The organism is Clostridium sardiniense, assembly GCF_050584765.1.
Lineage (GTDB): Bacteria > Bacillota > Clostridia > Clostridiales > Clostridiaceae > Clostridium > Clostridium sardiniense_A.
Map to the genome: position 1 here is coordinate 865,073 of NZ_JBNOOR010000001.1, position 48,916 is coordinate 913,988.

At 27.4% G+C, this 48,916-nt stretch carries 45 protein-coding genes (1 of these 45 only partly in view); 34 read left to right on the forward strand and 11 right to left on the reverse strand.

Annotation, left to right across the window (positions count from 1 at the left end):
- Positions 1 to 412 carry the end of a sialidase domain-containing protein gene (locus tag ACQPUW_RS04145; RefSeq protein ID WP_430836236.1) on the forward strand. 3,062 nt of this gene lie to the left of the window's left edge, so 412 of the gene's 3,474 nt are visible here — the last part of the coding sequence; its start codon lies off the left edge, out of view; the stop codon is at positions 410 to 412.
- Between the two features lie 63 nt (positions 413 to 475).
- Here ACQPUW_RS04145 and ACQPUW_RS04150 read toward each other — a convergent pair whose 3' ends face one another.
- The gene (locus ACQPUW_RS04150) at positions 476 to 808 is read right to left on the reverse strand and encodes a hypothetical protein (RefSeq protein WP_430836237.1); all 333 of its coding nucleotides are present in this window, start codon (positions 806 to 808) and stop codon (positions 476 to 478) included.
- A gap of 12 nt (positions 809 to 820) precedes the next feature.
- A complete protein-coding gene (locus tag ACQPUW_RS04155) occupies positions 821 to 1,093 on the reverse strand; it encodes a hypothetical protein (RefSeq protein ID WP_430836238.1) in 273 nt (90 codons plus the stop codon).
- A 124-nt stretch (positions 1,094 to 1,217) separates the two neighbouring features.
- Between ACQPUW_RS04155 and ACQPUW_RS04160 the strand changes: the two genes are divergently transcribed.
- From ACQPUW_RS04160 to ACQPUW_RS04170, 3 genes are all read left to right on the forward strand, one after another.
- Positions 1,218 to 1,658, forward strand: a complete 441-nt coding sequence (locus ACQPUW_RS04160) for a GNAT family N-acetyltransferase (RefSeq protein ID WP_430836239.1) — start codon at positions 1,218 to 1,220, stop codon at positions 1,656 to 1,658.
- A 275-nt stretch (positions 1,659 to 1,933) separates the two neighbouring features.
- Positions 1,934 to 2,638 carry a response regulator transcription factor gene (locus tag ACQPUW_RS04165; RefSeq protein ID WP_430836240.1) on the forward strand — a complete coding sequence of 235 codons (705 nt, stop codon included), beginning with the start codon at positions 1,934 to 1,936 and terminating at the stop codon, positions 2,636 to 2,638.
- Positions 2,625 to 4,751, forward strand: a complete 2,127-nt coding sequence (locus ACQPUW_RS04170) for a sensor histidine kinase (protein WP_430836241.1) — start codon at positions 2,625 to 2,627, stop codon at positions 4,749 to 4,751. The genes ACQPUW_RS04165 and ACQPUW_RS04170 overlap by 14 nt, the downstream gene beginning before the upstream one ends.
- A 191-nt stretch (positions 4,752 to 4,942) precedes the next feature.
- Here ACQPUW_RS04170 and ACQPUW_RS04175 read toward each other — a convergent pair whose 3' ends face one another.
- Entirely contained in the window at positions 4,943 to 5,740 is a 798-nt protein-coding gene (locus tag ACQPUW_RS04175; RefSeq protein WP_430836242.1) for a 5'-methylthioadenosine/adenosylhomocysteine nucleosidase, read from the reverse strand.
- A 456-nt stretch (positions 5,741 to 6,196) separates the two neighbouring features.
- On the opposite strand from ACQPUW_RS04175, the gene ACQPUW_RS04180 reads away from it, so the two are divergent.
- The 11 genes from ACQPUW_RS04180 (at position 6,197) to ACQPUW_RS04230 (ending at position 21,798) form a co-directional block, all read left to right on the forward strand.
- Complete coding sequence (locus tag ACQPUW_RS04180; protein WP_430836243.1) at positions 6,197 to 7,258, forward strand: DUF2776 family protein; 1,062 nt, start codon at positions 6,197 to 6,199, stop codon at positions 7,256 to 7,258.
- A 264-nt stretch (positions 7,259 to 7,522) separates the two neighbouring features.
- Positions 7,523 to 8,173 (forward strand): DUF975 family protein, encoded by a 651-nt coding sequence (locus ACQPUW_RS04185; protein ID WP_430836244.1) that lies wholly within the window; start codon positions 7,523 to 7,525, stop codon positions 8,171 to 8,173.
- A 191-nt stretch (positions 8,174 to 8,364) separates the two neighbouring features.
- A complete protein-coding gene (locus ACQPUW_RS04190) occupies positions 8,365 to 8,916 on the forward strand; it encodes a GNAT family N-acetyltransferase (protein ID WP_430836245.1) in 552 nt (183 codons plus the stop codon).
- A 39-nt stretch (positions 8,917 to 8,955) separates the two neighbouring features.
- Positions 8,956 to 9,732: a MurR/RpiR family transcriptional regulator gene (locus tag ACQPUW_RS04195; protein WP_430836246.1), complete on the forward strand. Its 777-nt coding sequence runs from the start codon at positions 8,956 to 8,958 to the stop codon at positions 9,730 to 9,732.
- A 293-nt stretch (positions 9,733 to 10,025) separates the two neighbouring features.
- Positions 10,026 to 11,612, forward strand: coding sequence for an alpha-glucoside-specific PTS transporter subunit IIBC (locus ACQPUW_RS04200; RefSeq protein WP_430836247.1), 1,587 nt, complete (start codon positions 10,026 to 10,028; stop codon positions 11,610 to 11,612).
- A 59-nt stretch (positions 11,613 to 11,671) separates the two neighbouring features.
- Positions 11,672 to 12,184 carry a hypothetical protein gene (locus ACQPUW_RS04205; RefSeq protein WP_430836248.1) on the forward strand — a complete coding sequence of 171 codons (513 nt, stop codon included), beginning with the start codon at positions 11,672 to 11,674 and terminating at the stop codon, positions 12,182 to 12,184.
- Positions 12,185 to 12,404: 220 nt separating this feature from the next.
- Complete coding sequence (locus tag ACQPUW_RS04210; protein ID WP_430836249.1) at positions 12,405 to 13,730, forward strand: 6-phospho-alpha-glucosidase; 1,326 nt, start codon at positions 12,405 to 12,407, stop codon at positions 13,728 to 13,730.
- Between the two features lie 174 nt (positions 13,731 to 13,904).
- Entirely contained in the window at positions 13,905 to 14,891 is a 987-nt protein-coding gene (locus ACQPUW_RS04215; protein WP_430836250.1) for a GH25 family lysozyme, read from the forward strand.
- A 245-nt stretch (positions 14,892 to 15,136) separates the two neighbouring features.
- Entirely contained in the window at positions 15,137 to 20,476 is a 5,340-nt protein-coding gene (locus tag ACQPUW_RS04220; protein WP_430836251.1) for a discoidin domain-containing protein, read from the forward strand.
- Positions 20,477 to 20,643: 167 nt separating this feature from the next.
- Positions 20,644 to 21,069 (forward strand): hypothetical protein, encoded by a 426-nt coding sequence (locus ACQPUW_RS04225; RefSeq protein WP_430836252.1) that lies wholly within the window; start codon positions 20,644 to 20,646, stop codon positions 21,067 to 21,069.
- 114 nt (positions 21,070 to 21,183) lie between these two features.
- Positions 21,184 to 21,798, forward strand: a complete 615-nt coding sequence (locus ACQPUW_RS04230; protein ID WP_430836253.1) for a PH domain-containing protein — start codon at positions 21,184 to 21,186, stop codon at positions 21,796 to 21,798.
- Positions 21,799 to 21,886: 88 nt separating this feature from the next.
- Here the strand turns inward: ACQPUW_RS04230 and ACQPUW_RS04235 are convergent, their stop codons facing one another.
- Positions 21,887 to 22,525 (reverse strand): lactate utilization protein, encoded by a 639-nt coding sequence (locus tag ACQPUW_RS04235; protein ID WP_430836254.1) that lies wholly within the window; start codon positions 22,523 to 22,525, stop codon positions 21,887 to 21,889.
- A 125-nt stretch (positions 22,526 to 22,650) separates the two neighbouring features.
- Between ACQPUW_RS04235 and ACQPUW_RS04240 the strand changes: the two genes are divergently transcribed.
- Together ACQPUW_RS04240 and ACQPUW_RS04245 are read left to right on the forward strand one after the other, a co-directional pair.
- Entirely contained in the window at positions 22,651 to 23,676 is a 1,026-nt protein-coding gene (locus ACQPUW_RS04240) for a DNA polymerase beta superfamily protein (protein WP_430836255.1), read from the forward strand.
- A gap of 141 nt (positions 23,677 to 23,817) precedes the next feature.
- Positions 23,818 to 24,264 carry a DUF4829 domain-containing protein gene (locus tag ACQPUW_RS04245; protein ID WP_430836256.1) on the forward strand — a complete coding sequence of 149 codons (447 nt, stop codon included), beginning with the start codon at positions 23,818 to 23,820 and terminating at the stop codon, positions 24,262 to 24,264.
- Between the two features lie 60 nt (positions 24,265 to 24,324).
- Here ACQPUW_RS04245 and ACQPUW_RS04250 read toward each other — a convergent pair whose 3' ends face one another.
- The 6 genes from ACQPUW_RS04250 to ACQPUW_RS04275 form a co-directional block, all read right to left on the reverse strand.
- A complete protein-coding gene (locus tag ACQPUW_RS04250; RefSeq protein WP_430836257.1) occupies positions 24,325 to 24,717 on the reverse strand; it encodes a PqqD family peptide modification chaperone in 393 nt (130 codons plus the stop codon).
- Position 24,718: 1 nt separating this feature from the next.
- The gene (locus tag ACQPUW_RS04255; protein WP_430836258.1) at positions 24,719 to 26,689 is read right to left on the reverse strand and encodes an OPT family oligopeptide transporter; all 1,971 of its coding nucleotides are present in this window, start codon (positions 26,687 to 26,689) and stop codon (positions 24,719 to 24,721) included.
- 76 nt (positions 26,690 to 26,765) lie between these two features.
- Complete coding sequence (locus ACQPUW_RS04260) at positions 26,766 to 28,220, reverse strand: aminoacyl-histidine dipeptidase (RefSeq protein ID WP_430836259.1); 1,455 nt, start codon at positions 28,218 to 28,220, stop codon at positions 26,766 to 26,768.
- A 438-nt stretch (positions 28,221 to 28,658) separates the two neighbouring features.
- Complete coding sequence (locus ACQPUW_RS04265) at positions 28,659 to 28,949, reverse strand: hypothetical protein (RefSeq protein ID WP_430836260.1); 291 nt, start codon at positions 28,947 to 28,949, stop codon at positions 28,659 to 28,661.
- Positions 28,912 to 29,196: a DUF1648 domain-containing protein gene (locus ACQPUW_RS04270; protein ID WP_430836261.1), complete on the reverse strand. Its 285-nt coding sequence runs from the start codon at positions 29,194 to 29,196 to the stop codon at positions 28,912 to 28,914. The genes ACQPUW_RS04265 and ACQPUW_RS04270 overlap by 38 nt, the downstream gene beginning before the upstream one ends.
- Before the next feature lie 94 nt (positions 29,197 to 29,290).
- On the reverse strand, positions 29,291 to 30,298 hold the full coding sequence (locus ACQPUW_RS04275; RefSeq protein WP_430836262.1) for a PLP-dependent cysteine synthase family protein: 1,008 nt from the start codon (positions 30,296 to 30,298) through the stop codon (positions 29,291 to 29,293).
- Positions 30,299 to 30,532: 234 nt separating this feature from the next.
- Here ACQPUW_RS04275 and ACQPUW_RS04280 point away from each other — a divergent pair, with 234 nt between their 5' ends.
- From ACQPUW_RS04280 to ACQPUW_RS04320, 9 genes are all read left to right on the forward strand, one after another.
- Positions 30,533 to 31,696 (forward strand): galactokinase, encoded by a 1,164-nt coding sequence (locus ACQPUW_RS04280; RefSeq protein ID WP_430836263.1) that lies wholly within the window; start codon positions 30,533 to 30,535, stop codon positions 31,694 to 31,696.
- Between the two features lie 9 nt (positions 31,697 to 31,705).
- Complete coding sequence (galT, locus tag ACQPUW_RS04285; protein WP_430836264.1) at positions 31,706 to 33,223, forward strand: UDP-glucose--hexose-1-phosphate uridylyltransferase; 1,518 nt, start codon at positions 31,706 to 31,708, stop codon at positions 33,221 to 33,223.
- A 107-nt stretch (positions 33,224 to 33,330) separates the two neighbouring features.
- Complete coding sequence (locus ACQPUW_RS04290) at positions 33,331 to 34,350, forward strand: LacI family DNA-binding transcriptional regulator (RefSeq protein ID WP_430836265.1); 1,020 nt, start codon at positions 33,331 to 33,333, stop codon at positions 34,348 to 34,350.
- Positions 34,351 to 34,612: 262 nt separating this feature from the next.
- Positions 34,613 to 35,179, forward strand: coding sequence for a DUF5317 family protein (locus ACQPUW_RS04295; RefSeq protein WP_430836266.1), 567 nt, complete (start codon positions 34,613 to 34,615; stop codon positions 35,177 to 35,179).
- Positions 35,179 to 35,649, forward strand: coding sequence for a hypothetical protein (locus ACQPUW_RS04300; RefSeq protein ID WP_430836267.1), 471 nt, complete (start codon positions 35,179 to 35,181; stop codon positions 35,647 to 35,649). The genes ACQPUW_RS04295 and ACQPUW_RS04300 overlap by 1 nt, the downstream gene beginning before the upstream one ends.
- Complete coding sequence (locus tag ACQPUW_RS04305; protein ID WP_430836268.1) at positions 35,642 to 36,289, forward strand: accessory gene regulator ArgB-like protein; 648 nt, start codon at positions 35,642 to 35,644, stop codon at positions 36,287 to 36,289. Before ACQPUW_RS04300 ends, ACQPUW_RS04305 begins: the two co-directional genes overlap by 8 nt.
- 25 nt (positions 36,290 to 36,314) lie before the next feature.
- Positions 36,315 to 36,440 (forward strand): cyclic lactone autoinducer peptide, encoded by a 126-nt coding sequence (locus ACQPUW_RS04310; RefSeq protein ID WP_430837274.1) that lies wholly within the window; start codon positions 36,315 to 36,317, stop codon positions 36,438 to 36,440.
- Between the two features lie 50 nt (positions 36,441 to 36,490).
- Positions 36,491 to 38,185 (forward strand): bifunctional diguanylate cyclase/phosphohydrolase, encoded by a 1,695-nt coding sequence (locus ACQPUW_RS04315; protein ID WP_430836269.1) that lies wholly within the window; start codon positions 36,491 to 36,493, stop codon positions 38,183 to 38,185.
- A 168-nt stretch (positions 38,186 to 38,353) separates the two neighbouring features.
- Complete coding sequence (locus tag ACQPUW_RS04320; protein WP_430836270.1) at positions 38,354 to 40,234, forward strand: hypothetical protein; 1,881 nt, start codon at positions 38,354 to 38,356, stop codon at positions 40,232 to 40,234.
- Between the two features lie 72 nt (positions 40,235 to 40,306).
- Here the strand turns inward: ACQPUW_RS04320 and ACQPUW_RS04325 are convergent, their stop codons facing one another.
- A complete protein-coding gene (locus ACQPUW_RS04325) occupies positions 40,307 to 40,846 on the reverse strand; it encodes a 50S ribosomal protein L25 (RefSeq protein ID WP_430836271.1) in 540 nt (179 codons plus the stop codon).
- A gap of 377 nt (positions 40,847 to 41,223) precedes the next feature.
- Between ACQPUW_RS04325 and ACQPUW_RS04330 the strand changes: the two genes are divergently transcribed.
- From ACQPUW_RS04330 to ACQPUW_RS04365, 8 genes are all read left to right on the forward strand, one after another.
- Entirely contained in the window at positions 41,224 to 41,826 is a 603-nt protein-coding gene (locus tag ACQPUW_RS04330) for a DUF445 domain-containing protein (RefSeq protein WP_430836272.1), read from the forward strand.
- Positions 41,827 to 42,033: 207 nt separating this feature from the next.
- Positions 42,034 to 42,591: a hypothetical protein gene (locus ACQPUW_RS04335; RefSeq protein ID WP_430836273.1), complete on the forward strand. Its 558-nt coding sequence runs from the start codon at positions 42,034 to 42,036 to the stop codon at positions 42,589 to 42,591.
- Between the two features lie 108 nt (positions 42,592 to 42,699).
- Positions 42,700 to 43,791: an HpcH/HpaI aldolase/citrate lyase family protein gene (locus ACQPUW_RS04340; protein ID WP_430836274.1), complete on the forward strand. Its 1,092-nt coding sequence runs from the start codon at positions 42,700 to 42,702 to the stop codon at positions 43,789 to 43,791.
- A gap of 7 nt (positions 43,792 to 43,798) precedes the next feature.
- Positions 43,799 to 45,040, forward strand: a complete 1,242-nt coding sequence (locus tag ACQPUW_RS04345) for a phosphoribosyltransferase domain-containing protein (protein WP_430836275.1) — start codon at positions 43,799 to 43,801, stop codon at positions 45,038 to 45,040.
- Positions 45,041 to 45,054: 14 nt separating this feature from the next.
- Positions 45,055 to 46,107 (forward strand): cysteine protease StiP domain-containing protein, encoded by a 1,053-nt coding sequence (locus tag ACQPUW_RS04350; RefSeq protein WP_430836276.1) that lies wholly within the window; start codon positions 45,055 to 45,057, stop codon positions 46,105 to 46,107.
- Positions 46,108 to 46,132: 25 nt separating this feature from the next.
- A complete protein-coding gene (locus ACQPUW_RS04355; RefSeq protein WP_430836277.1) occupies positions 46,133 to 46,879 on the forward strand; it encodes an HAD family hydrolase in 747 nt (248 codons plus the stop codon).
- Positions 46,880 to 46,953: 74 nt separating this feature from the next.
- Complete coding sequence (locus ACQPUW_RS04360; protein ID WP_430836278.1) at positions 46,954 to 48,492, forward strand: YceG family protein; 1,539 nt, start codon at positions 46,954 to 46,956, stop codon at positions 48,490 to 48,492.
- Positions 48,493 to 48,515: 23 nt separating this feature from the next.
- A partial coding sequence (locus tag ACQPUW_RS04365) for a hypothetical protein (RefSeq protein WP_430836279.1) occupies positions 48,516 to 48,916 on the forward strand: 401 nt, incomplete at its 3' end.

Here is a 48,916-nt window from a genome sequence, read left to right on the forward strand (position 1 = left end):
TAGAACAGCTTTAGAAAATGCAATAAATGCTGCAGAAAAGTTAAATGAAAAAGATTATACTAAAGAGAGTTTTAAGGCATTTAAAGATGCATTAAAGGATGCTAAGAAAGTTTTAAAAGATAAAAAAGCTACTCAAGAGGAAATAGATGATGCCATTAAAGCTATAGAAGATGCACAAAGCAAACTGGAAATTGATAATACAAAACCTGAAAAACCAGAAAAACCTGATAAGCCAGAAAAACCTAATAAACCAGGAAATGGTGGAAATTCAGGAAAACCAAGTAATCCAACAACACCAGGAATATCAGGTGGTGGTTCAGGTAATTTACCAGATACAGGTATGAATACAGGTGCTATGAGCATTTTCGGAATAATAGCATCAGCACTTGGAGTTACTTTCTTAAGAAAGTAAAAATAAAATATAACTACTAAAAATAAAGAACATAGCATTTAAATGCTATGTTCTTTTATTAAATTAAGATTTTGAAACACCAGACATATTAGATAATAATTTTACAAACTCACGTTTAATAATAGTATTTGATATAAAAAATACTTTTATTTTATTGTTATAATTTGTGTAAGCAACTCTACAGTTGATAGCGTTATCTAGTGGGATTTTATATTCATAGATAGTTTTACCATTATATATGTAGTTTTGAACTGCTTTAATTTTGTAAGGACTGCTTTTTATTATATCTGGAAGTCTATAAAGTATATTATTTATAATTAATTCTTCATATTTTTTATTTGCTTTGAAGAATTTCTTTAAGATATTATTGTCTTCAATAATTATATTTTCCTTCATTTATTCATCTCCTTAATCAGAGGGTATAATATTAAACCATAATTTATTGCTTCTTGGAAATTCACGTTTCTTTAGAGTTTTTAAGAGTTTCTTTAGTTTATCAAGTTTTAGATCTCTATACTCACATTGAAAAAAACCATCTTCAATTACATCAAATGAATGTTCGTTTTTTATAATTACAACTTTTCTATCCTTTTTAAAAGGTCTAACATCTATAGAATCATTCACATTGATTTTCTTTAATGTATTTATAGTTGTTCTAATAAAGCTATCAATATTTATCATAGTAACACCTCCATGTAATTAAATTATACTGACTATATCTAAATAGGTTAAATATATTTTTTTTATGATAATTATTGTGTATACTTATATATAGAAAAATTAAATTAGAAATGGGAGTTTTAAAATGATAAGAAGAGGACATCTAGAAGATTTTGATATATTATTTAAATGGATTAATGATGAAGATGTAATAAAATTTTCACGTTATAAAAAAGAAATGGATTTAGAAGAATTTAATTCATGGTTTGATAGCAAATTAGATAATTTATTTGTTATAGAAGAAGATTTAGTTCCACTAGGTCAAGTATCCTTTGAAGTATCAGAAAATGGCGATGAAGCTATAATTAGTTATAGTGTTGATAGAGATGAAAGAGGAAGGGGATACGGAAAAGCTTTAATACACTACATAGTAAATTTCATTAAAGAAAATAGAGATGATATTAAAAAGGTCAGTGCATTTATTAGTAATGACAATGAAATATCAATAAAGATTTTTGAAAATGAAGGGTTCATAAGAGAATTTGAAGAAGATGATTATTTAAAAGTTACTTTAAGTATTAGATAATCTTTAAATATTGTATTTTAAAAGAGGTAAGAAATAATACATTTTGTATTTGGTTTTATCTCTTTTTTATTCTTTAAAAAAGTCTTTAGAAAGTCTTTAGATTTATTATGAAATTATCTTTAAGATTGTATTCTAAAATATAAATATATTAATTGAAGGGAGTTGAATACAATAATATATAAAATATTACAATATATACTAAAAATATAAATACTTATTTACTAATATGTTATATAATGGGGACGTAAAGGGATGAGAAAAGGGGTATTTAAGAGATGAAATCATATAATGTTTTAGTAGTTGAAGATGAAAGGGAGATAGCTGATGCTATAGAGATATATCTAGTTAATCAAGGATACAAAGTTTTCAAGGGTTATAATGGATCTGAAGGCTTGAAAGTAATTGAAAAAGAAAATATTCATTTAGCAATAGTTGATATAATGATGCCTATTATGGATGGTATAGCATTTACTATGAAGCTTAGAGAAAAGTATGACTTTCCAGTTATAATGTTATCTGCAAAATCAGAAGAAATGGACAAGATACTTGGACTTAATATAGGAGCAGATGATTATGTATCTAAACCTTTTAATTCTTTAGAGCTTTTAGCTAGGGTTAATTCACAGCTTAGAAGATATGCAAAGTATTTAAATGTTGTGGAAGAGACAAAAGAAAAAGAAAATAAAGTTATTATTGGTGGATTAGAGCTTGATGTAGATAGTAAAGAGCTTACTTTAGATGGGGAATTAATAAAGACAACGCCAATAGAATTTAAAATATTACATTTACTTATGAAGAGTTCAGGAAGGGTGTTCTCTTCAGAGGAGATATATGAAAGGGTTTGGAATGAACAAGCTGTAAATACTGATACAGTTATGGTTCATATAAGAAATATAAGAGAAAAGATAGAGATAGATCCTAAGAATCCAAAATATTTAAAGGTGGTATGGGGAGTTGGGTATAAATTTGAAAAAATTTAATAATAAGTTAGAAAAGTTTAATGATAAAAAGAAGATAAGTGCAATACTTTTAAGTCTTATAATGATAATTTCTATAGGATTATGCATGATGTATCCTAAAATAAATGAAGAATATAGATCCAATTTTGATAACTTCAATAGAAATGAAAAATTTTATGAAAAGATATATGGATCAATGTATTCTAGTTATTTTTGGACATTAGGAAATAAAGTAGATGAAAATACAGATGAAGTAGACGAAGTTAAATATGATGTTTTAGTTAAAGATAAATATAAGTACTATGCAAACTTTATAGAGGAATTTAATAATAATCTATTTCCAGAATGGGAGAGCTACTTGCATGACGATATGCTAGCAACGTATACAAAAAATAAAGAAAATGATTTTACTAGTAGTACTGGAAATGTTGCAATATTAGATTTATTATATTTTAATGAAGATGGCAGGTTTGGAAAGGTTAATTTTGATTTTTATGTAATTATGGATTTTGATAAGAATGGCGATTTAACAATAACAGATATATGGGGAGATACTGAGGAGAATTTTAAAAGAAATATTAAATTGGCATCAGAAAAGAGTAAGGTTCCAAGTAATTACTTAGATCCTATAAAAGATGCTACATTAGCTTTTGCAGTGCCTACAGGTGCTTATGCTTATTATAAGAATACTTCTATAGAGGAAGCAATAAATTCTGAATCGTTTATATATATAAATGTACCATTAGGTATAATTATATTACTTGCAATATTTATTCCATATAAAGTATTAAAGAAAATTATTGGGTTTAAGATATTTAAAAAGCTACCCTTTGAAATAAATATATTACTCACTGTATTTATTTTGTTTTTAATAATACAAGCACCAAGTGCCATTATGCTTAAAACTATAGAAAATACATTTGTTTTTTCTTCATATCTTTCAGTACCTAATGGAATTAAAAATGTTTTTGTGTATATTGCAAATATATTCTATTGGTTTATATGCTTTACTTATATATTTTATGAAGTAATATATATTAAATATATATTTAAAGAAGGGTTAAAAAGATATTTTAAGCAAAATGTTTTAGTTTTCAATATAATAAGAAGATTACAAAATGTAAAATTAGGTGGGAAAAATAATAAAAAGATACTTATTGTGGTATTGATAAATTTAATTATTATAGGTTCAATAGAGAGAATGTGGTACAGTGGTTTTTTGGGAGGGGATGATTTTTTAATAATATTAGTGATTTACTCAATAATATTATTTATAATATTGAAAATATCTGAAAAGAAGATATCCTCAAATTATAAAAAGTTACTTAAACAAACAAATGAAATGGCAAATGGAAATTTGGACTTTAAGGTTAATGAAGACTTAGGTATGTTTAATGAATTAAAAGATGAACTTCAAAAGATACAAGGTGGGTTTAAGAAAGCTGTAGATGAAGAAGTTAAAAGTCAGAATATGAAAACAGAACTTATATCTAATGTATCTCACGATCTAAAGACTCCATTAACATCAATAATATCGTATGTAGATTTATTAAAAAGTGAAAAAGATGAAGAGAAGAAAAAACAATATATAGAAACATTAGATAAAAAATCTCAAAGACTTAAAGCTTTAATTGAAGATTTATTTGAGATGAGCAAGGCATCTAGTGGTAATATAAATTTAAATATAATAGAAGTCGATATAATATCTTTAATAAAGCAAACTATGATAGAACTTAATGATAAAATAAGGGAATCAACTATAAAGTTTAAGTTTAATCATTCAGAAGAAAAGATAATTTTACCTTTAGATAGTCAAAGAACCTTTAGAGTTTTTGAAAATCTTATACTTAATATAACTAAGTATTCTATGAAAAATTCAAGAGCATATATTGATGTTATAAAAAGGAAAGATAAAGTACAAATAACCTTAAGAAATATATCAGAGAATGAATTGGATTTTAGAGAAGATGAGATAGTGGAGAGATTCGTTCGAGGTGATAAATCACGTAATACTGAAGGATCTGGTCTTGGACTTGCAATAGCAAAAAGCTTTGTTGAACTTCAGGGTGGAACTTTTAATATAAGTTTAGATGGAGATTTATTTAAGGTAGTAATAGCATTTAAAATAGATTAGATTTAAACGCTATTATAAATGAAAATATAGATAAATTTATTGAAAGATACTTGGTAAATTTATTTATAGAGCGAAATAAATAGGTTATTAAATAAATAATACATTAAAAGATAAATGATATTAAATAGAGGCTATATAAGTTTAACAATAAACTTATATAGCCTCATTATATTATGGTGTAGTTATTGATTTTACATTTTTTCAAACATAGATTTTAATATAGCTGTTGAGTTTTTAACTCCAATTGGAATAAATTCTTTATAATCCATTGTTGCACCGTTATTTGCATTATCTGAAATTGAACGGATAATTACAAATGGAATATTATTAAGGTATGCAACTTGTGCAATAGATGCACTTTCCATTTCTACAGCAGAAGCATTAAAATTCTTTTCAATCTCAGCTACCTTATCATGACTTGCAATAAATTGATCACCTGAGACTATTCTTCCTACATGAGACTTAATGTCTTTATGATCTTTTGTAGCTTCAATAGCTAAATTTAATAATTTTTCATCAGCCTTAAAATCATAAACATCCATTCTAGGAATTTGTCCAACCTTATCACCAAATACTGATGTATCTACATCATGTTGAACATAAGTATCCCCTATAACTATATCTCCTGGATAGATATCCTTTGATACTCCACCAGCAACACCAATATTTATTAATGAATTTACCTTAAATTCACTTATTAATATTTGTGCACATGATGCAGCGTTAACTTTACCAACACCTGATACCACAGCAACTACAGGTTTACCCCATAAGTTTCCTTCATAAAATGTTAAGTCATTTTTCTTAACTTCTTTGGTATCTTTCATATCTTTTAAAAGAACTTCAAGTTCCTCATTCATAGCGCCTATAATACCTATAGTTTCTTTTGGATTAGTAGCAGATTTTGATGAGTTGCTACAGCCAAAGAAAGTAGTTGATGCTATTAATAGCATAGATATTAAAATTAATAATCTCTTTTGTAATTTCAAAATTTTGTCCCCCTAAATAAAATTTAATATGTATGATTACGAATGAAAAATATAATTATGTGTATAATATTCGTAATACGAAAGTTATTATACTGGAAAAATACGAATAAAACAACAAATTTATTAAAAAAAGTTCAGAAAATCTCTTTTTTACTATAAAATCTGTAAAAATAAAATAAATATCTATTGTAATAAAAAGGTAAAAGTGAAAAAATAGTAGTTTTTATAGGTAAGTTTACAACTTCTCCAAATTCGATTAGTAATTAGTTAAAAACCTTCATATTTCGTTCTTTGACTTGAATTATCAGTAGCATTAAAATTAAGAAGAACTTAGAGATAAGTGTAAATATTATAAAATTAATACAATGAATAAATAAAAATTAAAATGAATTTTTGATAAAATAATATTTTAACTTTTATTTATCCACTGAATTTATAAAAATTGGAGGGATAATTATGAATATTTACATGAGCATATTCTTTCGTTTAATACCGCTACTAATGGGTGCTATATGTTTAGGATATGGTTTTTATGTTAATGCATTAAAACAAGCAACTGGAACAGGATTCATTGTTGCAGGACATGTTCTTATCTTTTTAACAGCAATATGTATTGCATTATTTACAACTGCTGCGACAATTATAAGACAAATAATAAATAGATATAATAACTTTTATAAATGGATATTACCTATAATAGGTTATGCAAGTGGAATTTTTACAGTTATTGCAGGTATTTATTTTTGGAGAACAGCAGGAGAGAATGCATCTTATTTTGTATCAGGAAATATAATCTTTGCAGTTGGGCTTATAACATGTTGTGTAGCAACAGTAGCAACAGCTTCAACTAAATTTTCTTTGATTACTAAAAATGAAGGTACTTTAAAGCCTGGGGAAAAACCAAAGGATGGTTTTACAAGTGGTCAAGCTAAGACATTAATAGCTGTTCCTATAATTTGTACAATAGTTGGACTTGTAAGAGGAATATATCTAATGGTTAGTGAAGAAATAACACCACATTTTGTAGCAGGTCATGTAGTAATAGGTATATCACTAATATGTGCAAGTTTAATTGCACTAGTAGTAACTATTGTTAGACAAATAGATAATGTATTTTCAAATAAAGAGAGATGGAAATGGAGTAAATTTGTACTTTTAATGGGTACTATAGATTTAGTATGGGGTATTATAATACTTATAGTATGTAAGAGTCCAGCTTGGATTGCTCCAGGATATGTAATGATTGGACTTGGATTTGTATGCTACAGTATTTCAAGTAAGGTAATATTACTTGCTGCCGTATGGCGTAGATCTTGTTCATTAGCTAATAGAATACCATTAATACCAGTAATGACAGCACTTATTTGCTTATTTTTAGGAGCATTTTTATTAGAAGCAGCACAATTTAATGCTGCATACTTTGTTCCAGCGCGTGTTGTAGTAGGACTTGGAGCTGTATGCTTCACATTATTCTCAATAGTTTCAATATTAGAAAGTGGAACATCAAAGAAATCTTAATAACATAAGCTTTAAATATATAAATATAGTTAATTCTAAGAAGCCTAAAGGATATAAATCCTTTAGGCTTCTTTTCTTAGTATCAAAATATACTTTATAAAATAATATGTAAGTATAACTATTAATAAAAGATAAAAAGTATAAAAAATAATGTTAAATAATTATTAATAATATAAAAAGAGTTATACAATACCTTTTAAAAAGGAAAAATATAGTATATAATAAAAGCATATATTATATAAGAAATAAATGGAGGAGATAATAATGATTAGTAGAAGTGAAATTAAAACCATGGCAAAAGAACAATTAAGGGGAAATTGGGGAATTGCAATATTAACATTTTTAATTTATGGAATAATAATAAGTTCATCAGGATTTGAAAATGCAATTGATAGACTACCATTTATGGATTCGTCTTTATCAACTTATTATGGTTTATCTATTTCTATAAATATAATAGCTTTATTACTTGGAGGGCTGGTTTCAGTTGGTATTAGTAAGTTCTCATTAAATTTAGCTAGACGTGAAAATGCAAGTCTTGGAGATTTATTTTCACATTTTAATATTTATTTAAAAACTTTGGGATTATATTTACTTATGGGAATAGCTGTTGCTATAGGTTTAATATTATTCATAGTACCAGGAGTTATATTATCTCTTATGTTCTCACAAGCATATTATATTTTAAGCGAAGATAATGAAAAATCTATAACTCAATGCTTAGATGAAAGTGCTAGCTTAATGAAAGGCTATAAATGGGATTACTTTGTACTAGAATTAAGTTTTATTGGATGGTGGGTAGTTGCATTTATAACATGTGGAATAGGTGCTTTATGGGTAGCTCCATATCAAGGTATAACAGAAGCAAATTATTACATGAAATTAAAAGAAGAAAATAGATTTACTAAATTATAAAAATAAAATTATAGTTATTTTGGAAGCTGATTTTGTATTTTTGCAAAATCAGCTTTTTAAATTAAAGTATTTTCTAGATATGATATTATATAAAATAAGAAAAATGATTGAATAAATAGTAAAATATACAGGAAAATGGTAAAATGAATATATTTAATTATAAATAGGATTAGAAAGTAAGGGAGTGAATAATGAAAATACTTATAAATTTAAAAAGAGAAGATGGATTAAATATAATAGCAGAAATTAAAGAATTAGATGATACTTATATTCATAAAATTATGACACTTCAAAATAATATCATTGAGAATATTGATAATAAAGAATTGTATGCCTTAACTTCAGAGAATGAATTTAGAGAAATAATTAATGGAAAAGGAAAAGTTATTGGGTGTTTAACGAAGAATGAAGAATTAATAGCTATTGGAGTTTATGGAAATTTTAAATATGATAAAAATAATTATGGACATGATATAGATATTAAGGGAGATGAACTTTTAAGTATAGGACAAATTGAATCAATAATAGTAAGTGAGGAATATAGGGGAAATAGACTTCAAGAAAAACTTTGCAAGATATTAGAGGAGATAGGGAAATTAAATAAAACATCTATTATGTGTGCAACAGTATCACCTAATAATCATTTTAGTCTAAAGAATTTTTTATTATTAGGATATGAAATACAGAAAGAAAAGCTTAAATATGGTGGTATGAGAAGATATATTTTAGTGAAGCAGCTATAGTGATTTGATATAATTATATTAGGTATGGGAGGATTGATTATGAGGCTTGAGGAACTTATAAATAAGCATTATGATAAATTAAATCATAATGATATGCACATATGGAAGTATATATTTAATAATAAAAAAGAATGTACTAACTTAACAATTGATGAATTAGCAGCAAAGTGTAATGTTTCAAGAACAACAATATTAAGATTTGCACAAAAGCTATCACTAAAAGGATATAGTGAACTTAAAATATATTTAAGATGGGAACTTGATGAAAATAATTATATTGAAGAAGATACAATAAATAGGATTTGTAATGATCTTAATAAATCTATTGAAGATATGAGGCAGAAAGATTTTACTAAAATATGCAGAATGATTTATGAAGCAAAAAGAGTATTTGTATATGGGACAGGAGCTGTTCAAACATCAGTAGCACAGGAAATAAAGAGAATATTTTTATCAGGTCAAGAATGTTTTTACATTGTAGATGGTGGAGATGAGACGGAAATGCTCTTAAGAACTATCTCTTCAGATGATCTTATAATATTAATTTCTTTAACTGGAGAATCAGATCATATAATAAATTTTGCAAAGGGCTTAAACTTAAGAAATGTACCAATAATATCAATAACAAAGCTTAAAAATAATGAATTAGCAAGATTAAGCAAAGAAAATATATACATAACAACATCTATGCTTAATATTGGAACCGAAAGGGAATATGAAGCAACCACAGCTTTTTTCATATTAGCAGAGATATTATTTGTAAAATATAGTGTGTATAAGAGTAAACGAAAGGAAGAAGTTTTAATTAATAATTAAAACTAATAGCAAATAAAAGTAAGCAATTAAAGGCTTACTTTTATTTTTTTTAGAAAGAATAATTAAGCAAATATATTGAATTCATTAGTATTACTTTGCATTTTAGTTTATAAAGTAGCTAAATTTAAAATTGTGTGAAAAATCACTAATAAAGAGAGAAATCACAATATGTGAGAATGAGTGCCTATATGCTTTAAAAGTCTTGATAACGTTTAATATAATTGGTAATATCTTGAATATGAGGTGCCTCTCATTTTAACAAAGAGTTTTATAGATGGGAGAGAATAAAAGTTATGATGCAGAAAATACAACGTTTTGGGGGAGCTATGTTTACGCCAGTATTGTTATTTGCTTTTGCTGGTATTATGGTAGGTTTATCAATATTATTTAAAAATGCTGAAATAATGGGTTCCTTGGCAGACCCTAATGGGTTATGGTATAAGGCGTGGATTATTATTGAGGAGGGTGCTTGGACTGTATTTAGACAATTACCACTTCTATTTGCAATTGGACTTCCAATAGGTCTTGCAAAGAAGCAACAAGCTCGTGCATGTATGGAATCTCTTGTAGTATATCTAACATTTAATTATTTTTTAAGTGCTTTTTTATCACTTTGGGGAGAGAATTTTGGAGTTAACTTTGCAGCAGAAGTTGGTGGAGGTAGTGGGCTAACTCTTATTGCTGGAATAAAAACATTAGATACTGGGATGATAGGTGCAATATTAATATCAGGTATAGTTGTATATTTACATGATAAATATTTTGATACAGATCTTCCGGAATTTTTAGGAACTTTTAAGGGATCTTCTTTTGTTGTTATGATATCATTCTTTATAATGATTCCAGTTGCATTAATTATGGCATTTATTTGGCCAAAGGTACAAGGGTTAATAGGAACTCTTCAAGGATTCTTGACATCATCCGGAGTTATAGGCGTATGGGTATATACATTCCTTGAGAGAATTTTACTACCAACAGGGTTACATCATTTTATCTATTCACCTTTTATTTTTGATGCAGCTGTAGTAGAAGGTGGAATAAATGTTTACTGGGCAACTCGTTTAAATGAATTTGCAACATCAGCACAAAGTTTAAAGGAAATGTTTCCAGCGGGTGGGTTCGCATTACATGGATTATCTAAAGTATTCGGGGCAATTGGTATAGCGGGAGCGTTATATGCTACAGCTAAACCAAATAAGAAGAAAATTGTATTAGGACTTTTGATACCAGCTACATTAACGGCAGTTGTTGCAGGGATAACTGAACCTTTAGAATTTACATTTTTATTTATAGCACCAGTTTTATTTTTAGTACATTCGCTACTTGCGGCAACTTTATCAGCAGTATCATTTGCACTAGGGGTTGTAGGGAACTTTGGTGGTGGACTTATTGACTGGGCGGCCATTAATTGGATACCTTTATTTAAATATCATTCAGATACTTATATTACTCAAATAATAGTTGGTCTTATTTTTTCAGGAATCTATTTTATTGTATTTAGATACTTAATATTAAAGTTTAATTTTAATACTCCAGGAAGGGAAGAAGAAACTGAAGAGACAAAGCTTTATACTAAATCAGATTATAAAAATAAAAAGGGAGTAGGAAAGGAAGAAATAAAGGAAAAAGGAATAGATATAAATGTAAGTAAAGCAGAGAAGTTTCTAGAAGCACTAGGAGGAAAAGATAATATTATTGATGTGACTAATTGTGCTACAAGACTTAGAATATCAGTTAAAGATGAAAAAATAATAGAAGATGCAAGCGTATTTAAAAGTGCAGGGGCGCACGGACTAGTTGTTAATGGAAAAGCGGTACAAGTTATAGTTGGATTGTCTGTGCCAACAGTTAGAGAAAAGTTTGAAGCATTATTAGGTTAACATAAATAAATTTATTTTAATTTGGAATACTAAATGAATAAGTAGTTTGGAGGATAAATATGAGAGAATATACTGGAATGATAGATAGTAAATCTATAACTGATAATGCAAAAAAATATGGAAGCTTAAAATTAGCAATGACGTTATTTATAGTTTTTCCAATATTATTTTTAATATATTTATATATGAGTACAACAATGATAGGTGGAGATCTAGTAGGAGCAATCTCTGAGGATCCTATGCTAAATATTGCATTCATAATTGCAATGATAAATCCTTTTTGTGGATATTTATGCAAAGTAATATTAAAAGATATAGATGAAGGAAAAGATAAAGAGGTTATAAAGATTAATTTATTAATTCTTACAATAGCACAAGTATTTGTATTTAATATAGTTGGAGTTATATTACTAAGTATAACTTTATATAGGAATTTTAAATGGAATAGTATAAGTAAAAAACATATTGTTGGGATAATTAATAATAAGTATGCTATTTCAAGGGTTGCAAGTTCTAGTTCTATTTTTCTTATATATCTAATGTGCTTATTCATAACACTAAAATTAAAATAGTTAATATATTTAAAGTTAGATTACTTATTAAGTAGTCTAACTTTTTGCTTTGTAAATATTAAGTTAAATATAGTGAAAATTCACAGTAAATGATACTAATTAACAAGAATTGATACTACTCCCTAAGTGGCTAAAATCCATTGTTTATGGAAATTCGCTCTGATAATATAAAGACGTAGAAGATATTAAAATAAATGGGTTAAAAAAGGGAGGAATTTTTATGAAGAAATTTTCAGTAGTTATTGCAGGTGGGGGAAGCACTTTTACACCTGGTATAGTGTTAATGTTATTAGATAATTTGGACAAATTCCCAATAAGAAAAATTAAATTTTATGATAATGATGAAGAAAGACAAGATACAATTGCTAAAGCCTGTGAAATAATCTTGAGAGAAAAAGCAAGTGATATAGAATTTTTAGCAAGTACTGATCCAGAAGAAGCCTTCACTGATGTAGATTTTGTAATGGCTCACATAAGAGTTGGAAAATATAAAATGAGAGAATTAGATGAAAAAATTCCTTTAAAGCATGGAGTTGTAGGTCAAGAAACATGTGGACCAGGAGGGATTTCTTATGGTATGAGATCAATAGGTGGAATATTAGAGATTTTAGAATACATGGAGAGATACTCACCTAATGCATGGATGCTTAATTACTCAAACCCAGCGGCAATTGTAGCTGAAGCAACTCGTAGGTTAAGACCAAATTCTAAAATTTTAAATATATGTGATATGCCAATTGGAATAGAGGGACATATGGCTGAAATTGCTGGGCTTAAATCAAGAAAAGATATGATAGTTAAATACTTTGGATTAAATCATTTTGGATGGTGGTCAAGCATTACTGATAAAGAAGGAAATGATTTAATGCCAAAAATTAAAGAGCATGTATTAAAGCATGGATATGAAGTTAACGTTGATGAAAATCAACATACTGATGAGAGTTGGAATGATACATTTAGAAAAGCTAAAGACATATTAGAGCTTGATAAAGATTATCTTCCAAACACATATCTTAAATATTATTTATTCCCAGATTATGTTGTAGAGCATTCGGATAAAGAGTATACAAGAGCAAATGAAGTTATGGATGGAAGAGAAAAGTTTGTCTTTGGAGAATGTAGAAAAGTTATTGAAAGAGGTTCAACAGAAGGATGCGAATTACACATAGATGAACATGCTTCATATATAGTTGATTTGGCAAGGGCAATAGCATACAACACTCAAGAAAGAATGCTTTTAATAGTAGAAAATAATGGAGCAATAGAAAACTTTGATAGAACAGGAATGGTTGAAATTCCATGTTTAGTTGGAAGCAATGGACCAGAACCAGTTAGAATAGGAACTATTCCACAATTCCAAAAAGGACTAATGGAACAACAAGTATCTGTTGAAAAACTTGTTGTAGAGGCATGGATAGAAAAATCATACCAAAAGTTATGGCAAGCAATAACTTTATCAAAAACTGTACCAAGTGCAAAAGTTGCAAGAGATATATTAGATGATTTAATTGAAGTAAATAAAGAGTACTGGCCAGAATTAAAATAATTATATATATTAAAAATAAGCTTAAGTAGATTTATTACTTAAGCTTATTTTATTAATTTCTAAATTTAATATATAGGATTTTACTATATTTGCATATATAAATTATATAATAGTTTGATTAAGGTAAGGTCTAAGGCTTTGGTCATATATTAATAATTTATAAGAGGTGATTTTATGAAGAGTAAAGATACAAATAATATAAGAGGAATAGATATTAGTAATTGGCAAGCAAATATAGATTTTTCTAAAGTGAAAAGTGACGGAATAGAAGTAGTTATAATAAAGGCTACAGAGGGTATTAAATTTGTAGATAAAAGACTTGATGAACACTATAAGGGTGCAAAAGATCAGGGGCTTAAGATAGGTTTTTATCATTTTATGAGTGATACAACCAATCCAAAAGAGCAGGCAAAGGATTTTTGGAATATCATAAAAGATAAGAAATTTGATGTAATTCCAGTTCTTGATATAGAAAAAGAGAATCAAGGAAGAAATGCAAAAGCTGTAACAGATAGATGTATTGAATTTTTAAATGAATTTAAAACTTTAAGCGGATATGAGTGTATTGTATATACTTACACATATTTTGCAAAAAGTAAGTTAGATAATAGACTTAAAAAGTATCCACTATGGATAGCACATTATGATGTTAATACTCCAGGTGATAACGGGATATGGTCTGATTGGGTAGGATTCCAATATACTGATAAAGCTAAAATTAGTGGAGTTAGTGGGAATTGTGATGCAAATGAGTTTACTGACGGCATATTTATAAATAGATCAAACGATAGTTCTAATTCTTCAAATTCATCAAGTAATGTTAAAAAGGAACTTTGGGAAGTTAGTATAAGTGGAAGTATAGTTAGTGATTTGCAAAAAGAACTTAATAAACAATTTGGAGCAAATTTAAAAGTGGATGGATATTTTGGAGAAAAGACTCTTAATGCATGTATTAATTTATCGAAAGGTGCAAGAGGTAATATTACGAAAATAGTACAAAGAAGACTAGTAGCTAATGGGTATTCAATTGGGAAGTTTGGCGTAGATGGAGTGTTTGGTGATAGTACAGAAAGCGCTATAAAAAGCTTTCAAAAAGATAAGAAATTATCTATAGATGGAATAGTTGGAAAGAATACTTGGAGACGATTATTTAGTAAATAAAGAAAAGGTGATGATTTTTCATCACCTTTTTTATTTTGAAAAATATTTATTAGGATTAAAAAATATTTTAAACATGATTAAAAAATACTTACATATAATGTATTGGAATATATAATAAGTATCTATTACATTAGTACAGGATGAGATACTACTTAGTATTAAATAAATTAATTTATGTATCACATTATTCTTAAAATTACTAAAACATATTCTAAGTAAGTATCAAAAAAATAGGGGGGAATAGTATGAAAAGCTTAAAAAAGAAAAGTCGGAAAGTCTCGCTACTTATGTTATTTATTTTTACTTTTATGACTATTGCTAATTTAAATATTAAAGTAGCAAAAGCAGCAGAAGATGATTACAAGACATTAGGTGATGTCAAGGAGGTTACTAAAGATGATAATGAAGTTACAATAAAGCTTGAAAATGAAGAGGTTAAGATAACTTTTTATAAAAACGACTTATTTAGATTATGGATGGATCCAGACAAAGACTTTGATGATCCTACAAAAGGAAAGATAATAGATAAAACAGAAGAAGAGTTTGTAAAAGAGCATGGCAATGTAAACGTTAGTAAAGAGGACGCTGGAGATTATTATAAAATAACTACAGAAAAGGTTGTTCTTAGAGTATATAAATCTCCTATGAGACTAGCTTTATATAAAGCTGATAATGAATCAGTTATATGGGAGGAAGAATCACCATTAAAGTATAATGGTAAGAAAACTATTCAAACATTAAAAACAGCTGATACAGAACAATTCTATGGTGGAGGAGTTCAAAATGGATACTTCTCACATAAGAATAAGAAAATAGATGTAAAATTAAAAATATCTCATTGGAATGATGGTTCAGTGTCAAATCCGGTACCATTTTATATGAGTAGTAAAGGTTATGGTGTATTTAGAAATACCTTTAAACCGGGACAATATGATTTTAAGAAAACTGCAACAATGACTCATGATGAAAATAGATTTGATGCATTTTACTTTGCTGGTGGATCTTTTGATGAAGTTATGGATGGATATACTGAGTTAACAGGTAGACCACAACTTATGCCAAATTATAGCTTCTATGGAATTGATGCAGATTGTTATAAAGATACAATGGATGGATTAGAAGTTGTAAAGGGATACGTAGATAATGATATGCCAAGAGGAGTTATCCTTCCAAACGACGGATATGGATGTGGATATACTGATCTTAAAGGATTTGTAGATGAGGCATCTAAATCAGGATTTAAGACTGGTCTTTGGACAGAGAATGCTTTAGATAAACTTGCAACAGAAGTTAAAGAATATGGAATAAGAGCGATAAAAACAGATGTTGCATGGGTAGGACCTGGATACGAATTTGCTTTTGATGCTGTAGAATCAACAAATAAAGGAATAGAAAATAATTCGGATGCTAGATCATATGTTGTAAGTATTTGTGGATGGGCAGGAACTCAAAAAAATGCTGCAGTTTGGTCAGGAGATCAAAGTGGAGATTGGGAATATATTAGGATGCATATTCCAACTTATATTGGTGGTGGAATGTCTGGTATGCCGTACATTGGATCAGATATTGATGGTATATTTGGAGGGTCTGCTAAAACTTATACTAGAGATCTTCAGTGGAAGGCATTTACTCCAACTACTTTAAATATGTCAGGCTGGGCATCAAAGGATAAGCAACCTTGGATACAAGGAGAGCCTTATACAAGCATAAATAGAGCTTATTTAAAATTAAAATCAAGAATGCTTCCTTATATGTACACTTATGCAAATGAAAGCTATAAAACAGGTGCGCCTATGATGAGAGGTATGGTTTGGGAGTATCCAGAAGATCCATATACTTTTGGAACAGAAACTCAATACCAATATATGCTTGGAAAGAATCTTCTAGTTGCTCCAGTTTATGAAGATACAGAAGTTTGGAATGAAATATATCTTCCAGATGAAAATCAAGTATGGATAGATTACTTTACTGGAGAACAATACAATGGCGGACAAGTTATAAATAATTTTGATGCACCACTTTGGAAGTTACCGCTATTTGTTAAAAATGGAGCTATAATACCTATGTATCCAGAATCAAATTATGCAGGTGAAGTTGTAGCAGATAAAAATCATCCAATTACTTTTGATATTTATCCATCAGGAAAAACTTCATTTGAATTATATGAAGATGATGGTGAGTCAAGAGATCATAGAGAAGGTGCTTATGCTAAAACTTTAATAGAGTCAAATGCACCTAAGAGTGGAGAGGGAAAAGCTGAATTTATAATTAATCCTACAAAAGGAAATTATTCAGGAATTCAAGAAACAAGAAAAAATGAATTCTCAATTCATACAAGGGTTAAACCAGAAAATATTAAATTAACTATTGGAGGAGAAGAAAAGACAGTTACTATAGTTAATAGCAAAGAAGAATATGATAATTCAAATGGAAATGTTGCATACTTTGATGAAAATATAACAGTAGGACCAGATAAAGCTAAAACAGCACCGATATTATTTGTAAAAACTGAAGCAACTTCAATTAGAAGTATGATAAAGGTTGAAGTTGATAAATTTAATAATGATGCTCCAAAAGGAAATATAGAACACGATAAAGTTCCAGTGGTACCTACATCATTACAAGCTACTAAAGTAATAGATAAAGAAATAGTAGTTGAATGGGATGAAGTAGAAAATGCTACTTCATATGATTTAATGATAAATAATGTTCTTTATACAAATGTAAAATCTCCATATACTCATGATGGATTAAAGGAATTAACAGATTATGAATTTAAAGTTAGAGCAGTTAATTCTAAAGGTGCTTCAGAGTGGAGTAATCCTTTAAAGGTTTCAACAATAGAAGATTTATTAAAAAATGTTGTTCCAGCAGAAGAAATGAAAGCAACAGCTTCAAGTGAGCAACCAGGAGAAACAGCTGATAAGGCTGTAGATGGAGATATAGGTACTCTGTGGCATACTAAATGGGGTGAGAATGGAATACCAACTGAGTTTGTTATAGATATGAGCAATATTTATGAATTAGAAAAATTTGAATATGTTTCAAGACCTAAGGGTTCAAATGGTAATATTACTAAATATAATCTTTCAATGAGCTTAGACGGTGTAAACTACATGCCTTTATATACTGATGGAGTTTGGAAAGATGACGGAGAGACTAAAGTAATAAAATTTGAGGAACCTATAAAAACTAGATATCTAAAAATTGATGCTTTAGCTGGCAACGGAAACTTTGCAGCTGCTCATGAATTTAGACCATATAAGGTTGAAGGAACTAATAAAGCACCAGTTGGAGATTATACTGGAGATAATAGAGTTGATAATGGAGATTTAGTATTTATAGATAATTACATGGGTGTTAAAGTTGGCGATAATGATTGGAATTATGCTGAAAAAGCAGATTTAAACTTCAATGGATATATAGATGCTTATGATTATGCATTTGTAGCAAGTAAAATTGGATCAACTCTTGTGCCATCAGGTAATGAGGTTTCAGGAAAAATAAATCTTCTTCCAGAGAAAAAATCTCTAAAGAAGGGAGAAGAAATTGAAGTTAAATTAGTTGGTACAAACTTAAAGGATGTTTATGCATTTGATAGCTTTATTAAATTAAATAGTGATAAATATGAATTAGTTAATTGTACAGGAAGCTGTGGTAAGGATGTTGTATTCTCAAAATCAGGTTTAACTAAAAATATGGATAACGTATCATCACTTAAAACAGACGATAAGGGAACTATGCTGGTTGCGACACTTTCTAATAGAGGAAATATAGCGCCGCTTAATAATGATGGAACCCTTGGAACATTTAAAATAAAAGCTAAGGTAGACACAGAATTTGATCTTAAGATAAATGATTCAAGAATAGTTGGAACAAATTATACGAGCAAAGATTCAATTGGAGAAGTTTTAAATCCTGAAGATGAGATTCCAGAACTTAAACCAGTGTATGAAAATGTAGCAAAAAATGAAATGAAAGCTACAGCAACTTCAGAAGAGACTGGCGGCGGAGATACAGCAGCTAAAGCTATTGATGGTAATGTAGATACAATGTGGCACACACCATGGTTTGATCCAATACCACCAGTAGAGGAACAAGTATTAACAATTGAGTTTAACAAGAAGACTAATATTTCAAAGTTAGGTATAACACCAAGAAAGACAGGAGATAATGGTGTAATTAAAAAGTATGAAGTCTATGCAATAAATGGAGAAGAAGAAACTTTAATTGGAACAGGTGGAGCAGAAAATATAAAAGATAGATCAACAAATATATTTAAACTAAGAGGAAAAGAAGTATTAGCAGATAAAATAGAAATAAGAGTTTTAGAAGGATATAATAAATGGGCGTCTATGGCAGAAGTAGATGTTGAAAGAAAAAATGATGGAACTTTAGAGGTCGAGTCAGTTGAGTTTAACAAAGAAAATCCATCAGAAATAAGAATTGGAGAAATATTAGAATTTGGAGCTTATGTATTACCAAAAGAAGCTACAAATCAATATGTATCTCTTAAGAGTAGCAATGAAGAAATAATTAAAATAAATAAGATAAAAACAGATGATGGAATAAAAACTATGATAGAAGGAGTTAAGGCTGGAAAAGCTACAATAACAGCTACTTCTCTTGAAGGGAATAAAGAGGCTACAACTGAAGTTACAGTAAATGAAGGAGAACCTCAGATAATACCTGTAACAGGGATTAAATTAGATAAAGCTTCATTAGAATTAGAAAAAGGAAGTACTGAAACTATTAAAGCTACTATAACTCCAGAAAATGCAACTAATAAAAATATTACTTGGAGTAGTCTTGATGAAAAGGTAGCAACTGTAAAAGGTGGTGTTGTTACAGCTCTTGGCTCTGGAACAACTAAGATAATAGCTACATCAGTAGATGGAGGATTTACAACAGAGTGTACAGTTACTGTTAAAAAAGATTCTAGTGAACCAGAAAAACCAGAGATACCAAATAAAGATAAATTAAAAGAAATTATAGATAAAGCATTAGCATTAAAAGAAGAAGACTATACTCAAAATAGTTTCGATAAAGTTTTAAAAGCTTTAGAATCAGCAAAATCAGTTATTGATAATGAAAAAGCAACAGATAAAGAGATAGAAAATGCTATAAAATCTTTAGAAAAAGCAATGGAGCAACTTGAAAAGCCAGGAAATCCTAATGAGGTAAATAAAGAAAAGCTACAAGAATTATTAAAAGAGACATTAAAGCTTAATAAAGATGACTATACAGAAGAAAGCTTTGATAAATTACTAAAAGCTTTAGAATCAGCTAGACTTGTAATGACAAATAATGAAGCAACACAAAAAGAAGTTGATAAAGCAGTAGATAAATTAAATAAGGCTATAGATGGACTTGTTAAAATAAATAAGCCAAACAAACCAAACAAGCCTAATAATAATGGACAGAATAAACCAAGTAATCCAACAACACCAGGGTATAATAAACCAAATACTAGCATACCAGATACAGGATTTGATAATACGGGCATCATTACAGTTGCTGTAATACTAATAGGATCAGGATTTGTACTGTTCTTCTACAATAGAAAAAGAAAGATAAATAAGTAATAATAAGAGAGGATTTTTAGTGGATATTCCATTAAAAGTCCTTTTTTATATAAGAATTTAAATTTAATATTTTAAAGCTAGATATTCTGGTTAAAATCATTTACAATTAAAACCATATATGAGTTATATAGGAAAGGTATAAAAGCTTTAAGAAAAGGAGGATTTATATGAATTTTGATAAAGAAATAGAAGAAATTTATGAAATATTTCAGCCATTACAGTATAAATTAGCTTTTGTTCTATATGAGTTGGAAGATTTAGAAGATGCACAAATGGATGCTGAAGAGGAAATAGATGTTTGGAAAGATGGCTGGAGAATAATAGGGTATAATGACCTATCAGGAGACGTTTTTTTTATTGATACCAATAAAGAAGGATATCCAGTAGTTCAATTATATGATGAAGAGGAAGAACAGATATTAACAAAATCATTCAAGTCATTTAAAGCCTTTATAAAAGAAGTTGTAAATATAAAAAATAGTAAAGAAAAATACACTCTAGATGATTTAAATCATATCCTTGAAGAAAAAATTAAAGGATATGATAGATTTAAAATGGATCAAAATATATTAAAAAGTATTTTAGACATATAATATATAATTTAAGTATAGAAATATTCTTTAGTAGTTAGAGATATATTAATTGACATCAGGGGAAATAATATATTATATTGAGGTTGACTAATAAAGTTAAAAGGGAGTGGATTTATGTTTGCTAAAATAGCATCAGATGCATTAGGATTATCAGATATAGGAAAAATAATATCACCAAGTGATTATCATAAGGTTGATTCAGATGATTATATTTTTAATGAAGATGGAGAAAAGATATTTTTCTTAATAAAATCTAAATCAGATGAATATTGTTTTACAAATAAAGCGCTTATTCATGTTGATGGAGAAAATGCAATTAGTAAAAAGAGAAATTTATATAGATATGATTATTATAAATATAAAATAGGAAATGTAAGCTTAGAAACAGCAGGAACTGTAGACTTAGATGTAGAGATAAAGTTTAGTATTGGAGATAAATTCTTTTCAATTGATGTAGATAAGAAACAATTAGAGCAATTAAAGGATCTTTATAAAGCTTTAATTAAAATTCAAGAATTAACTCATGAAAATACAATTGGATTAGATATATCATATAAGAGTTTAGAAATGGCAGAGAGGGTCTTAACTAATACTAGAAAAGAAGGAATCGATGTTAATGCAGAAATGAAGGCAATAACAGAGTTTGCTTACAACTGGATGACTGGATCTAGAAATACTTACATTGTAAAAGATTTTAGCGATGTATTTAAAAAATATATAGAAAATTAAATTTTATTAAAGGTGTAACTTTTAGAGTTACACCTTTAATTTTTAAAATAATTATTCAATGTTTGTTAACCGATTTACTAATTATAATTTAAAAACCTAATTCTTCGGGAACGATTAGAATAGTTATTCTTCCTTTAAATTTCATACCATTATGAACTATAGAAGTGAAATTGCATATTCTACCTCTTACGGAGCAATCATGACATTTTCCATCTTCAGTACAAGGACATTTGTGATTAATACGTTTAGCATTCATTATTGCAACTTCATTAATCCTTTTAAAGGCAGAATTTAAATCATCAACTACCTTATTAACACCAGCAACTATAATTACATTTTTAGGCCCAAATAAAATACCAGCAGCTCTATTTCCACCTGAATCTGTATTTACAAGCTCACCATTTCTAGTTATAGCATTTGTACTAGTAACTAAATAGTCCGCTGTCATTGATTCTCTCATGATTTCAACAATTTCACTAAATGGAGCATCTATATAACGGTCAAAAAGTTTATAATCGGAAGTTCTAAATTCAGGAATAATATCTAGTTCATCTAAAGTAACAGATCCACCTAAAGCTATTGATGATCCTTTAGGAATTAACTCTAGTACCTTTTCTTTTACTAAGTCACTTGATTCTAAGTAAATAGCATTATAATGATAATCATTTAATATTTTTACAATCTCTTTAGCATCACATTGCATTTTCCACTTTTTAATTTTATTCATAAAAACCACCCTCCAAGGTAATTATACATCAATAATTTGGTAAACTACTAATAGTAAACTTAAATGTTTACACTATAAGATTTAATTTTGTATAATTATAAGAAAATAAATGGAGATGCTAGGTTATGAATATAAAGGATATGAAAGAAAAGATTAATTCAAAAGAATATGATATCTTAAGAAATAAAAAAGAATTAGGAGATAATATTATACTTTTAACTACTGGAGGTAGTTATGCTTATGGCACAGATATACATACAGGTGAACATGAAAGTGATTTTGATGTAAGAGGTATATGCTTAAACACATATGAAGAAATATTAACTATGAATTGTATGGATAAACCTTATGAAGATAGAGAATTAGATTTAGTAATTTATCCATTAAAGCAAATTATAAATCTTTTAATAAATGTAAATCCAAATGTTATAGAAATGCTTGGGACTAAAGATGAACATTTATTTATACAGAGTGAAGAAGGGAAATTATTAAGGGATAATAAAGAACTATTTTTATCACAAAAAGCTTATGCTTCCTTTGGAGGATATGCAATACAGCAGCTTAGAAGACTTCAAAATGCATTAGCTAGAGATGAGTATCCAAAGGAAGAAAAAGAAAGACACATATTAGGAAGTATAAAGAAACAGATGAGTACATTTGAAGATAGGTATAGAGATTTAAGTGAAGATAATTTAAATCTTTATATAGATAATAGTAAGTATAATAATGAAAAAGAGATACTTATAGATATAAATCTCAAGGGGTTTCCATTAAGAGATATAAAAGGAATGCTATCTGAGATGAATATGGTAGTTAAGGATTATGATAAATTAAATAAAAGAAATTCTAAAAAAGATACACTTCACCTTAATAAACATTCAATGCATTTAGTGAGATTATTACTTATGGGTAAAGAAATATTAGAAGGGAGAGGAATAAATACATATAGAGAAAAGGATCGAAATTTATTATTAGACATAAGAAATGGTGTATATTCATATGATGAAATATTTCTAATGGTAGATAAATTAGAAAAAGATTTTGAATATGCTTATAAGAATACTTCTTTGCCTAAACAAGCTAATATAAATAAGATAAATGAACTTACAATAGAGATAAATAAAAAGGTTATAACTTCATTTAGAAAATAATATAGATATAATTTAATAAAAAATGAACTATTTTCTTTACTTATTAAGTATATGATGTAATAATATGTTATAGTGTGGGAAAAATTATAATAATTCAGATTATTGTAGTTTAAATTAAATAAAAGAAGGGGAGTATACTAAATGAAAAAAATAGTTTCTGCTGTAGTTATAGTAATGCTTATAGCTATATCTTTTTACATTGGGATTAATAGACCAGAGATAGTTATAGAGGATTCATTTAGATATGAGAATTCACATAACAAAGAAGATCTAGCAAAATGTTATGTAAATGGAGATAAAATAGATTTTAGCTATATAGATAGTATAAAAAAGATAGAGCTAAAAGATTTAAAAAGAGTGAAGGACAATAAAGAATATGATAACTATTTAAAGAATGCTGGACTAACTGATAGTGATATAAGTAGAGAGAATATTGTAATATTTAATGTAAAGTATGATGTAGAAGTTAAGGCAAATAGCAAAACATATAAAGAAAAGAGTGGAACATATAATAAAAAGTTTATAGTTACTAGAGAAGGTAAGCTAACTGGCTGGAAAATAAAAGAAGTAATAAATATAAAGAAGTAAATATATTAAAAATAAAGTGTTAGATAAAATAGAGTATGGGTAAAACCCATACTCTATTTTTTAGCCTACTTTTTTTACTTCTTTAAATGATACCCAACCTTTTTTAGCGATATGATGCATATATGGTACAATTCTATGAATTGAACTATCTAAACTTTCGTTACATTCCGTAGCCATTATTTTAGCTATATCATATATACATCTTTCACCATCGATAAGAAGCCAAGCTTTTGAACATAAGTCGTCAAATGTTATATCACAAGTAGGGGATGTTTTGTAAAGCCATCCTACAAATCTTTTTACAGGATCTTTAACAGAAAAATAAATTACGACTTTATTATCTACAACTTTCCAATTATCATGCTTAATCTCAGGTACATAAAGTAAAAAGTTATAATTAGCTTTTTTTTCAGTTTTTGATTTTTTTTTGTTATTTTTTAAAGAACTATTCATACTATTTATTTCCTTCTTGATGTTTTATCTTAAATTCTTTTCCACCTTTAACTGATGAAGTGTAGAACCAGAATGATAGAATTAAGAACATTATAAGTGGTAGCCAGTTACTTTGAGTAACAGCTGGTATAATATTTACACCAAATCCAATATTAACTCCAACAGTTGTAAATATTGCAACTATAATACCCATAATTGCACCACCTGCAACAAGTCCTGATGCTGTAAGGACACCTTTTTCAACTGCTTCACCTTGTGCATCTTTATCTTCAGGTTTTTTGAATCTTTTTTCAACTAAAACTCTTATTACGCCACCAAAGAGTACTGTTGCGTTTAAAGTTATAGGAAGATATACACCAAGTGCAACAGGTAGAATTGAAATTCCAACCATTTCGCAGAATATTGATATAAATGCACCTATAAATACTAATGTCCAAGGTATTTGACCTGTTATAATACCATCGGCTAACATCTTCATAAGAGTAGCTTGAGGTGCTGGAACGCTTGATGAACCTAATCCATAAGCTTTATTTAGCATGAATATAACAACAGCAACTATAACAGCTGAAAATAAAACGGCAACCCACATCCATATGTGATTATCTCTTGGGGTACCACCTATTATAAATGTTGTTTTTAAACCTTGTGATGCAGCACCTGCAACACCTACGGCAGCTGCAACTATTGAAGTAACAAGTAATGATTTTTCAATACCAACAGATCCGGATAGACCAGTTAATTTAAAGATAATAGCTATAAATAATAGTGAAGCAATAGCCATACCTGAAACTGGATTATTAGATTCCCCAATTATACCAACCATTCTAGCTGATACAACAGAAAAGAAGAAAGCAAATAATACAGCTAAAATACCACCAACTATTCCGCCCTTTATCATTGGTAGAAGCCATGTAGCAAAGAATCCTACTAATGCAGCACCAATAAGCCATACTATAGGAGTTTCTATATCAGTTCTCTTTTTAGTATTATCAGCATGCTTTTTCTCATGTATAAGACCAGATATAGCTTGCTTAAAGCTATTTATTATTGTAGGCATTGATTTTGCAAGAGATATAAATCCACCCATTGCAACTGCACCAGCACCTATATATTTAATATAGTTAGACCATATTTCCATAGAAGACATTTGTGAAATTACTTTTGTTGATGGGAAGATTGCATTAGTTAGTCCAGAACCAAAGAATTTTATTAAGGGAATAAGTGCAAACCATGCAACTAATGATCCACCAAACATTAAAAGACCAACTCTGACTCCAACTATAAAACCTACACCAAGAACTGGAGCTAAGGTATCAAGTCCTATCATTGTTCCTTGATATCCTTTAAAGATGTAAGTTGTTTGACTTCCCCATAATTTAAATCCATCAGATAGTAAGTTGTATAAACCACCTAAACCAATACCAGTTAAAACTGTTTTAAATGAAGTACCACCTTGACTAGCAGTAACTAAAACTTCTGACGCAGCCATACCTTCTGGATAAATTAAAGTACCGTGTTCTTCAACTATTAAATATCTTCTAAGGGGAGTAATAAAGAAGATACCCATTGATGCACCAATAACTATGATTAATATTATAGTTAAAAGACTTATATTAAATCCAGCTAGAATAAGTGCTGGTAACACGAATACTGAACATCCAGCAGCAGCTTCACCCATACCAGATAATGAGCAAGCAAGATTAGCCTCTAAGATACTATTTCTCTTAAAGGAACCTTTTAAAATACCAACTGCTAGTATTGCACCTGGTATAGCAGAGGCTATAGTCATACCAACCTTTAATCCTAAATAGGCATTTGCAGCAGCAAATACACAGGCGATGATTATACCAACTATGATTGAGTAGCCTGTGGTTTCAGGCATAACATCAGAGGTTGGAACAAATGGTATATATTCGTCTCCAGTGCAACCTCCGTAGGCTGTAGATGATAATTTCTTTTTTTCTTGAGCCATTACGATCACTCCTTAAGTATTTAAGTTTATAGAAGTCACTACTAAAATAGTGTAGTGACTTCTATATAATATTTATCTAGTTAATTTCTTTTAAAACTTCTAAAAGTAATTTATACATTCTTTCAGCTGAGGATATGCATAAATGTTCATTTGTAGTATGAGCATCATAAATACTTGGTCCAAAGCTTATCATATCAGTATCTTTCATAGTTTCTTTAAATAGACCGCATTCAAGACCTGCATGAATAGCTGAAACTTCAGCATCTTTATTGAATAAATCTTTATATACTTTTAGACAAAGTTCTCTTACTTTTGAATTAGGGTCATATTCCCATTCAGGGTATTCAGTAAGTTTTTCAAGTTTTGCATTTAGCATTTTAGATATAACTGATAATGTGTTAAATACTTCATATTTTAAGCTTTTCATAGAACTTCTTATAGAAATTGTGATTTCTATTCCGTCTTTAGTTGTCTCTATAACGGCTATATTTAGGCTAGTTTGAACTAGGCCTTTAATATCTTCACTCATATTTTGTACTCCATTTGGAGAAGCAACTAAAAAATCTATAACTTCAGAAGTTCTCTTAGAAGTAAATTCTTTATCATCATCTGTGCAGCAACAATCTGATACTTTAAGGGTTAAACCTGGATCTGTAACTCTATATTCAGATTTAAAATCTTCTTCCATTTTCTTTGCAATGGTATTAATTTTTGAAATATCAGATTCATTTTTTAGTGTTATAGAAGCTATACATTCACGAGGAATTGCATTATGTTTTGTACCACCATTAATTTTTACTATATTAAATTCAATAGAATTTCTTAGTTCAAATAGTAATCTACCCATTAATTTATTAGCATTAGCTCTTTGTTTTACTATTTCTATTCCTGAGTGTCCACCAAGTAAACCTGTTACTGATAATTGGATACACTTTCCGGATTTAGCTACTAAATCATTTGAAAATATTGTTCTAGTATTTATACCACCAGCACATCCAGTTAAGAATACTCCTTCTTCTTCTGAATCTACATTAAGCATTATTTTACCTTTTAAAAGGCTGGTATCTAAAGCCATTGCACCATCCATACCTACTTCTTCAGCAGTTGTTACTACAACTTCTAGTGGTGGATGTGGAATATCATCTGAATCTAATATAGCAAGAGCATAAGCGACAGCTATACCATCATCAGCTCCTAAAGTAGTGTTAGTTGCATATAAGTTATCTCCAACAACTCTTAATTCTAAAGGATCTTTTGAAAAGTCATGTTTGCTATCTTCAGTTTTTTCACAAACCATATCCATATGACCTTGAATTATGACTGGAGTTTTATTTTCGTATCCTTTTGTACCAGGTTTTCTAATAATTACATTTAAAGCTTTATCTTGAATAACTTCTAAGTTACGTTCTTTAGCGAAGTTTACAAGATAATCACTTATTTGTTTTTCTTGATATGAGCAATGTGGAATTTTAGTTAATTCTTCAAAAAATCCAAATACTTTTTTGGGTTCTAAATTTTGACATACTGACATAAATATCGCTTCCTTTTGTATGAATATTAATAACAATTTACAAGTAATACTTAAATTTTTAATAGTACTTTATGTAATTTGTTACTTAGGTTAAATAATAGATATAAATAAAATTTAACCTTAAAAAAATTGTAGACATTTACAAGTAAATAATCAATACATTATACCTAAAATTGACTTAATTGATATATTAGTAATAAAATAGTTACAATTGTAAAATTGATTTTACCTTATTATGCAAAAAAGTTAACAATATTATATTTTATAATAAGATAGATATTTTTACTTATTAAAAATTATGTTTTCAATCTTTTCTATATTTAAAACTTTTACAAGGAAAATATGTGATTATAAAGAAATTATAAAAGAGAAATTAGCTTTTAAAATAGTATGAAAATAATAAAAGGCAAGAGTTAAAGTATTTAACTCCTGCCTTTATTATTTAAGTTTTATTATTTTATAAATAAAATATCCTAAAGTACTGAAAATAGCTATAAGAAAGATTAATAAAGCATAATTTCCAAGTGTAGATACTTTACTTAATGAAATTCTTACTGTCTGAATCGTAGTGAAAAAGAAGAATATGGACATTTCAGTAAGAAGGCACCACATCATAGTTCTAGAATTTTTATATTGTCTTTCTGCATTTTCTTTAGTTATTTCAACTGGATAGTTATAAAATTGAGGAACTCTAGAAAGTAAAGAAAAAGCAATGTAAAATATAGTCAAAATTATTGGTAAACCTAATAATGTAAAATATAGTCAAAATTATTGGTAAACCTAATAAGGTAAACTTACTTCCAAAAGAATCAGGAATTCCTGAAAAGCCAAAATGAGTAGGTATAATATTAGGAAGTGTATACATAGCTTTTACAACATAAATCCATTGAAGGATTAAAATAATTGTAGATAAAGTAATTAAAAATTTATCAAAATTAGTATTAGAAACTTTAATCCTAGGTCTGTCTATAGACATAAAGTCACCTCCTTAATCTATTAGATTCACAATATATAAATAATTATATAATATGAAAAATATAAAAAGGTTAAAAATAGCAAAAATTTATATATTATAATGTTTTAATAGATAATAAGTCTACATCTTTAGATAAGAATTTAGTATAGTATACTTCATTTTTCATAAGATCAGTAGATAAATACTTTTTATTATCATCAGGGAATACAGTGACAACTACAGAATCAGAAGTTCCTTCTAATAATAGCTTTAATGCTCCAATAAAGTTTGCACCAGATGATATACCAACTCCAAGACCAAGTTCTTTTGAAAGTTTCTGAGCCATTATAATTGCATCTCCATCCCAAACATCAACTATACTATCTAATTCATATAATTTTACTATTCTAGGAATGAATTCATCAGATATACCTTGTATTCTATGTGATGAACCAGTATATCCATATGAAAGGGTAGGAGAGTTTGCTGGTTCAAGAGGATGAACTTTTATCCTTGAATCTCTCTCTTTAAGATATCTTGCTATCCCCATAACAGTTCCACCTGTACCAACCCCTGAAACAAATGCACTTGGTGTCAAATTGTGTGATGATAATGACTTATAAATTTCAGGTGCAGTAGTTAAATAGTGAGCCATTATGTTGTCATTATTATCAAATTGAGATGGTAAGAAAACATTATTATTAGTAAGAGCAAATCTTTTAGCAAGTTCTATACAGCGTAAGAAACCACCTTCGTGTTTTGAAACTAACTTTATATCTGCACCAAAATTTTTTATTAAGTTTTGTCTTTCAATACTCATCCATTCAGGCATAAAAATAGTAACAGGATGATTTAAAAGACTACCTATTGATGCAAATGAAATACCAGTATTTCCGCTTGTTGCTTCAACTATTCTGTCATATGGTTTAAGTTTATTTTCTTTATAGGCTTTTTCAAGTATATAAAGAGCCATCCTATCTTTAATGCTTCCACTGTAATTATAGTATTCTAGTTTAGTGTAGATTTTCATCTCTTTACCCTTATAAGTAAATAAAATTTCTATAAGAGGAGTATTTCCAATAAGTTCTTTCAATGAATTAAATTTATTTTCTATAGAATTCATAAAAACTCTCCTTTTTTATAAGCTTAATATTATGTATGCAATCTTATATTAATATATTTTAAAATCTAAAAAATGATTTTAAATAGTTAAAATGCTAAAAAACAATAAGTAAAATCATTAGTAAAAAACAAGTAAAAATAATAGTAAAAAATAAGTAAAACTTTATTGAAAATGTTTTCTTGTGATGATATTATATAAATATATAGTAAATATTTTGAAAGGGTGGGTTAAATTATGAAAAAAGAAATTTTAAATACGTTTTACAATATTTTTGGAAACAAGGAAGGTGTAAGAGCATTTTTTTCACCAGGAAGAGTTAATTTAATTGGAGAGCATACTGATTATAATGGTGGGAATGTATTTCCATGTGCCCTTAGCTTTGGTACATACGGAGCTATTTCTTTAAGAGAAGATAAAAAAATAAGAATGTTTTCAAATAACTTTAAAGATTTAGGAATTATAGAATTTGACTTAGATGGTATAAAATATGAAAAAGAGCATGATTGGGCTAACTATCCAAAGGGTGTTATAGATGTTTTAAAGAAAAAAGGCCATAAAATAGATAAAGGATTTGATGTTGTTATAGATGGGAATATTCCAAATGGTGCAGGATTATCATCATCAGCATCTTTAGAACTTCTTATAGCAGTTATGTTAGACAAGCTTTTTGATCTTAATATAGATAGAGTTTATTTAGTTAAATATTCACAAGAAGCTGAAAATAAATTTATAGGTGTTAACTGTGGAATAATGGATCAATTTGCTATAGGCATGGGAAAAGATAATAGTGCAATATTACTTGATTGTAATACATTAAAATATAATTATTCAAAAGTTGATTTAAAGGATGAAGTATTAATAATAGCAAATACAAATAAAAGAAGAGGGCTTGCTGACTCTAAATATAATGAAAGAAGAAGTGAGTGCGAGACTGCATTAGAAGAGCTTAAAACAAAATTAGATATTAATGCATTAGGTGAGCTTAGTATAGAAGAATTTGAAGAAAATAAAGAGTTAATTAAAGATGATATAAGAAGAAAAAGAGCAAAACATGCTGTTTATGAAAATATAAGAACACTTAAAGCTAAGGAAGCGTTAGAAGAGAATGATTTAAAGACATTCGGTGATCTTATGAATGCATCACATATTTCTTTAAGAGATGATTATGAAGTTACTGGTGTTGAATTAGATACATTAGTAGAGCTTGCTTGGAATCAAGAAGGAACTTTAGGATCAAGAATGACAGGAGCTGGATTTGGAGGATGTACAGTATCTTTAGTTAAGAAAAACTGTGCAGAAAACTTTATAAAAAATGTAAGTGAAGGATATAAAGAGAAGATAGGTTATGATGCTGATTTTTATATTGCGAATATAGGAAGTGGAACTAGAGAAGTTTAGGAGGATATTATGAGTATCTATAGAAATATTGAAAGATTAGTTCAATATGGAATTAAAAATAACTTAATAAAAGATGAAGATAAAATATTTATAAGAAATTCCCTTATTGATTTATTTAACTTAGATGAGTTTGAGTATGTTGATGTAGAAGATGAAAATTTAAATACTCCAACATCTATTTTAAATAATCTATTAGATTATGCTTATGAAAATGGGATACTAGAATCAAATACTCCAATATATAGAGATTTATTTGATACAAAGATAATGGGTATATTAATGCCAAGACCATCAGAAGTTATTAGAGAATTTAAGGTTAAATATAATGAAAATCCAAAGTTTGCTACAGAATATTTCCATAATATAAGTAAAGCTTGTGATTATATAAGAACAGATAGAATAGCTCAAAATATAGTCTGGAAGTCAAATACAGACTATGGAGATTTAGATATAACTATTAATCTTTCAAAACCTGAAAAGGATCCAAAAGCAATAGCAGCAGCAAAAAATTTACCATCATCAAATTATCCAAAATGTCTGCTTTGCAAGGAGAATGAGGGGTATAGAGGAAGGGTTAATCATCCTGCAAGACAAAATCTTAGAGTTATTCCAATGAAGCTTTCTTCAGAGGATTGGTATCTTCAATACTCACCTTATGCATATTATAATGAGCATTGCATTGTTTTCTCAGGAGAGCATGTACCTATGATTATAAATAAGAATACTTTTGATAGAATACTTGAGTTTGTAGAAAAATTTCCACATTATTTTGTTGGATCAAATGCAGATTTACCTATAGTTGGTGGCTCAATACTTACTCATGATCATTATCAAGGAGGAAATTATACATTTGCTATGAATAAAGCAGAGGATGTATATAAATTCAAAATACCTTCTTATGAAAATATAGATCTATCAATAATTAAGTGGCCTTTAACAGTATTAAGATTAAAGGGTGATGACAGAAAGGATTTAAGTATTCTTGCAGAGAAAATTCTAAAACATTGGAGGGAATATAGTGATGAAAGTGTAGATGTCTTAGCTTATAGCAATAAAACTCCACACAATACAATTACTCCAATTGGAAGATTTGAAGATGGAAAATATATATTGGATCTTGTTCTTAGAAACAATAGAACTACAGAAGAACATCCTGATGGTATATTCCATCCTCATGAAGAGCTTCATCATATAAAGAAAGAAAATATAGGACTTATAGAAGTACTTGGACTTGCTGTTCTTCCAGCTAGATTAAAGGATGAACTGGAAGCTATTAAAGAAAATCTTTTAAGAGATGATGAGAAAATAACAAACATGGAAATGATGAAAAGTCATTTAGAGTGGTTTTATGATATAAAGAAAAAATATTCTTTAATCAATGAAGAGAATGTGAAGGAAATAGTAAATAATGAGGTATCTGAAGTATTTACTAAAGTGCTAGAACATTGCGGAGTCTTTAAATGGGATGATAATGGAAAAGCTGCAATGGAAAGATATATTGATGTATTAAAAACAGAAATAAATTAATATGAAATAAAGTATAATATAGGGTAATATTTTGATATTACCCTATTACTTTGATAGTGAAAAGGATTTATTATATAATATCTTTTAAGAAAAGGGGTGACTAAAATTTGGCTACAATTAAAGATATAGCAAAAGAAGCGGGAGTATCAATCTCAACAATATCTAGGATATTGAATTTAGATAAAACACTTAATGTATCAGAAGAAACAAGAAAAAAGGTACTTAAAATTGCCGAGGAAATGAATTATGTTACCATAAGGCAAAGAAAGAAAAAAGAAAAGTCATATAAGATAGGAGTTATAAGTAGCTTTGTGGAACTCAAAGAGCTAAATGATCCATACTTCTTATCTATAAGAATGGCTATAGAAAAAAAGTGTAATGAAGAAAATGTAGATTTTAAATCTCTTTACATAAATAAAATTTTAGATAATAGTTTTAATAATGAAGAAGAATTAGATGGAATAATAGCTATTGGAATTTTTAAAGAAGATGAGATAAAAATATTAAAGGCAATAACAAAAAATATAACATTTGTTGATTCTTCCCCAGACGAATGGGAGTTTGATTCTATAGTAGTTGATTTTAAGCATGGTGTTAATAGTGCAATGAAATATTTATATGAACTAGGACATAGAAATATTGGATATATAGGGGCTAAGGTGGTCCCACACAATGATATTAATGGAGTAGAGCTTATAAATTATAGAGAAAAGACCTATAGAGAGTTTATGGAAAGTATAGATAACTATAGAGATGAATGGGTATATAAAGGTAATTTTACTTTAGAGGATGGATATGACTTGATGAAAAATATGTTATCTAATAAAGACATACCTACAGCAGTATTTATAGCTAGTGATCCAATGGCAATAGGAGCTTATAAAGCTATAATGGAATCTGGATATAGTATACCAAATGACATAAGTATAATTGGATTTGATGATATTGTAACTGCAAAATTTTTAACGCCTGCTCTTACAACTATTAAAGTTTATACTGATTTTATGGGAGAAACTGCAGTTAATACATTAATTGAAAGAATAAAAGATAATAGAGAGATGAGTAAAAAAATTGTATTACCAGTTAAACTTATAAAAAGAGATAGTTGTATAAAAACATCAGATTAAAAAAATCTGGTGTTTTTTTGTATGTTAAAATTGTAAAAAAAATATTAATAATGTTACAAAAAATATATCAATGGTATTAAATTATTTAAATATATTAAGTTTTTTTATATGTTTTTTTAAGTAAACTACTGGATAATTATATTTAATGAAAATGATATCTAAAAAGAAAATAATATAGAAAAATATAGAAGTTCATAGTATAATAAGAAGAAGATTGAAATATAAATGACTTATAAATTATAAACAAAAGTGAGGATTTTAGATGTTAGAGACAATATTAATTGCTTTAATAGTTTGTAAAATAAAAGGATATAAGATAAAACCATTGTTTGAAAGTTGGACAATCTATCCTATACTTTTAACGGAAATCGTAAACATTATTATGCAAGTAAACTTATTCATGGGAAATTATGAATTCATAAAATATGGAGAAATATTAAAAATAATATACATATGTTCATATTTACCTATGGTTTTCAAATACAATCAGTATATAAGTGCCATAATAGGATCAATATCGCTTATGATAGGTGGATTATTAAATGATATAGCTATAAAGGCAAATGGGGGCATGATGCCAGTATTTCCTAAATTATCATATATAACTGGGTATGTAAGGCCTGACTCTTTTGCTAGAGCTAATGATATACATATTTTAGGCAATGCAAATACAAATTTAAAATTCTTAACGGATATATTTGATTTAGGATACAGCATCTTAAGTATTGGTGATATATTTATAAGAGTATATGTTTTTATAATACTATTTAATGTTATAAAGAGTATTAATAAATCTTTAGTTTATAAGGCTGCTTTGGAGGTAAGATAATGACATTACATTTATCTTTTTTTGAATTTATAGTTAGGGGTATTCCAGAAGGAGTATTATTCATTTTTGCTATACATATATTTTCTAATACTAAAATTAAATTTAAGGAATTTATAATTTCTAGTTTAATTTTAGCTGTATCTACATTCTTAGTAAGAACATTACCTATTAGCTATGGAATACATACAATACTTAACATAATTGTGCTTGTAATTATTACAAATTTAATAAATAAAATAAGTATTATAGATTCAATAAGATCTGGAATACTTACGGTTATTTTAATGTTTATTTCTGAAGGAATAAACATGGGATTAATTCAATTAACACGTGCAAGTGAGATGGAGAGAATATTTAGCGATACTATTTTAAAAACTATATATGGATTACCATCTTTAATGATATTTACAATAATATTATTAGCATATAAATTTATTAGAAATAATAGAAAAGGAATTCAAAGTGTTTAGCGTAGAAAGTATATCAAATAAACTGGCAGATAAAATAGCAAAAGAAGTAAATGGGGATGAAGAGAAAAGAGCGGTAATTGCTTATGGAATATTTGGTATGCTTCAGATTGGAATATCTATACTTTTAGTAATAATTTTCGGAGCAATATTTAATATATTAATTGAAGCTCTTATAATGTCTTTTACTATAAGTATTTTAAGAAAATATTCAGGAGGTGTACATGCTAGCACACCAACTACATGCACAGTTATTGGTACATTAATATGTATTATTGTGCCATTAATGATATCGAAGCTTGTAATGGAATTTTATGGAGTATTAATCTTTGGAGCAATAATTTTTGTTGTTTCGTATTATTTAATATATAAATTAGCACCTGTAGATAGTGCAAATAAACCTATAAAGAAATTAGAAAGAAGACAAAGATTAAAACGAAAATCTATAATAGTCTTAACTATATACTTAATATTAGTTATTGCTTTATTAGCTTTATACAAAAATTCGGAATCAATAAAATTACTTTTATACTGTATGTGTATTTATTCAGGTATAGTATGGCAGGTGTTTTCTTTAACTAAATTAGGACATATAGTATTAGGTAAATTAGATTTTATTTTTAATAAAATAAACATACTTTAACTAGGAGGGTATAATAATGAAAAAAATCAATAGTAAACTATTAATGGGAGTTGCTACACTAGCAACTGTATTTGCTGGAGCTTTAGCTACATCAGCTTGCGTATGGAACTTTTATCAACCAGAAGAGCCAAAGAGCTTAAGAGAAGAATAAGATAAAAAGATCGGAGATTCCGATCTTTTTAAATATGAGGATAAATAAAGATGAGTGATATAGAAAGCAATAAATACAAACAAATAAATGATATAGTAGCAATAGTTAAACTAGCATCCCTGTTATTTACAGGAATGATTTTACTTCAATGCTTCTTTAAAGAGAACAGTGAAATTAATAATGTTTTTAGAGAATACAGCATATTAGGAGTTGGATTCTTAACATTTTTAATGCTATTTATATATATATTATGGTCATTTTCTACATCAAATAAAATAAGTGCTAATACGCCTAATATAGTGCAGATAGTTGAAACTACTATATTTATTTTAATATTTACTTTAGCAATAGTGATTTCTGGTGCAAATACCAGTGAATATAAAATTTTATTCTTATTTATAATAACAACAACTACTATTCAATCAGGGATGAAACATGGAATTGTAGTTTCAATAATTTCATCAATTATTATATTAGTTATGGACTTATTAAGCATGCCTGGAAGTAATGTAAATGTATATTTTGAAAATGATTTAGTATTATCAGCTATATTCATGTTAACAGCATGGCCACTTGGATTTTACGTTAAGATAGAAAGAGAGCATATTGATAAACTTAAAAATTTAGCTAATGAAGATGGTTTAACTGGAGTTTATAATCATAGATACTTTCATGAAACTTTAAGCAACGAAATAGATAAAGCAAAAAATGAAAATAGTAAAGTCTCTATGATATTTATAGATATAGATTATTTTAAGCAATATAATGATTTATATGGCCATCAAGAAGGAGACAAGGTACTTAGGAAGATTGGGAAGATATTAAAGGAAACAACTAGAGATGGTGATATTGTTGCTAGATATGGTGGTGAAGAATTTTCTATAATTTTACCTAATACAGATGAAAATAAAGCTACAGATATAGCAGAAAATATACGTAGCAATATAGAGAGCACATACTTTGAGGGTCAAGAAAATCAACCAAATGGAAATTTAACTGTATCAATAGGTATCTCTATCTTCCCAGATAAAGTAAAGAGCGATGTAGAGTTAGTAAAAAGTGCAGATGATGCCTTATATAGAGCAAAATTCTTTAACAAAAATAGAGTTGAAAGTTATACTTCAATCTTAGATGAATTAAAAGATGATATAGATGATGGAGAAGGAGAATTAGTTACATCAATAAAAGCATTAATAAGTGTAATTAATGCTAAAGATAGATATACTTATGGTCATTCAGAAAGAGTAGTATTTTATAGTAGGCTTCTTGGAGAAAGACTTGGACTTAATGAAGATGATATGAGAACATTAATATATGGAGCTTACATGCATGATATAGGTAAAATAAACATCTCAAAAGAGATTTTAATAAAAAAAATGCCACTAACAAATGAAGAGTGGAGTATATTAAAAGAGCATCCACAAAGTGGGGTTGAAATAATAAGGCCAGTTAAGTCTCTTAGAAATGTTGCTCCAATTATTCTTCATCATCATGAAAAATATAATGGAACTGGATATCCTTGTGGTCTAAAAGGAGAAGAAATACCTTATCTTGCAAGAATATTAACTGTAGTAGACTGCTTTGATGCTATGACTTCTAATAGACCTTACAACAAAAGAAAAACTTATTTGCAAGGAATTGAAGAGATGAAAGCATTTAGCGGAATTCAATTCGATCCAGAAATAGCAAAAGTTTTTATAGAAATAATAAAAGAAAATGAAGCGGATTTAGATCGATTATCATAGGATGTAAACTGCCTTAAGAAGACGAATTTTTATAGATTCTTCTTCTTAAGGTATTTTTTTACGGGATTGTTTACAAATTTTTCTAATTAAAGAAGGAATTTGGAGTGTGGAGTAGAAATTATATAATAATATAATTATTTGTAAGATATGGTGTGGGGGAGAAGTTATATGTCAATTTTATATCAAAAAAATATAGATGAAATTGCATTAATTCCTAAGGATGGAGAAGTGAGCTTAGTAGAATATTTAAGAGATAATTTAGATGAAAGTTTTTATATATTTTTTAAACCTAATATAAATGGAGATAGACCATCAGTTGTTATATTAAAAAAAGGAGCAGGAATTATTATAATAGAAGTTAAAGAATGTAATCTTGACGAATATGTATATGTAAATGGTGGGTATGCAGGAGCATATGGAGTTATAATATCAAAAGATAAAAGTGAGATTCCTCTTATAACACCTTTTGAAAAGGTTATGGGCTACAAGGAAAATTTGTATAACTATCATATAGAAGAATTAACTAAGAAATCCTTATTTGATGCTAATTATAGTGATTTAGTAAAAACAGCTGTGTACTTTCACAATTCAACAGAAGAAGAAATAAAACTTAAATTTAGCAATAATACAAAAGAGATGAGGTCTATTAAGATATGGGGAGTGGACTCTAATATTGTAGAGGATATTAAAATTAGTCTTATAGAAAATGAATTGTTTGATGATAAGTTATATGAAAAATGTTTTGATAACTGTAGAGTTAAGTATCATGGAGGAGAATGTGGTAAATTTATTATATTAGAAAAAAAGAAAAGAAACTTAATGAGAAGTAAAAAAGGGGCAAATGTAAAAATAAAAGGTATAGCTGGTAGTGGAAAAACAGTATTACTTGCAAATAGAGCAGTTGGAGCAGCGATAAGAAAAAAAGGAAAATGTAGAATACTTATATTAAGTTATAATATGACATTAAGAAATTATATTAAAGATAAAATTGGAGAAGTAAGAGAGAATTTTTACTGGGATGTTTTTGATATAGTGCATTTTCATATGTTTATCAAGCAAAAGGCTTATGAATGTGGAATAGAAATAAAGAGTAACCTAGAAAATATTATAAATGATGAGATTTATAGATTATTTAAAGAGGTTATATCAAAAGAAGATAAGTATGATGCAATATTTATAGATGGAGTTCAAGACTTTAAGAGGGAGTGGTTAGACTTATTAAAGGATGTATTCTTAAAAGAAGATGGGGAATATGTGATATTTGGAGATGAAAAGCAGAATATATATAATAGAGCTTTAGATGATAAAAAGAGAGTTATAACAAATATAAAGGGAAGATGGAATGAGCTTACAAAATCATATAGAGTATCAACTAATATAGCAAATTTACTTAGAGAATTTCAAAAAGAGTTCTTTTTAAATAAATATGAACTAGATAATATTGAGATTGAAGAACAAATAGGACTTGCAATAAATGAAGATGAAGTAAGATATATGTATAATATTAAATTAGGTTACTTAGATGTATTTGATATTAGTAAGAAGTTTTTTGATAGTAAGAAAATAAATTATGATGACACTTGCATTATTGGAGGTTCCATAGATGAACTTAGAGAAATGGAGTATTATGCAAGAAAAAAATATTCTATAAAAGTAGAAAGAATGTTTGAAACTAAAGAGGAATTTATTTATATTTCATCTCTTAGGAATAGTAAGGAAAAGTTGGAAGTGTTAAGAGAGAGTAGACGATTTAATTTCTTTGCACAAGGGGAAGGAATTAAAATGTGTACAACTGAAAGTTTTAAAGGGTGGGAGATAGATAATCTAGTTCTTATAATAGATAAAGAGGATGAAAATACAGAGCTTATATATACTGCAATTACAAGATGTAAAAAGAATCTATTAGTAATAAATAGAGGAAATGAAGAGTTTCATAAATTCTTTAATAAAATAAAAAATGAAAAGATATTAAGTAGATTTGAAATTATGAATAAATTAGAGGAAAATAAAATAGCTGTAGAAAATTTACTAATAATATATAATAATTAAGTTAAGAAAGATAAAATAAAGAGCATGTACATAAGGTGAAGTATACCTTATGTACATGCTCCTTCAATATATTTAAGAATTTACAACAGCTAAAATTGTATCTGGATCAGTTACTAATTCTACACCTGATGGGATACAGATATCTTTAGCAAATACTTTATCTTCAAAATTTAAACCAGAAATATCATATTCAATTAGCTCTGGTATTTTTTCTACATTTCCATGGAATTCTAAGGTTGGAGTACATATTTCAAATATTAAATTTTTACTTTCTAGACTTTCCTCACCTAAGAAATTAACGGGAATTTTCATTTTTACAATTTCATTATGTTCTACAGACTGGAAGTCAACATGAATAACTTCTCCAAGATTATTTTTCTGTATGTCTTTTACAACACAATTTTTAATTTCTCCACCAACATCTAATGGAATAATTGAACCTCTAGTATTTTCTTTGAACAATCTTAAAAGAGTAGTAAATGGAATTTTTACTGGGATAGTCTCACTTAAAGATTCTCCATAAATAATACAAGGTATCTGTCCTTCTCTTCTTATTCTATTTGTTTTTTCATTTGACTTTCTTTTACTTATCTTAAATGCTTTTTCATTCATAATAAATTCCTCTTTTCTTTTATAAATAATAAGTGATTTTATCAAGGTATAAGCAGCTTAAGAGTTTTAATATTTATATCGATATTTAGTAAACTGTTTAGTGAACTGCTATAGCACTTGAACGCTAAATTCCACCATTTACATACGCCTCCTTCAATATGATATAGCTATATTATAACACAAATAATTAAAATATTTCATTTAAAGGAAATTATAGTAAAAATTTAATTAAATATATGACTTAAATTTAATATTGATAAAAAAGTAATAAGATTCTATCTCTTTTAAAAATTTTATCTTAATTAAATTGTTAGTAGACTAATTTTTAAGATTATTGTAATCTATATAATGTGAAATTTTATTAGGAGGGACTATAAATGAATACAATAGTTTTAATAATTGTACTAGCTTTAGTTGGTGGGATTATAGGATGGATTACAAATGTTTTAGCTATAAAGCTAATGTTTAGGCCAATAAATCCAATAATAATACCAATACTAAATATAGAAATAATAGGACTTATACCAAAAAGAAAAAAAGAAATAGCAAAGAATATTGGAGAAGTTGTTTCAAAGGAATTATTATCAGTAGATGATATAATCAATTTATCTATAAATGAGAGTGATAAAGAAGATTTAAATAATTACATAAAAGATAAAATAAGAAATTTAGTAAATGAAAAGATGGACTTTATACCTGCACCTTTTAGAATGATGGTACAAGGTCCCATAGATAAAATCATAAATGAAGAAGTTGATGGTGCTTTAGAAGAAGTAGAAGAAAAGATGATTCTAAAAGTTAAAGAAAGAATAGACATAGAAAAAATAGTAGAAGAGAAGGTAAATGAATTAGATCTTTTAGAACTTGAAAGAATTATAATAAGTGTGGCTAAGAAAGAGTTAAAGCATATAGAAATATTAGGTTTTTTCTTAGGGGGAATTATAGGGTTAATTCAAGGTATTATAGTTACTATAATTTAATATTACATAATAAATAGGAAATAAAGTAAAAAAGTGAGATTATGATAAACTTTTGAATATTATAATCTTACTTTTTTTATTTTGCTGATTTAAGTTAATAATAATCATAAAAGTATAATATATACTTAATGTATACATTATGGTAAAATTGATACTAAATAAAGTGGGTATTTAGACTTTATATTTATATAATTGGAGGTATGAGAGGTGTTATTTAAAAATATTAAGAATGTGACTGAATCTATAGGGAAAAATGTATCGGATTTAGCTAATACTATTGTAGTTACTACTAGAGAGCAAGATAAGATAAATGTTATGGAAAAGGAAATAAAATGTTTAAATCTAGAGATAAAATCAGCTTATGCAGAGATTGGGGAAAGATTTGTAGAACATAAAAATTTAAATAATGAAATTGGAACATTTAATATTGATGATGTTTTAAATACTTTAGATTCAAAAATAGCTAAAAGAGAAGAGATTAAGGCTAAAGTAATAGAAGCATCAAAGGAATTAAATGATAAATTAATCCTTCAAGAAAAGAAAAAGGTAAAAGAACAGTTTGAGACAGAGAAGGAAAAATTAGATAAAGCTCTTGCTATGGATATAATAAATAAAGATGAGTACTTTAAAAAATTGAAAGTTCATGAAAATAAAGTTATCTATTTTGATGAAATAAAAAATATAGAGAAACAATATGAAATCAAAATAATATCATATGATGAAAAAAATGAAAAGATAAAATCTATACTAGACAGAGATGAATAACGGACATTAATTCAAAAAGTATATGTAAATAAAGAGAGTCGGTCTATATAAATTATTCTATAGATCGGCTTTGTATTTTATCATTTATATGAAAGAAGGCTAGATTAAGTGAAGTATTTTAATGAGAATTTAAAGGGAGTATTCTACAAAGAACCAAGAAATTTTAATAAATATACAGATAAAGAAATTTTAAAGTATTGTTTAGGGGCGAATATGTATATGAGCGCCACAAAAAATATTTTGGAAAAAATAAAAAATAAAAAGTTTGAAAACATAGGCTGTATAACTCTTTGCTTTGAAGATGCAACTAAGGAAAGTGAAGTTAATCTTGCAGAAGAGAATGTATTGAAGCTTTTTGGCGATGTATGCAAGCTTTTAAAAGAAGGGGATTTAAATGATGAAGATTTACCTTTAATATTTTTAAGGGTTAGAAGTATAGATCAATTTAAGAAATTTTCAAGTAATCTAACAAAAGATCATACTAATATTTTGGCAGGATTTATATTTCCAAAGTTCAATTCAAGTAATGGAGAGGAATATTTTTGCCATTTAAAAAAGTTAAATGATAAATATGAAACAGTATTATATGGAATGCCTATCATTGAAGATGAAAAGGTTATATATAAGGAATTTAGATATTTAGAATTAGATAGAATTAAATTATTATTAGAGCCATATAAGGATTTAATATTGAATATAAGAGTTGGAGGAACAGATTTTTCTTCTAAATTCTCTTTAAGAAGAACTGTGAACACGTCAATATATGATTTAATGGTAGTTTCTGATTGTTTAACTGATATTTTAAACTTTTTTACAAGAAACACTGATAATTATATTATTTCAGCTCCAGTATTTGAGTATTTTTCAAAAGATATAAATTCAAAAGAGGTACAAGGCTTACTAAAAGAAATTGAACTTGATAAAGTAAATGGATTCTTAGGAAAAACAGTTATACATCCAACACAAGTGAAATATGTAAACTCAATGTATGTTGTAACTTATGAGGAATATATTGATGCAACAAACATAATAGAAAATTCTAATGTAGGTGGAGTTTTTAAAGGGAAAAATGATAATAAAATGAATGAGGTTTTACCACATTTAAATTGGGGAAGAAAAATAATGCTTAGGGCAGAAGCTTTTGGCGTATTAAATGAAGGTATATCTAATTATGATTTATTAGAGAAAGAGATGGTATAGGAGTATTATGAGTATAGATATAAATATAGATAAAAATGTATATGATATTAATTTAGATGATCTAATAGTTATGGGTAAGAGAATAAATAATAAGCTTAGAAATTTTCTATTTATTAGTAAAGTGCTTGGAAAACATATTGAAGTAAAAGCAGACGTATGTAAGGCAATAGGAATTCTTCTTGCCTCTCTTGCGTACAAGCCATCTAGTGAAGAATTAGAAGATCTAAAAGATGTATTATCATATATAAAATATCCTAATGATATTGATGAGCATATTAAAGAAGTCATTGATAATTTTACATTTAATACTAAAGGTGAGAAGGTTTGTGTACTAGGATTTGCAGAAACTGCAACAGGACTTGGGATGGCAGTTGCTTCATCAATAGAAGACTCTTATTATTTAACAACAACTAGAGAGAATATAACAGAAATTAAATCTCTTGTTAATTTTGAAGAGGAGCATTCTCATGCAACAATGCATAAGTGTTTTCCAATGTCAAAAGAAGATGTAATTAATAAAGATAGAATGATATTAGTAGATGATGAGATAACAACTGGAAAATCAATGATCAATATTATAAGAGAATTATCTAATGTAACTTCAATAAAGAAATACACAATACTTAGTATATTAGATTGGAGAAATTCATTAAATAAAGAATTAATGGATTCTTTAGCCTTTGAAAAAGGAATAGATATAGAAGTGTTATCACTTATAAGTGGAAATATAAGTATAAATGACAATAGTGTATTCTATAATTACATAGATAATGAAATAGAGGAAAAAACGGCAGCAAAGAATCTTCATATGTTAGATAGAATTCAGATTAAAAGTGAAGATGAAAATGTAGATTACTATAAAGATAGTGGAAGATTTGGAGTAAATCAAAAAGACATTGTTCTTTTAGATAAGAAATGCGAAAGTATAGCCAAAACCATTGAAAATGATATAAAAGATAGTGATAAAATCTTAGTTCTAGGGCATGGAGAAAATATTTATATACCTAGTAAGATCGCATCATATTTGAAAAATGATACTTATTTTAAATCTACTACAAGAAGTCCTATATTTTGTGAGAATATATATGAATATCCAATAAAGACTGCACATGTATTTTATGATTCTGGTGTTAAGTATTATATGTACAACAAAGAAGATATTGAAAAGAGATATGATAAGGTTATTCTTATTACAGAAAATGATTTAAATATAAAATTAACATCAAATATACTTATATATAAAGTATAGATTGGGAGGAAGCTATGAGATTAGTTAAGAGCAGCTATAAAGAAGACGTAGTATTTCTTTTAAAAGATTTATCTGAAGAGATAAATGAGATTACAGTTGAAGAGAAAGAGAGACTTATAAATAGTGGAATAAATTATTCAGAATTTATTTCCAAGGAAAGCATACCAAGCAAAGAAATGACAGAGATATTTTTAAGTCTTTTAGAGGATAAAAAAGAAGAAGTAGCAAAATATGTAGAAATAATTTCAGATACTATATTTAAAGAAAAGGGTGAGAATTTAGTAATAGTATCTCTTGCAAGAGCAGGAACTCCTTTTGGAATACTTATTAAAAAGTACATTAAATTTAAATATAAAATAGATATACCACACTATAGTATATCTATAATTAGAGGTAAGGGAATAGATTTTAATGCTTTGAAATTTATATTAAAAGAGCATAAAGATGGATTGATACAATTTGTTGATGGATGGACTGGAAAGGGATCAATAACTAAGGAATTAGATAAATCAATAGAATTATTCAATAGAGAGTTTGGAGAAAATGTTTCGAGTGGACTAGCTGCTATAGCTGACCCTGCTATGCTATGTACAGTATGTGGAACTAGAAAAGATATAGCAATTCCAAATTGTTGCTTAAACTCTACTGTAAGTGGACTTATAAGCAGAACTATTCATAATGATAAATATATTAATGAAGATGATTTTCATGGAGCTAAATACTTAGATTATTTAGAAGAATATGATTTTTCAAATGAATTTATAAAGAAAATTGAAGAATGCTTTAAAGTAGAAAATTACGATATAGAGAAATATAAAAGAGAGAAAACGGCAGAAAAAATTGTACAAGATGTAAGAGAAGAGTTTGACGTAGCTGATATAAATAAGATAAAGCTTAGTGTTGGAGAAGCATCTAGAGCCCTTTTAAGAAGAAAGGTTAGATGTATATTAATAAAAGATATAGAAGATAGAGATGTAAGACATATAATTCAGCTTTCAAAAGAAAAGGATGTTAAAATTTTAAAATATGATAAAACCCATTATGAATGTATTGCTATTATAAAATAATAAATTAAAAGGGGAATGCAAAGATATGGGGAAAATAAATTTTATAACAGACTTAGATAGAACTATAGTACATTCAAAAAATAAAGGATTTAAATGTGTTGAGCATATAGGGGAGAGGGAAATAACTTATATGACAGAAAAAAGTTATAACAAACTTCAAGATATGCTAAAAGAAAAGGTTATTGAATTTATACCTTGTACTATGAGAAATATAGATCAGACTTTAAGAATTAATTTTATAAAAGAATATAATCCTAAACTTATTATATGTACAAATGGAGCTCAAATATATAGGGATGGAATATTAGACCATGAGTGGGACTTGAAAATGAAAAGTTTAGTTAAAAAAGAAGAGGTAGAAGACAGTATAGAACTTATTAAAAGTTTAAACATAAAAAATATAGAAATTAGAAATATAGAAGATTTTTATATTACGGTAAAATGTGAAACTGTTATTGACGCCAAAGAAGGTTCAGGTATTTTGATTAAATATTTTAAATCACCTTATAAAGTAATGCAAATAGGAGTTAAGATTTTTATAATACATGAGAAAATAGATAAGATACATGCTGTTGATTACATTATAGAAAAGTTTGATATAAATAATGTATTTACAGCTGGAGATAGTGAAGTTGATATTGAATTCACAAGGAGAGGCATATGTATTCTCCCAAAGCATAGTATATTTAAACATGATGATGCCATAATTACAGAGAAAGATGGTATATATTCTACAGAAGATATTTTAGATATATTAGAAAGTCATATGTAAATTAAGGAATAAAATATTGATATTATTGGATATATTGTTATAAAATATAATTATGCATGGGAGGAGTGATCATAATGACTATAAATTTACAGACTATAATTCACTCTATGTTTAGAAGCAAATATGATAGAAGAAATAATGGTGAATTCAGACCATATTTTTATAGATTTATAGGGGTAGAAGATACTGAAAACTATGATAATTTGTTAAAAACTATTGAAGTGAAGTGTGATGAAATTTCTGATAGAAAATTAATTTTTGATAATGGAATTCCTTTAAATGGAGAGATGGAACTTATTGAGTATATATATAATGAATTATCTTCTATGAATATATACAATATGGCCAATGAGGATATTATTATATTTAATGATAGTCAGGTTAATAATATATTTTTAAAAGCTATGGATTATGTTATTCCACTTTCAATTAAAAATGAAAATTTCTTTAGTGATAACGTAAGAAATAATTTCATTACAAAGTTGATTGTTTGGGCATATTCCTATTTAAGAGAAATTAATTTTAATGATGATATAAATCCAAAGTGTATTTTTTATGGGAATATAGAAAGACATGAAGTATATTTTTTAATGATTTTATATTTAATGAATTTTGATGTAATCTATATTAATCCGTTAAAAGAAGAATATTTTGAAGGAATTGATACAGATAAGATTAGCACAGAAATTAAGAAAATGAACATACTAGATGTTAAAAGTTTTAGTGAAAGAACTTCAATGGGAAGAGTAATAGAAAATAATGAGACTTTAACTAAAAAGCTTCAAAGAGATGTAAGAGAAGAATTATTTACTAATACAGGAATGTATGTCCCTTGGCAATTTAGAGGGAAATATACAAAAAGTGTATTATTAAATGGAATAGATGAAGATATATTTATATATTGGAATGAACCAGCAAAATTAAGAGAAGGATTTAAAACATCAACTGAAACAGTTAAAGTTCCATGTTTTTTCCAAAAGTTTGATGGGGAATATTTAGATAAAGATAAATATTATAAATTAGTAAAGCACTGTACAGATTCTACAAACACCTTATTTTTTAATAATGGCGATATATCAGAAGATGTGGAAGTTACAGATGATATGTTTCAACTAATGTTCTGTCAATTAAGTGATGGAACATTTGATATTGAAGAGATAAAGAAACTTCCAATATATAAATTTTCTAAATATAGTATAGAAGTTCAGGATCTACTTTTAAATAAATTTAATGAGGTAATATTAGATAAAACATTGTTTGTAGAACCACTGGATAAAAATACAATTTTGAAATTATTGGTTTTAGTAATTTCTTTAAATAAAAATATTGTTAGATTAATTGATAACTTTGATTTTACATCAAATATTCCAAAGATAGTTATATACTTAAATGGAGAAGATGAAATTAATGATGATATGACAAGGTTACTTGCGTATTTACATATTGCAGGAATCGATATAGTCATCTTCAACCCATCAGGATTATATAATATATGTAAAATTATAAGAAAAGATAGAGTAAATATAATTAGATTAGAAGAAATGAATTACAAATCAAAATATAAAAAGCTTGAACCTACAAATAACAGTATTTTTTCTAGATTGTTTAAATAAATATTTAAGGAGAATTGAGAAGCATGAATAATGATGTTAATATGATGGGCAATGAAGAGATGATGGATAATCAAAATATGATGGATAACCAAAACATGATGAATAATCCAAATATGATGAATAACCAAAATATGATGAATAACCAAAATATGATGAATAACCAAAATATGATGAATAACCAAAATATGATGGGCAATCAAAACATGATGGATAACCAAAATATGATGGGCAATCAAAACATGATGGATAACCAAAATATGATGGGTAATCAGAATATGATGGGTAATCAAAACATGATGGGTAATCAAAACATGATGGGTAATCAAAACATGATGGATAACCAAAATATGATGGGTAATCAAAACATGATGGGTAATCAAAACATGATGGATAACCAAAATATGATGGGTAATCAAAACATGAT

What these genes read in the sequence shown, in the direction of transcription:
- ACQPUW_RS04150 (WP_430836237.1), bottom strand. Translation starts at nt 808, where the DNA reads ATGAAGGAAAATATAATTATTGAAGACAATAATATCTTAAAGAAATTC.
- ACQPUW_RS04155 (WP_430836238.1), bottom strand. Translation starts at nt 1,093, where the DNA reads ATGATAAATATTGATAGCTTTATTAGAACAACTATAAATACATTAAAG.
- ACQPUW_RS04160 (WP_430836239.1), top strand. Translation starts at nt 1,218, where the DNA reads ATGATAAGAAGAGGACATCTAGAAGATTTTGATATATTATTTAAATGG.
- ACQPUW_RS04165 (WP_430836240.1), top strand. Translation starts at nt 1,934, where the DNA reads ATGAAATCATATAATGTTTTAGTAGTTGAAGATGAAAGGGAGATAGCT.
- ACQPUW_RS04180 (WP_430836243.1), top strand. Translation starts at nt 6,197, where the DNA reads ATGAATATTTACATGAGCATATTCTTTCGTTTAATACCGCTACTAATG.
- ACQPUW_RS04185 (WP_430836244.1), top strand. Translation starts at nt 7,523, where the DNA reads ATGATTAGTAGAAGTGAAATTAAAACCATGGCAAAAGAACAATTAAGG.
- ACQPUW_RS04190 (WP_430836245.1), top strand. Translation starts at nt 8,365, where the DNA reads ATGAAAATACTTATAAATTTAAAAAGAGAAGATGGATTAAATATAATA.
- ACQPUW_RS04195 (WP_430836246.1), top strand. Translation starts at nt 8,956, where the DNA reads ATGAGGCTTGAGGAACTTATAAATAAGCATTATGATAAATTAAATCAT.
- ACQPUW_RS04200 (WP_430836247.1), top strand. Translation starts at nt 10,026, where the DNA reads ATGATGCAGAAAATACAACGTTTTGGGGGAGCTATGTTTACGCCAGTA.
- ACQPUW_RS04205 (WP_430836248.1), top strand. Translation starts at nt 11,672, where the DNA reads ATGAGAGAATATACTGGAATGATAGATAGTAAATCTATAACTGATAAT.
- ACQPUW_RS04210 (WP_430836249.1), top strand. Translation starts at nt 12,405, where the DNA reads ATGAAGAAATTTTCAGTAGTTATTGCAGGTGGGGGAAGCACTTTTACA.
- ACQPUW_RS04215 (WP_430836250.1), top strand. Translation starts at nt 13,905, where the DNA reads ATGAAGAGTAAAGATACAAATAATATAAGAGGAATAGATATTAGTAAT.
- ACQPUW_RS04220 (WP_430836251.1), top strand. Translation starts at nt 15,137, where the DNA reads ATGAAAAGCTTAAAAAAGAAAAGTCGGAAAGTCTCGCTACTTATGTTA.
- ACQPUW_RS04225 (WP_430836252.1), top strand. Translation starts at nt 20,644, where the DNA reads ATGAATTTTGATAAAGAAATAGAAGAAATTTATGAAATATTTCAGCCA.
- ACQPUW_RS04230 (WP_430836253.1), top strand. Translation starts at nt 21,184, where the DNA reads ATGTTTGCTAAAATAGCATCAGATGCATTAGGATTATCAGATATAGGA.
- ACQPUW_RS04235 (WP_430836254.1), bottom strand. Translation starts at nt 22,525, where the DNA reads ATGAATAAAATTAAAAAGTGGAAAATGCAATGTGATGCTAAAGAGATT.
- ACQPUW_RS04240 (WP_430836255.1), top strand. Translation starts at nt 22,651, where the DNA reads ATGAATATAAAGGATATGAAAGAAAAGATTAATTCAAAAGAATATGAT.
- ACQPUW_RS04245 (WP_430836256.1), top strand. Translation starts at nt 23,818, where the DNA reads ATGAAAAAAATAGTTTCTGCTGTAGTTATAGTAATGCTTATAGCTATA.
- ACQPUW_RS04250 (WP_430836257.1), bottom strand. Translation starts at nt 24,717, where the DNA reads ATGAATAGTTCTTTAAAAAATAACAAAAAAAAATCAAAAACTGAAAAA.
- ACQPUW_RS04255 (WP_430836258.1), bottom strand. Translation starts at nt 26,689, where the DNA reads ATGGCTCAAGAAAAAAAGAAATTATCATCTACAGCCTACGGAGGTTGC.
- ACQPUW_RS04260 (WP_430836259.1), bottom strand. Translation starts at nt 28,220, where the DNA reads ATGTCAGTATGTCAAAATTTAGAACCCAAAAAAGTATTTGGATTTTTT.
- ACQPUW_RS04270 (WP_430836261.1), bottom strand. Translation starts at nt 29,196, where the DNA reads ATGTCTATAGACAGACCTAGGATTAAAGTTTCTAATACTAATTTTGAT.
- ACQPUW_RS04275 (WP_430836262.1), bottom strand. Translation starts at nt 30,298, where the DNA reads ATGAATTCTATAGAAAATAAATTTAATTCATTGAAAGAACTTATTGGA.
- ACQPUW_RS04280 (WP_430836263.1), top strand. Translation starts at nt 30,533, where the DNA reads ATGAAAAAAGAAATTTTAAATACGTTTTACAATATTTTTGGAAACAAG.
- galT (WP_430836264.1), top strand. Translation starts at nt 31,706, where the DNA reads ATGAGTATCTATAGAAATATTGAAAGATTAGTTCAATATGGAATTAAA.
- ACQPUW_RS04295 (WP_430836266.1), top strand. Translation starts at nt 34,613, where the DNA reads ATGTTAGAGACAATATTAATTGCTTTAATAGTTTGTAAAATAAAAGGA.
- ACQPUW_RS04300 (WP_430836267.1), top strand. Translation starts at nt 35,179, where the DNA reads ATGACATTACATTTATCTTTTTTTGAATTTATAGTTAGGGGTATTCCA.
- ACQPUW_RS04315 (WP_430836269.1), top strand. Translation starts at nt 36,491, where the DNA reads ATGAGTGATATAGAAAGCAATAAATACAAACAAATAAATGATATAGTA.
- ACQPUW_RS04320 (WP_430836270.1), top strand. Translation starts at nt 38,354, where the DNA reads ATGTCAATTTTATATCAAAAAAATATAGATGAAATTGCATTAATTCCT.
- ACQPUW_RS04325 (WP_430836271.1), bottom strand. Translation starts at nt 40,846, where the DNA reads ATGAATGAAAAAGCATTTAAGATAAGTAAAAGAAAGTCAAATGAAAAA.
- ACQPUW_RS04330 (WP_430836272.1), top strand. Translation starts at nt 41,224, where the DNA reads ATGAATACAATAGTTTTAATAATTGTACTAGCTTTAGTTGGTGGGATT.
- ACQPUW_RS04345 (WP_430836275.1), top strand. Translation starts at nt 43,799, where the DNA reads ATGAGTATAGATATAAATATAGATAAAAATGTATATGATATTAATTTA.
- ACQPUW_RS04350 (WP_430836276.1), top strand. Translation starts at nt 45,055, where the DNA reads ATGAGATTAGTTAAGAGCAGCTATAAAGAAGACGTAGTATTTCTTTTA.
- ACQPUW_RS04355 (WP_430836277.1), top strand. Translation starts at nt 46,133, where the DNA reads ATGGGGAAAATAAATTTTATAACAGACTTAGATAGAACTATAGTACAT.
- ACQPUW_RS04360 (WP_430836278.1), top strand. Translation starts at nt 46,954, where the DNA reads ATGACTATAAATTTACAGACTATAATTCACTCTATGTTTAGAAGCAAA.